The sequence below is a fragment of the Psychromonas sp. genome (genome assembly GCF_047632995.1).
Lineage (GTDB): Bacteria > Pseudomonadota > Gammaproteobacteria > Enterobacterales > Psychromonadaceae > Psychromonas.
Genome location: NZ_JBLIEK010000009.1, coordinates 1 through 57,671 on the forward strand (window position 1 = coordinate 1; position 57,671 = coordinate 57,671).

Below are 57,671 nucleotides of genomic sequence, written 5' to 3' on the forward strand. Positions count from 1 at the left end.
GTATTTGTGGTATTGCAGGTGTTATGGCGAATGGGATTGGTGTCGGTGGATTGCCGGGTATCTTATCCATTCAGCCGCAGTATTGGGGCGTCTATGCACTGGCGATGCTTGCTGCGATAGTTGTACCGATTGCTTTAACACTTATACTTTACAATCGCGCTGAGAAAAAAGGCACCCTTGATGACGTTGAGTTGATTGACGAGGAAGTAGAAGCGGTAGTTAGCTCGCAATAACCCATGTTAACCGTTGAGTAATAAACTTTGTTTAACGGTTTTTATCAAGAAAATAGATCCAAGAGTCGATATATATGAAGAAAATAGAGAAAGAATGGTGGCGAACGGCAACGATTTATCAGATTTATCCTAAAAGTTTTTGTGACAGTGGCAATAAAGGCACTGGGGATCTTAAAGGTATAATCTCTAAACTGGATTATCTTAAAGCCTTGGGTATTGATGCGATTTGGCTTACCCCAATCTATTCCTCTCCCATGATTGATAACGGTTATGATATCTCTGATTACTACACTATTAATCCTGATTTTGGCTGTATGGCTGATTTTGATCTGCTGCTGCAAAGCGCTCATCAGAGAGGTATCCGCATTATTCTTGATATTGTGGTTAACCATACTTCAACAGAGCATCACTGGTTCAAGTCAGCTTTGGGTAATAAGGAAAGTGAATATAGGGATTATTATATTTGGAAAGATCCTATTAATGGTCAAGCGCCGAACAATTGGCAGTCAAAATTTGGCGGCAATGCCTGGCAGTTAGATGAGAAGAGTAATCAATACTACCTGCACCTTTTTGCGACAGAGCAGGCTGATTTAAATTGGGAAAATCCTAAAGTTCGTGATGAAGTAAAAGATATAATCAGCTTCTGGGCTGAAAAAGGGGTTGATGGTTTTCGTCTTGATGTCATTAACCTAATATCTAAACAGCAAGATTATGCAAATGATTTTCAGGGCGATGGGCGACGTTTTTATACTGATGGACCTCGCGTGCATGAATACCTGCGCGATCTAAGTGATGCTGTGTTTAATAAATATGGCTCAGTCACGGTCGGCGAGATGTCTTCCACCACACTGCAGCAGTGCCAGCAATATTCAGCGCTTGACGGGAAAGAATTGTCCATGGTGTTTAATTTTCACCATCTGAAAGTCGATTATGTAAACGGTGAAAAATGGACACAGGCTCCTTTTGATTTTATCCAACTGAAAACTATTTTTAATCATTGGCAGCAGGGGATGTCCGGGAAAGGGTGGTCTGCACTATTCTGGTGTAATCATGATCAGCCGCGCATCGTTAGCCGTTTAGGTAATGATCAGGAATATCGTGTTCAATCCGCGAAAATGTTGGCGACCTCAATGCATATGATGCAGGGAACGCCTTATATTTATCAGGGTGAAGAGATTGCAATGACCAACCCCGGTTATACCTCAATTGCACAATACCGTGATCTTGAAAGCCTTAATATGTACGATATCATGCTTAATCAGCAGGGGAAAAGTGAACAGGAGGTGCTGGCTATTCTTGCGCAAAAGTCACGTGATAATTCGCGCTCACCTATCCAGTGGAGCAGTGCGCCACACGGCGGCTTTACAAAAGGTACCCCATGGCTAGAGGTGGCTCATAATTATAAACAGGTGAATGTGCAGCAGGCGCTTGATGATCAAGATTCAGCTTTTTATTATTACCAACGGCTAATAGAACTCCGTAAAGAAGTGGAGGTGATCACAACGGGGGATTATACGGATCTTATGCCCGAACATTCACAACTGTTTTGTTATCAACGGCGCAGCGATAAACAAACGCTTATCTGTATCAATAATTATTATGCTGAGCCAGTTGAATATCAATTACCAACACATTTAGAGATCGAGCAGGGGAAATATATTCTGGGAAATTACCCGGAATTATTAACTGATAAACCGCAACGAGTAATAACACTAAGACCTTATGAGTGTCGTGTTTTACTGATTGAAGATCATTAATATAACTCAGTTATGACTAAGCCTTTAATCCTTCTCCAGTGTTAAAGGCTTTTTTTTATTAAGATTTTCGATTCGCGGCCAGATATGCCAAGTCAATTAACGCCTGCTTGTATTTGTTATCAGGAATGATGGACAATGCATCAATCGCTTTGCCTGCTTCTTCAAGCGCACGCTGCTTGGTGTATTGCAATGCGTTTGTATCATGCAGGGCTTGCATTATCTGCTCAAAGTTATCCATTCCATTGGCTTTCTCAATCGCTTCTCGAATCAGTGCTCTTTGTTGTTCATTTCCATGTTGCATGGCGTGCAGTAGAGGTAGCGTTGGCTTGCCTTCCGCTAAGTCATCCCCTGTATTTTTGCCCATCTCCTGTGCATCTGAGCTGTAGTCCATCAGATCATCGGTTAACTGGAATGCTGTGCCTAAATATTTACCGTAATTAAGTAATGCCGTCTCCACCTCGAGCGGCTGCTCCCCTAATACTGCGACCAATTGTGTGGCAGCCTCAAATAGTTTGGCTGTTTTAAAATAGATAACATCCATATAGCTTTTTTCTGTGGTATCGGGATCGTTGCAATTCATTAACTGTAAAACTTCACCCTCAGCAATCACATTCGTTGCAGACGAGAGCACATTTAATACTTTTAAATTTTGCAATGCAGTCATCATTTGAAAAGAGCGTGTATGTAGAAAGTCGCCGACTAATACACTCGCTGCGTTACCAAAGAGTGAATTTGCCGTTTTTTTACCGCGGCGCAGCGCTGAGTCATCTACTACATCATCGTGCAGCAAGGTTGCTGTATGAATAAATTCAATAATAGTCGCAAGTTTAGTGATTTTAGGATCGTAAATATTGAGTGCTTTGGCGGCTAGAATGGTAATTAAGGGACGAATTCGTTTTCCACCACTATTAATAATATAAAAACCAAGCTGGTTAATTAAAGCGACATCTGAACTTAATTGCGTGGTGATCAGCTCATTAACTTGTTGCATTTCAGTTAGCGATAACTGCTGAATTGTTTTTATATCCATGGTATTGAAGTTCCGCATTTTAGCACTTAAATAAGAGGGGCTATTATTGCCGTTTATTGGCTTTATCTCAACACTGTTAGTGTCAAATTGTTCAACTAATTTAGTCTTTCTATTATCCATTACCTTTGTGCTGTTTATAGAGCTAACGATATGATATATATGACTATTTACATCATTCTGGTTTTTGTTTTTGGCACGGTAATTTAATCTTTCATATAATTATCGTGTTTTTACTAAATATGATTGCCAATTACTATCATTTACCGTAAACTCCGCCTCATTGAAATTAATAAGTGTGCTCTCGATGCTAATTTTTAATAAAAATAGCAAGAGATGCCTGAACGGAGTAAGAAACATGTACGCTGTTATCCAGAGTGGTGGCAAGCAACACCGTGTAGCTGTTGAACAAACTCTTCGTTTGGAAAAACTAGACGTTGAAGCTGGTGCAACTATAGAATTTGAAAAAGTTCTTTTAGTAGCAACAGATGAAGACGTTAAAGTTGGTGTTCCATACGTTGAAGGCAGTAAAGTTACTGCAGAAGTAGTTGCTCACGGTCGTGGCAAGAAAGTTAAAATCGTTAAGTTCCGTCGTCGTAAGCATTCGCGTACACAAGCGGGTCATCGTCAGTGGTTTACTGAAGTTAAAATTACTGCAATTAACGCTTAATTAGGAGTTATTAAAAATGGCACATAAAAAAGCGGGTGGTAGTACTAATAACGGTCGCGATTCCGAAAGTAAACGCTTAGGTGTTAAACGTTTTGGTGGCGAATCAGTTCTAGCTGGTAATATTCTTGTACGTCAACGTGGTACTAAATTCCACGCTGGTATTAATGTTGGTGTTGGTAAAGACCATACTCTTTTCGCTAAAGCTACGGGCGTAGTTAAGTTTGAAAAGAAAGGTCCAAAGATGCGTAGCTTCATTTGTATCGTAGCTGAATAATTTCAGTCTTGACTAAAGAATTTTAAAAGCCTCGCTGATGCGGGGCTTTTTTTTTACCTTAAATAATATGTTTATTTCTATTTACATATAAAAATGTGATCTATGTTCAATAGAAATGAGTATAATTGTGTATTAAGCCTTACCAATATGGTCGGTATATAGTTTTTCTTGGAGGTTGTAATGAAGTTTGTTGATGAAGCGAAAATAAAGGTTGATGCTGGAGATGGTGGCAACGGCGTTATCGGCTTCCGTACAGAAAAATATATCCCGCGTGGTGGTCCAAACGGTGGTGATGGTGGTGATGGTGGTGATGTTTATCTTGAAGCGGATGAAAACCTAAATACGCTTGTCGATTTTCGTTTTGTACGGTTTTATAATGCTGATCGTGGTGAAAATGGTCAAGTATCTGACTGTACGGGCGCTCGCGGTAAAGATAAAATAATTAAAGTACCTGTCGGTACCCGTTGTCGTGATGATGATACGGGCGAAATTCTTGGTGATTTGACTAAATCGGGTCAAAAACTAATGGTTGCTAAGGGCGGTTTCCATGGCCTGGGTAACGCACGTTTTAAAAGCAGCACTAACCGTGCTCCGCGCCAAAAGACAGATGGTACACCAGGAGAAGTTCGCAATCTGCTTCTCGAGTTATTATTGCTGGCCGATGTCGGTATGCTTGGTTTGCCTAATGCGGGAAAATCTACTTTTATCCGCAGTGTTTCTGCCGCTAAACCGAAAGTTGCTGATTACCCGTTTACGACCTTGATTCCAAATCTAGGTGTGGTGAGTATGGGTCATGGCCGTAGTTTTGTAATTGCTGATATTCCTGGTTTGATTGAAGGTGCATCAGAAGGTGCTGGTTTAGGTACTCGTTTCTTACGCCATTTAGAGCGTTGTCGAGTATTGTTACATATGATTGATCTGTTACCTGCAGATGGTAGCGATCCGGCTGAAAATGCATTGATTATCATTGATGAATTAGCCAAGCACAGCCCTAAATTAGCATCAAAACAGCGTTGGTTGATTTTCAATAAAATCGATCTTATGTTGCCTGAAGATGCTGATGTTGTGATGCAACGTGTTATTGATGCGCTTGACTGGAAGGGGCCTGTTTATAAAGTTGCAGCTATCTCTAAAACAGGTACGCAAGTGGTTTGTCAAAACGTAGCCGATCATTTAGAAGAGATGCCAAAAGAGTACTCGCCTGAAGAAGAGCGTCAACAAGTTGAGTTTCAGTGGGATGATTATCACGAGTCAGCGATGAATGATGTTGCAGAAGATTATGCCGACGAGGATGAAAACGATGATGATTGGAGTGAAGAAGACGAGACGATGGAAGTTATCTACGTCCGTGAATAATAACGTTTAATTATTCATTAAAACCTCTTAAAAATGCCGTTTAGAGTAATCTAAACGGCATTTTTTTGTCTTTTTTAGAACCCATTTGATATCATAAAAACAGAGCATTTTTGTATTTAGGAGGAAAATAAAGATGGAAAAGATCGAGCTGTATTTACAGGGATTATTAGTTTCATTAAATGTAGGTAACTGGGTGATGAATTTTGTTGTTGTATTAGCTATCACGCTGATACTACAGTTAATGTGGCGGAGTTTTACTCACAAAACACAATCCATTGTCGATCGTACTGCAAATTACTGGGATGATATTATTTGGTATGCACTCTGCCGGCCCGTGCATTGGTTAATCATGTTGATGGGGGGCTCGATGGCACTACGTGTCATTGCTGAAAGTGAACAACTATTAATCTCCAATTATCTTCCTATAGTGCAAAAAATATCGATTCTTTTATTAATTGGTTGGTCATTCTGGCGTTTTATTCATAAAGCGGAGCAGACTTTCATCGGTCATGATCAGAAAGACACTACCACAGTGATTGCTATTGCTAAATTAGCCAAGCTTTCAGTCGCTATAATTATCTCTTTATCGGTTATCCAAACATTGGGAGTCAGCATCTCTGGAGTGCTTGCTTTTGGCGGCATGGGCGGTTTAGTCGTGGGGATGGCGGCTAAGGATCTACTCTCTAATCTATTTGGCGCGTTGATGATTTATATGGATAAGCCCTTTAAGGTTGGCGACTGGATACGCAGTCCGGATAAAACAATTGAAGGGACAGTCGAGGCTATCGGCTGGCGTTTGACGCAAATTCGCACTTTTGATAAACGCCCTGTGTACGTGCCCAATAGTTTATTCACGCAGATTGTTGTCGAGAATCCTTCGCGTATGAGTAACCGCCGCATTAAAGAAACATTTGGATTACGTTATTCTGATGTGAGTCGTATTCAGGTGATTATTAAAGCGGTACGTGAGATGTTAGAAACACACCCTGAGATTGATACCAGACAGACGCTAATTGTTAATTTTGATTGTTTTAACAACTCGTCATTGGACTTTTTTATCTACACCTTTACCAAAACCACCGACTGGATCTTATTTCATGAAATTAAACAGGATGTCTTATTAAAAGTCGCTGATATAGTGCTGTCTCATCAGGCTGAATTTGCATTTCCAACGCGTCAACTGCATATAGATTCATCTGTGGGCTTGAATAAGTAGATAAAGATAGCGGCCTGCAAGCCGCTATCTTTAGCTCAAATAAACTTCTGCCTCCTGTTGCACATTATCTAATTCATCCAATAGTTCTAACAGCTCCGGCTCTAATAGTTCCGGGTTGATTCCAAGTTTTAACTCTTGTTCAATCACACCGGCAATTTTTTTCAGTTTAGGTACGCCACTGTAGCTGCAGCCGCCATGAAATTTATGAATTATTTGGGCAAAGTGAACATTATCTATCTCACCCATTATTGCTTTATTCGCTGTGGCTCTGATCGTTGCAAAATCATCGATCAACATCGCCAGCATCTCTTTGGCAAGATCTTCTTTGCCTGCTGATTGTTTTAAAGCAAGTCGCCAGTCAAAAGAGCTATTGTCTGTGCTCCAACCGTTTGTTAATGGTTGCTCATCAATCGCAAATTTTGTTGTTATGTTTTCCAGTACCGGTTTATCTTGTGTCCATTTATTAATAATACGTTGCAGTGCTATCTCATCAATGGGTTTTGCTAAGCAGTCATCCATCCCTTGTTGCAAAAACTGCTCTTTTTCACTGGGCAGTACATGTGCTGTGACAGCAATTATCGGTGTGTGGCCATTGGTTAAATCATCTTTTATCTGCAAGCACGCATTGATGCCGTCTAGGACGGGCATCTGGATATCCATGAATATCAGATCGAATGGCTGGCTCTTCGCTTGTTCAACGGCCTGCTGACCATCAATGCAGGTGGTGACGTGATGAACCCTGTCGGCAAGCATAGCTGAAATAAGTTTTAGGTTGGCAGGATTATCGTCAACGGCCATTACATTAATATCTTTTCTTACCTGAGGCGGAAAGTCTTTTGCAATGCCGAGATTGGTGATCACCGGGTTATCTGAAATAAGCGTGTTGGCTAAGTTTTTATGGTTTATCGGTTTACTTAAGCAATGGTTAATGCCCGTTGCCATTAGTGTTTCATAGATACTGGGGTCGCTTGAATTGATCAATACCACAATATTGTTTGTAAATTGGCGCGCTTCTTGTATATGGCGGAAAAGCGGCTGTAAGTTCTCACAATGGCTGTAGCCGAGAATAATATTGTCATACTGTTTATTTAACAGCGCTTCCCATTGCATCTCTGTTTCGGCTAATGACAGTTCAGTTTTCCATTGGTTAAGCAGTTGTGAGCAGGCGCGCGCCGCATATTCATTACTTTCATAAATAAGTACTGACTGATGCTGTAGACGTTCCATCGGCAAGCCGGTGAGTGGTCTGAGTGTGTTCTTTTCTATTTCAATGGTGAACCAGAAGGTTGAGCCCTGACCTGGGGTCGACACTAACTCGATGCAACCATGCATCTCTCTGACCAGTTTTTGGGTGATAACCAGACCTAATCCCGTCCCGCCATATTGGCGAGTGATGCTGGTATCTGCTTGACCAAATGCTTTAAAAAGATACGCTTGCTGTTTTTCTGAAATGCCGATACCCGTATCTGAAATCATTATTTTCAAGGTGACGTTATTATCGACATCGCGCATTTTTTCGATACGCTGGATTTGTACTTCGATATTACCCTCGCGTGTAAATTTAATCGCATTGCCAATTAGATTGGTCAGAATCTGTTGCAAGCGCATCGCATCACCCACCACATCACTGGGGACTTCACTGCCAATCATCATGCTTAGTTCAAGATTTTTTTCATGTGCGCTGGGGGCAAGCAGGTGCATCGTTTCATCAATGCAGTCACGCAGATCGAAGGGGATATGTTCAAGGGTTAATTTACCCGCTTCAAGTTTAGAAAAGTCGAGAATATCATTAATAATATTCAGCAGATTACCGGCTGAACGTTCTATGGTTTGCAGGTAATCGATTTGATTGTTGGTCAGTTGTGTTTTTAGTAACTGCCGTGCAAAACCTATCACACCATTTAAAGGGGTACGCAGTTCATGGCTCATATTGGCTAAGAATTCAGATTTAACCAGCGCTGCTTGTTGTGCTTCTTTTCTGGTGATATCGAGCTCAATATTCTGCATCTCCATCTGATCCAGTGTTTCTCGTAACTCACTGGTTGCCAGATCTATACTATCCTGCATCTCCTCATGGTGCTTAGACATCGCCAATGCCATCTCATTAATGCCGCGCTGCAAAAGGCCTATTTCGCCAGAATAATTGCCTTTAACACGGGAGTTAAGGCGTCCAAGACTGATTTTTTCAACCACTGAAGCCATATCAGAAATGGGGGCCGTGATCCGTTTGGCCTGCATAAATGCCAGATATAAACTGCCTAATATCCCCAATAAGACAATAGAAAATGAGAGCGCGGTATCGCGATACAGTAACAGTTCCACTTCATTAGTATTCACTTCCAGTGCAACATAACCAACAATTTTTCGTGGTTGATCAAAGGTCAATTGATACTCTAAAAAGTTGGTTTCATCTATGATCGGGCTTTGAATAATAATTGAGTCTTGGTAATGCTTAACTTGTGTTAGTTCGGGCACTTTTTGACCATCCTGAATGCGTAACATCTCGAAATTGCGATGATAATTACTGGTCACAAAGAGTTTGTTATTGGCATCAAAGATAGCGATGCTTTTAATCATGGGTGTGTTTTTACGATGCGTAGCGCTGATTAACCGTCTTAAAATGGTTCTTGTTTCATCTAATATGCCATATTCGCTGGCAATCGCTAATGGCTCACTGATATTAATAGCCCGATTAATTAGATAATCATTGGCTTGCTGGTAACGATGAAACGAAAAGTAGCTTGCTAATAATCCGCCAATAATAATGGTCGGTAAAATAGTATAAGCAATAACTTGAGCGCGAAGTCCATATTTTGTCATAGGTCATATTTCTAAAATTAGTAGAGGTAAAGAATGCTTTTCTGTCATATTGTGTGACAATAGTATTATTGGTATACCTAAGCTACCTGAAAGTGCAGGAATCTGCATCTTCAAGTAGTTTGGGTATAATTGTAGGCTATGATGGCATAGCTTCTCTCACCTGTGAATTACTTATGGCTCAGTTCTTTAAATCAGTGCGTACAAATAGCGCAAAAAACCACATATTAAAAAATGTGCAAGTTGAAAAATTGGATCACCAAGGCCGTGGCATCGCTTATTTTCAGAATAAACCGCTGTTTATTGATGGCGGCCTGAGTGGTGAATCGGTTGATGTTCAGATTATCGAAAGTAAAAAACGTTATAGTAAAGGGCTGATTAAAAAGGTTAATCAAGCGAGTGCGTTGCGCATCGATGCGAGTTGCCCGCATTATCATGAGTGTGGTGGTTGCCATTTACAGCATGTAAACCACCCGCAGCAGATAGATATTAAATCGACAGGTTTAATTTCGTTATTTAAGCGTTTTGCCAAGCAAGAAGCTTTGCAGCTTGAACCGCCGATTACTGATAAAGCCTGGGCTTATCGCCGTACTGCGCGTTTTGGATTGCACTATGATAAAAAGTCCAAGCAACTAAAAATGGGGTTTCGACGCGCATTAAGTAATGATCTTATTGATCAAAAGGTATGTCCTGTTTTAATTCCAGAATTAGAGCGTCTGATTTTACCGTTAAAACCTTTCTTAAATTCGCTCAAAAGTAAAATGGATCTCGGACATATTGAGCTTATCTATGCTGATCAAGGTGTGGTCGTTTTACTCCGTCACCTTAAGGCGCTGCCTGCAATTGATCTGCAGTTGATTGAGTTGTTTGCAAAGGAGCATCAGTTAAATTTTTTCACGCAGGACTCAAGCCATTCACTGCTTTGTATAAGCGGAAATGAGCAGCTCAGTTATTGCTTAACACAGTGGCTGTGCACGCTAACTTATAGCCCGAGTGATTTTGTACAGGTAAACATTAATGTCAACCAAAAGATGGTGGCGCAGGCGCTTAATTGGTTGGCCTTAAGTAAAGATGATGTTGTTTTAGATCTGTTTTGCGGTCTGGGTAATTTCACTTTGCCGATAGCAACAAAAGCGGCATCCGTGGTGGGTATTGAAGGAATCCAAAAAATGGTAGATCGTGCCACTGAGAATGCCTCCCTTAACAAGTTAGATAATGCGACTTTTTATCAGGCAGATTTAAGTGCGGATAATGTCGACAAGCAAGAATGGGCGACGCAAAAATTTAATAAAGTATTGCTTGATCCTGCTCGCGCGGGGGCATTTGACTGCATGCGTTTTATAGCATCGTTAAAACCATCCCATATTGTTTATGTCTCCTGTGATCCCGTCACGCTGGCGCGAGATAGCCAGTTGCTGCTTGAAAAGGGGTATAAGTTAGATAAGTTAGGTTTATTAGATATGTTCCCGCAGACTCGGCATATGGAGTCGATGGCGCTGTTTGTCCGATAATGGTTAACAGTTCGAAGCGCTTATTGCTGCTTATCAACCGGGTGTTTTTTGTTTAAAATAAAAGAAAATTCTTGTAGGGCTAGACCCTGGATTATCTGTTTTTTTTAATTGTATTTTTTGTTTTTTGGAGTTGCTTTTATGGTGTCAGTTCGAGGTTCTCATTTTTATCAAACCGCGCAGAAAGATCCTAAAAAATGGGTGACTACATTGGGACTCAGTGTCTCTGATCAACAAAACTTATTAAGTAATTATGAACAAATCATCGCCTTATGTGTGCAGCCGGCGCAATTACCCTTATTAGAACTGGGCACCGAGATGGTGGAAATCTTGGTCACCCTGAATATGGATATGGATACCTTAAATGCAGCGCTAATCTTTCCATTAGTCGATAATAAAATATTAACCCAAGAGCAGGTTGAGCAATTATGGGTAAGACGCATCTCTAAACTTGTTAAAGGTGCGACTGATATGGAAGGGATCCGCGCGCTGCAAAATCAGGGCGGGCTAAAAGCCAGCCCATCACAAGTGGATAACTTACGCCATATGTTACTGGCGATGGTTGAAGATGTGCGTGCTGTGGTTATCAAACTGGCTGAGCGAATCTGTTATCTGCGCCAAGTTAAAGGTGCGGAGGATCAGAAAAAAGTACTGGTGGCGCGTGAAATATCATCAATTTATGCACCGCTTGCAAATCGTTTGGGTATTGGTCAATTAAAATGGGAATTAGAAGATCTCTCTTTTCGTTATCTGCAGCCTGAGATCTATAAAAAAATAGCCAAGCAGCTCGATGAAAAGCGTATTGATCGTGAAAACTATATTCAAGACTTTGTTGAGCAGGTAAAAAAATCACTGCAGGAGATGCAGGTAAACGGGACTGCTTACGGGCGTCCAAAACATATCTACAGTATTTATCGGAAAATGCAGAAAAAAGATCTTAAATTTGAAGATCTATATGATGTGCGTGCGGTGCGTGTTGTGGTTGAAAAACTGCAGGATTGTTACGCCGCATTAGGGGCCATTCATACCCAGTGGCACCATATTCCCCGTGAGTTTGATGATTATATTGCCAACCCCAAACCGAACGGTTATCAATCAATCCATACGGTTGTTTTAGGCGCAGAAGGGAAAGCGATAGAAGTGCAAATCCGTACTCAGCAGATGCATGATGATGCCGAGTTGGGAGTGGCGGCACATTGGAAATATAAAGAGGGCAGCGCCGGGGGTAAAGCTTCTGGAGGTTATGAAGAGAAAATAGCATGGCTGCGTAAACTTCTGGTATGGCAGGCAGATATTTCTGATACCGAAAACTTAGTTGATGAGGTGCGTAGTCAAGTATTTGATGATCGCGTCTATGTATTTACCCCTAAAGGAGAGGTGATTGATATGCCGGCGGGGGCAACACCACTTGATTTTGCTTATTATATCCATAGTCAGGTTGGCCATCGCTGCATTGGCGCAAAAATAGCAAACCATATTGTGCCCTTTACCTATCAACTGAAAACGGGTGATCAAGTTGAAATATTAACCCAAAAAGAAGCAAATCCGAGCCGCGATTGGCTCAACCCGAATTTAGGTTATATCAATGCACCAAGGGCAAGACATAAGGTTGCGACCTGGTTTAGACAGCAGGCTCGTGATAAAAATGTGCAGGCAGGACGCGAGTTATTAGAAGTTGAACTGAATAAAATAAAACTTAAATTAAGTGATGTTTCAGTCGCTATAGAACGTTTTAATGTGAGCTCACTTGATGATATTTTTGCCGGCATAGGTAACGGTGATCTGCGTATTAATCAAGTAATACATTTTTTAGATAATCACTACCACCAGAAAACATTGGAGCAGCAAGATTTAGCTGCGCTGGAAGCCTTAGAAAAACGTAAAAACAGTTTTACCCCTAAAACGCTTAGCAGTAACATAATTATTGATGGTGTAGGTAATTTAATGCATACCATTGCCCGATGTTGCCAGCCTATTCCAGGCGAGCCGATTGAAGGCTATATAACCCAAGGGCGGGGTATTTCTGTGCATCGTAAGCAGTGTGAGCAACTTGCTGATCTGAAGGATGCGCATCCGGAACGGATTATCGAAGCGTCATGGGGGGAGTCACACTCGTCTGGTTATTCATTAACATTTCGTGTTGAGGCGCTGGATCGTAGCGGTTTATTAAAAGATATTACAACGTTATTATCCAATGAAAAAGTGAATGTGTTGGGTGTGAACAGTATCTCCAATGTAAAAAACCAGTCTGCAATTATTGATATAAACTTAGAGGTTCATAACAGTGAAGATATCACTAATTTACTCAATAAATTAAAACAGTTAAAAAATATTATCGATGTTAGGCGCTTATAAGCGAGGAAAAGTAATCTGGGAACGCAGTTTCCTGCATTTCCAGACGGCTTAAGTGTATCACTGAGTTGTTATTGCAGACTTTTCATTTGAAACAATAATCTCTTTTCCGCCGATAAGCCAAGACAAGCGGTAATAATATTTAGTATTAGCCGCTAGTTTATTATGAATATAAGAGGGTGTTTCCATCGCCGCGATGGTGGCGAACTGATCCTTTTTGCTTACCTTACCGGTCGTATTCCAGTGCAGACGATATTCACTGGCGGTGGAAATTGCAGGCCAGGTGACCGTTATATTTCTAGGTGCTGTTACGACAACACTGGGATCCATCAATGTAGCAAAGTGATGAGCCTCTGTGTCATTTAAAGCACCTTTCTTGCCACTGTAACCACCCGCCACATACAGTTCATCATTTAGCACATTGCTGCTGTGCAGATATCTGGCCACTGTTAAATTTGCATTAACGGTCCATTTATTTGTCACAGGATCATAAACTTCCACGCTGGTTAATGGCTGATTGTCGTGATTATAGCCCCCAATAACATATATTTTGCCATTGATAACGTTGCTGGTGTGCTTATAGCGAGCTGTTTTTAGTTTTTCACCTAGGCTCCAGCTTTGTGCTACGGGATCATAAATTTCGACACTATCTAAGTCGTTACTTTTAATACCACGCCCGCCAACCACATAAAGTTTACCATCAACAACGCTGCTGGTATGCGCATATCTTGCTATTTTTAATGCGGGAGCTGAAGACCAGTGCTGTGAGTTTGGATCATAAGCTTCCATATTATTTAAGGCACTTTTGTCTCCATATCCGCCAACCACATACAGTTTTCCGTCTATAACGTTACTTGTGTGTTCATAACGAGCAACTAATAATGCGATGGAGTCGCTCCATTTATCAATGGCTGGATTATAAATTTCGAGATCATTTAAGTAGTTTTTATCATTGTATCCGGCAATAATATAAAGTTTGTCGTTGATTACACTGGTGCTATGTCCATAGCGTTCACTTGATAATGAAGTACCCGCTGTCCAGATATCAGTGCTTGGCTCGAGGATTTCGACACTTTTTAACTGCCCAGTTTCACCCATACCGCCAATGACAGTCAGCTTGCCGTTGACCAGATTACAGGTGTGCGCGTAGCGAGCCGTAGACATTGCGGTGCCGCTTGTCCAGTTATTGGTGATCGGATCATAAATTTCAACGCTGTTTAAGTATCCTAGCGCACCATAACCACCAACGACATAAAGTTTACCGTTGACAATATTACCTGTGTGGTAGCGTCGGCCAGTTGCTAATGTGGCACCTTCACTCCAACGATTTTTAATGGGATCATAAATCTCTATGCTGTTTAACGATCCGCTCTCGTTATAACCGCCGGTAATGTACATTCTTCCGTCTATTACATTGCTGGTGTGCTGGTGTCTGGCTGTCGCTAATGTCCTGCGCGCTCGCCAGTGCCGAGTAGCTGGATTGTAAACTTCAACGCTATTCACGTAGCCGTGCTGATCACTGCCTCCCACGACATAAATTTTGCCATTGATTACGCTGCTCGTATGCAGGTAGCGGGCGTTGGTTAGTGATGGACCGGTTGCCCAACTATCTGTTTCGGGATTATAAATCTCCACACTTCGTAAATGTTTCCCTTCACTATCGCGTCCACCAAGGATATAAAGCTTACCCTTTATCACGCTGCTGGCATGAAGATCGCGGGCTGTTTTTAAGGGGGCTCCTGTTGTCCAACTATCATTAGCAGGATCATAAATTTCGACACTGTTTAAGGTGCCGTTTTTATTATGGCCGCCGACAACATAGAATTTTCCATTCAATTCATTGCTGCTATGTTGGTATCTATTGTTCACTAACTCAGCACCTTTGCTAAGGTGTGGTATATCGTTATATAGTAGCGCCGATTTTATCTCTGACACGCCTTGACTGCTTTTATTAGAAGCCTTTACCTTAGCGCTGTAGTATTTGCCTAACGTCAGTCCAGTTATATTGTAGTTAGTCGATGTAGTTGTGCCGGCTTTGGCGAAGATTCCGGTACCTTCCTCTGTTGCTTCCGCTATATAAACTGTATAAATATTGGCTTTTTTAACCGCTTTCCAAGCAATATTCAGACTACTTTCGGATGCTGTTTCTAAGAGAACAATTTCAGGTTGTGCTAGGGGTGGGGTAACTATCTGCACCTCTGCTTTTCTTGATGCTTTATTATCATTTTTATTGAGACTTAGGGGCGTTGTTTTTTCTTTTGTTGGCGAAATTGCCACTTCTGTTGTCGTGGTATCTTCCGTGAAATCAAAGATTTCCAGGGTATTTAGTGTACCACTATCATTTTGACCACCGAGTACATAAAGCTTGCCATCGATAACATTACTGGTGTGATCTCGTCGTGCGCTTTGTAAGGTTGTACTGAGACTCCAGCTATCTTTAGCGGGATCATTATTATCGACGCTATCTAAGTTGCCGCTCTCTCCATTGCCGCCCACCGTATAAAGTCTATCATTGATAAAGTTAGTGGTATGTCGGTATTGGGATCTTGCTGAAACGGCCTGTGTTACCCAACGACCTGTCGCCGGATCGTAAACTTCAACACTATTTAAGTAGCCGAGTGCACCGTAACCGGCAACGACATAAAGTTTATTATTAACAACGGTGGTGCTGTGACCTCGTCGAGCTGTGTTTAAAGGCGCGATAACTGTCCATGTTTTTTTGCGGGGATCATACACTTCCGTCGTATTTAGTGAATGCGTCGCAGTGTATCCGCCGACCACATAAAGCTTACCGTTTATAACATTACTGGTATGATCGCGTCGCGCTGTTGCTAAAGGGGTACTCACTGTCCAGCTGCCAGTGATCGGATCGTAAATTTCGAGACTGTCTATATAGCCGTTCGCGTTGGCGCCGCCCAAAAGATAAAGTTTACCTTTTATAATACTGCTGGTATGCATATAACGGCCAGTTTTCAGTGCTTCGCCTGACTGCCATTTATCGGTAGAGGGATCGTAAACTTCGAGGCTATTTAGTTCATTACCCTTAGCGTCACGTCCACCTGCTACATAGAGTTTTCCGGCTAGTACATTGGCAGTGTGCAGATTCCGAGCTGTTGTTAGTGGCGCACCAGCCTTCCACGTGTCTGTTTTGGGATCGTAGATTTCCAGACTTTTTAGGGTGCCACTTTCAGAGTTTCCTCCCACCACGTAAAGTTTACCGTCGATAATATTACTGCTGTGTTGGTAGCGTTTTGTTTTTAATGTTGCACCGGCTTTTAAGAATTTGTGCGGCGCCTGTTTTGCTAACGCATTTTCTTGTTGTGCACTGCCTAGTAAGGCTTTAGATCCATTAGCTGAAACTACAACGTTAACTTGTGCAGAAAAAGTATTTATTTTAATCATCAAATAGGTTTCACCCAGCCCTACCGCAGTAACCCTGCCCTGGTCAATGGTGACGATTGATTCATTGGCGCTTAGCCAAAGGCCAGAATCAAGCAGTAAAGGGGTAATATCCTCTTCTTCTTCCTGATCTAAATAGAGGCCTGTTACTGAAAGGTTAATACTTTCACCGATATCTAAAGCGATTGCGCTTGGCGAGACGCTGATGCTGCTAAGCTCTTTATCTGACGACTGGCAACCTAGCATAAGTAATAAGAGCACGGCGGTTATAGTGCTAAGAAATGTATTAAATGATCTTTTATCCATTTTCATTATTTTATCTTTTCCTTGATTGTTAAGTGCATATCCAAGCTTCCTTAAGGAAATTTCAACGTGTCTTGGCTACAGGCGCGATTGAGACTAAAGATCTCCAATGTAAAAATCAAGACAACAATTTTTATGTTTTCTTTTTTGAGACAAAGCAAATAGATTACGTCACATTTTTCTCTATTTTTAAACTATTTAGAGCTAACGCTTTGTTTAATTAGTGGAAAATAGCCGCGCAGATGAACGTTTTTTTAACTTTTCAGTGGAGGTATTAAGGCGGTGTTTTTTATTATAAAGAAAATGGGAGCTGGGAAGGAGAAGAAATAGCTGCCAAATTATAAATTCTGGCAGCTATTGTATAACGTTTATATTTTACCTTGCGCTGACTTTAAACTGCACACTCTTTTTTGCGGCGGCCAATAAAAGGTAAGGGGAAGCTGCCTTGTAAATACTTTTTGGCAAAAACAATACCTATCAGCATGCTCAGCGTAAATACAAACACCGTGATTGATCCGCCGCCAAGACTGGCCACTGCAGGGCCCGGACAAAAACCTGCTACTCCCCAGCCAGCACCAAAAATAGCCGCGCCAGAGATTAAGGTCCGATCAATTTTAGTATTGCTTGTCCAACTAAATTTTTCTCCGTTGATTGCATGGCTGCGTTTTTTAATCAGCAGATGATAAGTCGGCGTAAACACCGCCAGCGCTCCACCCATTACAAAAGCTAAACTGGGATCCCAGTTGCCGGTAATATTTAAAAAACCAATCACTTTGGCCGGATCAACCATATTTGAGATAATCATGCCTGCACCGAATAAGATGCCGGCAATTAAACCGATAATTACTTTTAACATTATAAAGCTCCGAACTGTTGACGAAGCAATACCACAAAGGCAGCGACGGCCATAAAAACGCAGGTTGCGACAATAGAACGCTTAGAAAAACGGCCCATCCCAATAATACCGTGGCCACTGGTGCAGCCGTTGCCGAGGCGAGTACCAATACCCACTAGCAGGCCTGCAATAATAATTTGCACGATAGGCTGCTTAATAAGTGTTGGCAGTTCAATTGAGAAAGGCATTAAAATAAATAAGCTGAGAACCATGCCGGCAGCAAAAGCAAGACGCCATTTAAACTCGCCTTTTTGCGGATTTAACAAACCGCCGATAATGCCACTGATGCCGGCTATTTTGCCTGTAAATAACATCAGAAAACTGGCAGAAAGACCCAATAAAGCGCCTCCAGCTAATGCTGACCATGGGGTGAAGTTTTCCATTATGGACTCCAAAAGTTAATAAAATGGGAGCTAGTTGATAAGGTTATCAACTAGTTTTGAATTAATGTTCTTATCTCCGGATCATTCTTCAGGGCAGAAAGCTTGTTGCAATGCGGCCAGTAATAAACTAACCCTTCCATCTGCCAGGGAATAGAATATCTGCTGAGATTCTTTTCTTATTTTTACCAATTCATTTTTTCTTAATACGCCCAGATGTTGGGAGAAAGCTGATTGGCTTAAGTTTGTATGTTCACGTAGTTCAGAAACGCCCATTTCACCGGTCGATAGCAGGCATAAAACAACCATACGATCTGCATGAGCCATCAGTTTTAATAGTTCGCTGACTTCGGCCGCTTTCTCATGTATTTTTGCTAATTTATGGTTCATTTTGTATCCTCAATTTCAACTTGAGCATGTTACATTCAGTTAAATAATTTATCAATCTAATTTAGCTGAATATTTATTAGACATCGCTAATTTAGTTGGTTATTATTAATTCACACAGCAATCATTATGTTGAAGGTAGTAAAAATGACAATTGAAAATGGCGTTAGAGCATTGGCAGGATCTATGGTCTTGCTTTCAGTGTTACTCACACAGCTTGTTCACCCCGCATTTATCTGGTTAACACTGTTTGTTGGCGCTAATTTACTGCAGAGTGCTTTTTCGGGAATCTGTCCAGCGGTATTTTTCTTGAAAAAATGTGGATGCAAATCTACGTCATCTGATTCAGAAAAATAACAGCTTAGCAGTGCACAGAACAAAACCCAGCAACAGTTTCTTATTGTTGCTGGGTTTTGCTATTTTCAATTTTTATTTTACTCTTATATGTTTGTAACAATCTTGGGGAAAACAATGTCTAAAAAAATCTTAATTGTTGGCGGCGTTGCCGGCGGCGCATCAGCAGCTGCTCGCGCACGTCGTTTAAGCGAAGACGCTGAAATAATTATGTTTGAACGTGGTTCTTTCATTTCGTTTGCTAATTGTGGCCTTCCTTATCACATCGGTGGTGATATTCCAGATCGTAGTAACCTTATTCTACAAACTCCTGAAAGTTTCTTGGCGCGTTTCAATGTTGATGTTCGTATTATGAACGAGGTGATAAGTATTAATCGACAGGAAAAGTCAGTCACTGTTAAAAATTTAGTGGACGGCAGTGAATACTCGGAAAGCTACGATTTCTTGCTACTTAGCCCAGGATCAGGTCCTATCGTTCCGCCAATTCCAGGAATCGATAATCCATTAACACACTCGCTTCGTAATATTCCAGATATGGATCGTATCCTTCAGACCATCAAAACCAATAATGTTGAACACGCAACAGTGGTTGGTGGCGGTTTTATCGGCCTGGAAATGATGGAAGCGTTTCATCAAATAGGCATTAAAACTACCTTGCTAGAGCTTGCCGATCAGGTGATGGCGCCAGTTGACAGAGAAATGGCTGGCTTTGCTCATGCTGAAATTCGCAGCCAGGGTGTTGACTTACGTCTTGGGCAGGCATTATCTGCCGTTGAGTATGTCCCAGAAACTCATATGGCAAGCTTTGAATCGGGTGAAAGTACTCATCACCAGCACATTAACGGTCATTTGAACCTATCGCTAAGCAATGGAGAATCATTAAAGAGTGATATCTTAATTATGGCGATTGGTGTCCGTCCTGAAACCAAACTTGCATCCGATGCAGGTCTTAAAATTGGGGATCTCGGTGGTATTTGGACGACCGTTAGTATGCAAACTAGCGACGCTTCTATATACGCGGTGGGTGATGCGGTTGAAGAATTTGATTTCATAACAGGAAAGCAAACAATAGTTCCGCTGGCAGGGCCTGCAAACCGTCAAGGACGCATGGCGGCTGATAATATGTTTGATCGCCAAGAAACCTATCAAGGCACACAGGGGACTGCAATCTGTAAGATTTTTGACTTGGCAGTGGCCGCAACTGGCAAGAATGAGAAACAACTTAAACGTGAAGGGATCGAGTTTGAGAAGGTGTATGTACATACTGCTAGCCACGCTAGTTATTATCCGGGCGCAGAGATTGTATCGTTTAAAATGCTTTTTGAGCCTAAAACAGGCAAAATATTAGGTGCTCAAGCCGCTGGAAAAGATGGTATCGATAAACGAATTGACATCATGGCTGTTGCTCAACGAGCAGGTATGACGGTTGACCAACTGCAACACCTTGAACTGACTTATGCACCGCCATATGGCAGTGCCCGAGATGTGATCAACCAAGCCGCATATGTGGCGTGTAACCTGATGAAAGGTGATGTACGGCCAATCCATTTTGATGCGGTGGATAACCTAACAGATAAGCAGCTTCTACTTGACGTGCGTAATCCTAATGAACTAGAACAAGTGGGGTATATTGCCGGTGCGATTAATATTCCTGTTGATGAACTTCGTCAACGCATGGATGAACTACCAAAAGATAAAGAGATAGTAGTTTACTGTCAGGTTGGTCTACGTGGCCATGTGGCTTATCGTCAACTTATCAATAATGGTTACAAAGCGTGTAACCTGATTGGAGGTTATCGAACATATAAGTTCGCAAAGGCATAGATAGTAGGGCTGTATAACTTAATATAAGGGAGCAACTTAACGGCTCCCTTTTTTGTTGTTTTTATAAAAATCAATTCTATCTACCAGCGCACTCCAAGGAGAGTGTTCCGTATAATTTATCCATAAATTCTGTTTCGATTTTTTGGCAAAAAAATTGATTTTCTCTATACTTTTTATTAATACTGATGACAGCCATGCAAGTATGCTTAGTTGAATTTCAACTGCGTCTATCATTATTAATATATAGCCAGAAAGTAAATTATCAGGAAAAGGAATTAATCATGGATAAACAATCATTAATCACAAAATTAAAAAACGAATTGGCAGCATGGCAAACCAAAGTAGATGAAGCTAAAGTACAAATGGACTTAGCTGAGAAGGAGATACAGACAGCATTGAGACCGCATTTAAAAACACTTGATAACGAACTATTAAATGCGCGCGTAAAATTGGAAAAACTTAAATCTTCAGCAGAAAATAGTGAGCATGAATTTGCAAAAGGGGTCAATTCTTCCATTGATAAAATGAAGGAATTATATGAAAAAGCAAAACAACATTTACCGAAAAAATAGCGGTTTAATTTTTAGGGCTAATGATTAATAGTTATTAGCCCTTTTAGCGTTGTTTTGTAATTTTTTATAGACGACTGGTGGCCTTTATTGGATTCAATGGGAACATCTAACATCTAACATCTAACAGCTGACCATTGAGGTCGAGGCATAGTTACAGAGTATTGTGAATGGATATATTGGCCAATTCCATTTATCAAAAAGTTTCTTTATTTCACCAGACTTAAGCAATTTTGCGAAACGTGCATCAAATATCTTCTGTAACTGCAACCCTCTCGCGTTATCGGAAAAAGCTGGAAAAATATTCAAGTTCATCAAAGTATTGTATTCAAATTTTGTCGAATCTAAAGAGCCTTTTTTTATCTCATCTTTCACTTCTATCTGAGCTTCTAAGAAAAAATCTAGTTGACCGTTTTCTAATAATTCTATGGCTTCTTCGCGCGTTTTAAATTCTTTATTATTGAACTGGGTATCGATGTATTTATGATAGTTGTAGCCTTTTATCCAGCCGATATTTTTTCCTGCAAGACTATTTTCCCCTAGCCATTGGAAGTCAGGTGATTTTTTATAAAGAGCGACCACAACATCGGCGTCAAAATGCCATTTGGGATAAATAACATTTTCTTCCTCATCAAGATAGGAACCGAGCCAAGCATCCATTTCCCCCTGCTTTACTAAAGCAATGCTACGAGCATAATCTGTGGTGTTATATTCAACTTTTATACCGATTGGTTCGTAGACTAAGCGCATTATATCCCAGTAAATTCCCGTGCCATCATCGCGCGCGCCGTTTACCCAAGGGGCACTGACTAGCTTTATCTCTTTGGGTAAAGAAGCTGCCTGAGACCTATTGCATTGAAAAATAATTATAAAAGTCATTGCTATTAATGTGGTTATTATTTTATTTGATTTATATACCGATACGCTCATAAAAGTCGATCCTTGTTAACTTTATATGCTAAAAAAACCATAAACTAACGCCCAGTTGAACACTCTGAACCTTGTTAGTAACACCACTGGTTATGTTTTTTCTCTCAAAACAACTTCAAGTTATTGGTTTTTATATTAAAATGTGAGATTTTATAATTTTATAACCTTTCAACTCTGCGTGTCAATAATTGGTTATATAAAAATCAAAGGCGATTCCTGTTACACCTCGCTATAAGTGGGGAAATATCAATCACGCTGCTGCTTGTGTAACAAGACAAAGATTAACTCTGCTCACAATGAGTTGATAAGAGGGCATTGAAAAAAAATGGAATCAATTGAGATGATATTTGTGGATAGCAATAATATTAAAATTATCTATGGGCTTAAAATTTTCACTGCTAATAGATAACCGTTTAAACGGTTAGTTCAAACGGATCTTCCCAATTCCTGAAAGCGAGTTGCTAAATAAATAGGTCTACAACTTCACTGCTATAAAAAATTGTGAAATATAATGATAAGTTCACAATAACCGCTTAGATGGCGACAAAAAGATATCTACTCTGTTATTTTATTATCTATTTATTATAGGGATTGGTGATGAAAGGGCGTTCATTAATTGCCGCAGTATTGATTGTTATTGCGGCGCTGTGCAGTTTTGTAATTTGGCAAGTCGGTAACAGTACGCGTTATAATGTCGATGATCTTGGTTTTTTTAAACAGCAGCAAGGGCAGCTTGTTATTCAATATGGGCAACAACTATTTTGGATTGCCCCCGATGAGCGCTTAGTTAAGCAGCTTGACCTGAATAGTTTACAGCTGAGTGCTGCTGGTGATTATGACTTTTTCTCAAATGGCGATCTGTTAATTTACCATCGCAATAAACCTCTTAGCTTACTGGAAAACCTCCAACAGTATCTGCGTTTAACTAAAAAAACGCAGATTAATCAGTTCCATAAAATGGGGGATGATGGCTTTTACCGCTGCCAGTTAAGCATGCAAACCTGTCAGCCATTCGGGATAAATCTACCTCTATTAAGTCGAAGCTTTAGAGTTACCATTGATAGCTCAGACGATAGTTTATATTTAGCGGATACGAGCGCACATAAGCTCTACAAAATCAGCTCAGTGGGTGAGATCCTATCGGTTAAAGGGGATGGGAAATATAAATTTCCCAATCAAATCTCATTATTAAACGGGCAGTTATGGATTGCAGATACCAACCATCACCGTCTTGTTGCCGTTCAAGCAACAACTGCTGATTTTGCTGATCAAACTGCCAGTTTTATCACAGAGCCTGGCATTGAAAATCGTTGGCCTCACCAATTTACCTATGCCGAAAATTCCCTTTGGGTGAATATTGCAGATCATACAATGTCGGCGGGGCTTATTCAGCAATACTCTTTAACGGGGAAGCCACTTACTCAGGCGATTTTACAATGTAGCCAAGATCCTACCGCTTTAATTGTTTGGCAAAACAAACTTTGGGTTGCAGACTTTATTTCGGCTCGCATTGAACAGTTAAACCTGCAGGGGGAAAGTTTAGGCCTGTTTCAATTGCCGCAGCTCGATAAATTACTGGCAGCCAGAGATCAGCAGATCGCTGAAGGTACAGTTCTTTCTCACTATGGACTACTGGGATTTGCTTTAACCTTTATATTGGGTCTTGTTGCTGCCTGGTTATTAGAAAAAGAAGAGAGTGTCGCTATTTTCACAAACAGCATAAAAGATCCAACAGATAAATTGATTGCAAGCGCGCAGCAAACAGGCAAAGAGAAATACAGAGGTAATGAGGTGTTTTGGTTAACCAATAATGTGGTGAAGCATAAAAGAAAGCTGTATCTGCTCGGTAGTCTTTTTTTAGTGCCGATCTTATTATTGCTGGTGCTTTTTCAAACCTCACCTATTTTTATTGAACTCATTCTTGGTAGCATGATTGTTTATATAATGGTCGCAGCAATGTACGTTTATCTCTTCACCTATTTTTTAACATTAAAATTAGGCGTGCAGGGAGATAGGTTATATCTGCAGGTGAGGGGGGAAAGGCAAGAGGCCGACTTTTCTGCCGTTCACTACAGCAGTGGTTATCTAATTAGCGAAAAACTAGCACTTCCTTTTGGCAATATAAGGCAGCGTTTATTTAATAAAAAGCAATTAAATGACTATCTGTTTTCGCAATTAAAAACAGAAAATAAACTTAAACCCTCTGCACTATTTATCCGTCTGTGGCAGTTAAAAGAAAGACTGTTTCTGGCCAATTCATATTTTTTATTAATAATTGTAATACTCGCTATTTTGGCAGAAAGTTTTTTTTAACTGATGCAAACAAGGGGATGAACATCTATTGAATCTTGTTTCCAGCAGAGGTGCTAATGCTGAACACTTAGACAATGGGTCGCAGTTATTTGTGCTACTGGCATTACTGCTATTTGATTAAAACAAACCCAACTATTGGCTGGGCTTGCTTTGATCTGGCTTGTTTAAACTATCGTGGTTGAACTCTTCTTCTGTTTATGCGTTTTGCAGGATGTTGACTGGCTTTAAGAGCTAAACTGCGATTTTTGTTAAGTATTGCGCCTGAACATGTCTCGTCTGCAATTTCAGCTGTGGGATCTAATAAATATTGCGTGGTGTTTTTATCGACACAGTTAATGCCTGTGTAACTAAACGCATGATCGGCTAAATTATCAACGGTTATCACACTTGCGAGTTCACCAAAACTTACAGCCATCTCAGTTCCCCAGAAATAGGGCGTATTGGTATCATATTTACCGGCAATAATTAATATTTGTTGTCCGGTTAAGACACTCTCCATCTCTTCCACAACGGCTATGGGATCCTGCTGATTAGGCCAGTCGGCACACATTTCTGACCAATATTTAGCCCAAGGTGTAAACAGCGTGGAAATGGCTTGAAACTCAGATTGCCTAGCAATTATTTCATTATTGCTAAGCGGGCTTGCTTCATCGGTACACAGGACAGCTTTCAATAACATACTAGAGCGTAAATCATCAGTTGTTGTTTCTGGGTAATCGATATTTGGAATCTGCTCCTTTAGCTGTTGGGCATTGTTATTCTCCAGTAATTCAAACACACCGGTTTTAATCATTGACCAATTAGCCGTTTTTTCTCGTCCAGAGGTTGCAGTAAGTGCTTGGTAAGCTTCTTCAGAAGATAAAGTGACGCCATCTCCCGCTGTATAGTACCCGGTATCAACGATCTTATTAAACACATATATATATTGCGATTTATAGGCTGTATCAAACCCTAAGCGGTAATCAACAACCAGATCAAAGCCTGTAATCTTGCCTTTTATGAATTCAAAGTTGTTAGCTTCATCAGGAGACATGGGTGAATCTAAGACAATGGCGCGTACATTTTCAGGGTACATGTTGGCGTATAATGCGCCTAAACGCGTACCGTAGGAGTAGCCGAAAAAGTTAAGTTTTTCTTCGCCTAATAGCACTCGTAATTGATCGAGATCTTTGACAACACTATTACTGCCCAGATATGGCGCGACATCGGCAAACACATTATCACAGTTACCATTGTTGTTAGACTGAGCGACAGCGCAATCTGTTAACTCTTCTGCAAAAGCACTTTGCCCAGTACCACGCGGATCCATGCCTATTACATCAAAACGTGCCAATATCTCTGGCGGTAAACTATTATTTATCATCCAATCGGTGCTGCCCACCGCTTCACCACCGGGTCCGCCATAGTTAAACACTAAAATACCAATACGATTTTCAATGTCGGTGGCTTTATGGATGCCGTAATAGATTTTCACTGTTTCGCTATTATCATTGTTATAGTCTTTAGGCGCAGTAAAAAAATCACACTGCATAGAATCAGGGCAAGTATCACTCGTTTGTCCCTGCCCTGAAAAACTTTTATCGCCACCTCCGCCGTCGCCTCCGCCACAACCGAAAAGTATACCCGTGAGTGTTATTGCTAAAATAGAACGAAACATATTAATCCCTTATTTTAAAATGAAAATTGCAGCCAATACGAATTTGCACCCAATTACTGTGATTTATTTTTATGTGTTTTTTGATTTTGTGACGGCATTGTGTCACTGCGTCATTAAATCATCAATAAGGTTTCGCGTTGATTTTCAACAATTTATGTTTATTGTGCAGTAAGTATGGATTAACAGATAAAAGCAGGAACCACTCTCGTTTCTATACTCTGCATGGAAACGTCATTCACCGCTCTGTTACTGCTGCTGACTCGATATCTGCATAGGGAAGTGGATTAGTAAAATGGCTAGGCGTTTATAATAATATTAACGCATAAATCAAGACTCTTACCTGTGATTGCATTATGCTACTAGCACTCGCTATTTATCTAATCAAATGCAATGAGGGGCAGTGCTCGTGGTTCAACGTTGTCATAAAAATAGCTTACAAAATAAACTTGATAGTTTTACAACGATTGAGCAAGCATTAATCTATTTTGAAATCGGCTTTGATAGTTCTTTTATTAAGCAGTACGGTAAGGAATTAAGTAAACGTTTTAAGGGCAATCTGATACTCGGGCGAGCTGATGATTGGTTTTCGGGACGACGTGCGTTAAAACAAGCCTATTGTAAAATTCAACGCGGGCGCTTAGATAAACAGAGCCGCTCTGCATGCCGCGGTTGCACAACTTGTGAGCGGCGCTAAATACGATTCACCGTATCGACTCCCTTTACTCCTGACCATAGTGTTTGAGCGTCCGGTTATCTGGCTGTTATTGATCTGTCTCTGAGGGCGCGAAAGGTCAATGCTTAGTATCCTCGTTGTAAGAAACGAATTGGGCAGTTTTTTTGAGGTAGGGACCTGGCGCTTTGCCAAAATATGGAACCTTCAAATTGGCGCGCGCAGCGAACAGCGTATGCAAGAACTTGAAGAGTGCTAGAGCAGATAACAGCAGGGTGCACTATTCATCTGCACTTATAGAGATCTCTATAAACAGATTTTTTTAATAATTTACACTAACATTTTCAGTCTGTTGCAACTTTAGTCTATCAAAGTTGTAGATAACCAGTCTGACTTTTTGGGCAATATAGTATATGCAGCGCTAGCGGATACAAGTCTTGAGTTTGCATCCATAAAGAACCAGTAAACAGCTGAAAAATAGTCTTAAAAAATCAATCGTTTCTAGTTATAACCGCGAATAAATTCATAAGTTACAATATCCGCTATTGGTGATTCACATGATCCATTCCTCTTTTTTTGCTGCGTTTTTTTCCCCGTACTAGAGCGTTCAACTTGAAGGGCTAAATGGTTAGTACAATCATTCAGTAATGGGGTTTTAAGTGTGGTGAAGCTTCTTTTTTTGTTCATGCTGTAATACTCCGCTGCGCATAAAATCTTTGTAGTCGATAAAAAATGGTTATCATTTTCTGTTCTCTAGCTACTGTAATTAATGTTAATTTATATATAGTAGCATTGATATACCGCATTATTGATGCCAAATCGTCAATAAAATAATCTTGGATGCTATTTTTGTTAGCACTGTGGCAATTTGCTTGCTTATCACCTTCTGGGCGTTTTTGTTGACCGCTTGCCACAGGAAAATAAGCCAGTGCACTCTCTTAACATTAATGGCTGTAAGCCGCCAGTTGCTTGCCTTTTAGCTAACAAAAAAGCGTAAGCGCTAGCCCATTTAAAGCCACTCCCTCTGCGCCTCGCAATTGCAAATTAATTACTGCAGACAATGCGTTAGTTGTACTTTTATGTTTATTAATAAATTAAATTTTGAAAATTCAACTTGGGTCATGTGCAAAGAGGAACAATTGTTGTGTTTATGGCGTAAACACGACAATTCCAAATGATCACAAAGAGATTAAAATAAGCGTTCATTTTCAATGTGCATTATGCACCGGACTGGCAAGACAGATATTTAGATAAGTAAATCGGCCCATTTTTTCGCTTAGACAAAATCAATAGGATCGACATCTATTGACCATCTCACCTTACGCCCTTCGGGAAGGCTATCGAATTTAACCAGTGCCTGCTGCAAAACGTTTGTTATCGATGCTCGCTGCTGACTTTGCAGTAACAGTTGAAAGCGATATTTACCGGCGCGCCGCTCCATTGATGCCGGAATCGGTCCTAAAAGCAATAACTGCTCAGCGCTGCTATGGTTTGCTTTAATCTGCTCTAGAATCTGTTTGCATAAGGAGAGAAAATTCTCCGCCTGTGTGGCGTTGTCCGACTCACAGCGTAGCAGCGCCTGAAATGAACTGGGCGGCAATTGCGCTAAAATACGCTCCTGCAGTGCACTTCTTGAAAATTCCAGATAACCGTTATTGATAAGATCCTGCAATAAACTGTGGTCAGGATGATGTGTTTGTAAAACAACTTGTCCTTTTTTCTCCGCCCGTCCGGCGCGTCCCGCTACTTGAGTAAATAGCTGGGCCAATCGTTCACTGGCACGGTAATCATTACAAAACAGTGCGCCATCGACATCGATCAGTGCCACTAAGGTGACATCGGGGAAGTGATGGCCTTTCGCGAGCATCTGTGTGCCGAGCAGGATCTTGTACTTGCCTTTATTAATATCGCTTAAATAGGTATTAAAACTCTCTTTTTTACGGGTATTATCACGGTCAATACGTACGGTCGGGTGATCCGGGAAAAGCGTATTGAGTGTCTCTTCTAACTGCTCGGTACCCACACCCGTTGCAATTAACTGCGTTGAACCGCAATCATTACATTGATGCGGCACTGGCAGGGTAGAGGTGCAGTGGTGACAATGCAGGTAATTAGCTGATTTGTGGTAAGTATAAAAAGCATCACAGCGCGGGCATTTCACCAGCCAGCCGCATTCATGACACATCAACACTGGCGCATAGCCGCGGCGATTTAAAAATAGAATCACCTGATTGTTTTTAGCGAGATGTTTGCCCATCAGCTCAATCAGTTGTGGGGATAACCCCGATTTTAGCGGCAAGCCTGCCAGGTTAATTAAGCTGCTGCTCGGTGGGGTTGCGTTACCGGGGCGCTCGGTCAGGTGCAGATGTTGATATTTACCCTGCAGTGCATTGTGCAGGCTTTCCAGAGAAGGGGTGGCGGAGCCTAAAACAATCGGAATGTTTTCTTGAAAGGCACGTTTAATGGCAAAGTCGCGCGCATGATAGCGAAAACCATCTTGCTGTTTAAACGAGCCATCGTGCTCTTCATCAATAATGATCAGCCCTAAATTTTTAAAATCACTGAATATGGCACTGCGCGTACCGATAATAATGGCGCCGCTGCCTTGCTTGGCATGTAACCAGGTATCTAACTGCTCGCGCGCATTTAATGCGGAGTGCTTGAGGTAAATAGGCACATTAAAACGCGCCTGAAAACGTTGTATGGTTTGTGGCGTTAAGCCTATTTCAGGCACTATAACAAGCACCTGCTTACCCGCCTGCAGAACCGGTTTTAATATATTGAGATAAACCTCGGTTTTACCGCTACCTGTTATCCCCTCTAGTAAAAAACAGTTGAAGGCATCTATCTGCTGGATCACGCAGCTGATCGCAATCGCCTGCTGCGCGGTTAAAGTCGGTTTTTGTGTACTTTCTGAAAAGGAGTCCTGCCAGGTTAAATCACAATCTGGCTGCAGTTCAATCGCTTCGATTAACCCATTTTCCTGTAAAGTTTTTAGTGTCGGGCGACTAATGTTGTGCGCTTTTAATTGCGCTGCGGATAATCTTTTTTCCTGCAATAAAGAGAGAGCCTGCTGCTGTTTTTTAGCTTTGTTAAAGTCGGTTAAGGTGAATACTTTACCGGAGAGCTGCCAATGCTCGCTGCCTTTAAAGTTTGTTTCTTTACCTTGGCGCAATAAAGAGGGGATCGCCTGCTGAAAAACATCGCCAAAAGGGTGCTGATAATAAAAGGCGGCCCAGCGTAGTAGTGACCAGAGGTTGTTATCGAGTAATCCTGTTTGATCAATTAACTGGGTGATCTTTTTTAATTTATCTATGGCGTAATCACAGTGTGGGTTAACTTCACAAATCACGCCGATCAGCTGCCTTTTACCGCCGAAAGGGACACGTACACGGCATCCAACCAGGTTATTTATATCTGTTTTAAGCAGATAATTTGGCAATAAGTAATCGAACTGTTTATGCAGCGGAATCGCTAATGCGACACGGCAGATGATAGCTTGGTTCATAGTTTTAATTGGCAGCGAATAAAAAATCTATTGTAACGTGTTTTAGAGTGGGCGACTTAAATAAATGAGGGGAAAAAGGTGCGCTATTATTTTTTAAATTTTATTTTATATTTGTCCCAGGGACAGGCCGTGGTGTTATTGAACTTGCCTTTTACCTGTTGAGGTAAAAGGCAAGTATTCTCTTTTTATCTGACTCTATTAATCAGCCCAAATTTCATTTACATATTCGGGGTGATCGACAAACGGGTTGCGGTTGCCCTGATACAGATAAGCCGCTTGATTACGAGCGATCTCTTTTTGACTGACCGGATCATTTTCATTCCAGCGCTTTAGCATAACAATTACCCAAGGTTCAAATGCTTGATCAGCACTGCCATTTAGTACTGCGTCCGAACTCTCAGAGTTCTTTTCCCAGCCGGCAATAATATCTTGGTAACGTGTAGCCATATAAAAATGGGCTCTTGCAAAATCACCTTTAAATTCATCTATAGGTTCAAAGACAGTGCCTGTATATCCCAAACCAGTCGATGCTTCGCCCAATTTGCTGCCATTTGTGGATGTAAAAGAAGCCGTGCCAACTTCACCATATGGGTAGTTGCCACGTTTACCGTTTATATAACCATCAGTTGCAAAAAGATGATGAATATCTGTATACATAGGTGCCACTTTACCACCAAACCAGCTTTTTGGAAAAGAGTGTTCGCGGTTATAACAGCTACCTTCTCCCGAGTAATTTCCACATTGATTTGTGACTGGGGTGTAGTTGTAGCTATCTGAAGAAGAAGGGTTTTCAGAGTACATATCTAAAATTGAATTATCCTTTTCATAATAACTATCTAATGAGTTACTGCTCATAAAATCCCATAAATCACCGTAACTTTTTGCAGTATGGCTCTTAACAATATTATATAGGGCGGTTTTTAATTCAAAAGCCGTTTTACCCGTTGCGCTGTCATAATATGTACCTGTGTACTCTGGAACTGGCTCTGTAGGCTCTGCAGGATCAACAGGATCAACAGGATCAACAGGATCAGTCGGGGTTTCTGAGCTCTCAGTGAATGTCAAATCATCAAGATAAACGATTTCAGAACCATCAAATCCCGGTAGATCATAAAAACGTACACCAAGCTCAATACTTAAATTATCATTCGCAGTATAAGTAGATGTAACTTCCTGCCATTCATTTACTAAGTTGGGATCTGAATATCCTTGATAGCCTCCAACAAAAAGCCGCGCTTTAGCAGCACCTTCTGTGTGACGAATCCAGGTTGAAAAGGTATAGGTTTTTCCAGCAACGACATCTACCGATTGACGGAAATCGGTATCACCTTGAGAGCCTGTATTGACAGAAACTTCTGCTGAACTTAAACCCGTTTTATATGTACCTGTGCTTTGTACTACAGCGATTCCTTTCTCGATTGTTGTCCAATCCGATGGTGTTGTCGCGGTCCAGTTTTCAAAATCACCGTTAAGGAGTAAATTGTTTTTGCTTTCATCTGGTGTTGGCTCGGGTGTTGGATCGGGTGTTGGGTCCGGTGTTGGATCGGGTGTTGGGTCCGGTGTTGGATCGGGTGTTGGGTCTGGTGTTGGATCGGGTGTTGGGTCCGGTGTTGGATCGGGTGTTGGGTCGGGTGTTGGATCCGGTGTTGGATCGGGTGTTGGATTATCTAGCGCTACAATGGTTACTGTAAAATTAAGTGGGTAAGAAGTGGCAGCGTGGCTATCTGACGCAAAAATCTGGTAATCGAAGGTACCTGCGATTGCTGACGTTAAGTCACCAGAGACAATGCCGGTGTTAGCATCAATGCTTAGCCCGTTTAGTGTACCTCGGAGTTGTTTTAACTTATAAGTTAGCGCGTCACGTTCAACATCTGAGAAATACTGTGATGCATTTAATTCATTCCATGCGTCATCACGATTTAGAGTGAGCGGCTTTAAAGCGCTACCGTTAAAATTATGTACTGGCCGAGTGTTTGGACTAACAGTCAGCGCTCCGGTTTCTGGGATTTTAATGGCAGGTGAAAAATCGTCCAGATTTTCATCTTGGTCATCAATAACATTTTTAGTTGCATCAGCCACGCCAGAAGCAAGTTCCAGTTGTTTCTCAACTGCAAGTCCTGCATGGTCAACCAAGGTTTCACCAATAACATTAAGAGCTTGTGCTTGTTGGGAGCTATCCGCTAAGTAGTCACCAAAGATAAGTTTATAAGAGACAGTTAAACCTGAATTGGTAACAGATTGAACTACGTTTTCTTCCGCTTCGACCTGCGTCATATCAGGGTTTGCAGCCAACTGCTCAACGACCATGTTAGTCATAGGGCTAGCGACTTTAGAGCCTGCTGGAGCTGCGAGAACAAAATCACTTTCTACTAAACCACGAGTGGTATCTATCGTTTGGCCAGAAATAGCTTTGACAAACACAGCATGTTTTTGGTAATCACTTGGTAAAGTAAATTTGCCAGAGGTATCGGTATTCGAGTCTAACTTAATGTCTGCACTATCAAGAGATAGATTATCATTCACGTCTACCCATAATTCAGCATTTGATAAATACCCATCTATCGCTGTGACAATTACACTAGAGGAGGGGGCTCCGTCACTAGTGGATCCGCCACAGGCCGTTAACGCCATCACCATCGATGCTGCTAGAAAACCAGTCTTATTCATAATCATTTATTCCTTTAATTAAATTTTATGGTTCATCAAGTAAATTTTTTTAATAGTTAATATGCTGTTCGTTAACTGAGCGCTGAAGCTTACTTTCTGAATAATCAAGGAGTGTGAGCTATCACTATTTAATAATAATTATTATCATCTTTTTTTTAACACTAACAGAATCTGTTGTTTTTCTTGTGGGAACTTTAACTGTGCAATAGCATTGTGATGAGCGAAGGAATTGATGCTTAAAGGAGAAATGGCACAAAGTTTTGGGAGGTTAGCGACTTAGAATTCTTACTCTTTTTCTCAATTAATACTCTCCATATTCGCTCGCTTTTCCCCATGGCGAGCGAAATAAAAGTGCTTTAGATTGTTCTTACGATGCATTTAGGAACGTGATTAAATTTACAATACCACTAGAGTTTGGAAGTTTCCGGAAGCGTTCACAGTGACTAAATGCGGAAAGACGGGGCAACAAATATTTTCTATTAAAAAGGTTTTGGGGTCCCGTCTTATGCCGTCATTTTATTTGATTCCAACGCTTTTATCAGGCGGACATTTTGTGCTTCTAATGAAGACAATGATACGTTTATAAAATCAGGCTTCTACCAAGAGCGTTGGGAAAAATATCGTTTTAAATCTTTAGATTTAAATATGAAACCATGCCGGGCAAAAATTTCATTACGCATCAATCTAAGTTCAGTTGGGTTATTTAGTAAAAGTTCATTTTTACTGAGCAATCGGACCGCTGAATCAGCAATTAAATAATTATCAAGCTTTCCCTTTGTACTCGTATTTTTGTCCTTTTACATTTTTACTATTTGTACTGCTGAGCATGTCCCATCGTCTTTATAATTTGCACATTCCCATTCTTCATTATTCCAAATAATCTTTTCTGGATTCCACATACGGTTTTTATTGAAAACACATGTGCAGGGATCTTCGTCAGCTTTTTCAGCTGTTTTAATACTCGTTTTTTTGTCCTTTGCTATTTTTATTACCTGTACTGCTGAGCATGTGCCATCATCTTCATAAATTGCACATTCCCATTCCTCATTAAGCCAAACAATCTTTTCTGGATTCCACATACGGTTTTTGTTGAAAACACATGTGCAGGGAATCTCGTCAGGTATTTCGCCTATTTTAGTACTCACTGTTTTATTTTTACCTGCTGAAGCAGTACTTACCAAAAAACAAAATGCAAAAATTGATAGTATTATTTTTTTCATCGTTATTTCCATATAAATCTGATTTAAATTTTAGCAAAAAAAACTGGATAGAAAATTCATCTATTGTCCAATATCGTAGAGATAAAAGTTTTTGAATGGCTACTATGGGGATTATATTGATTATTCGACGCCTTTTTATTGAACTAAATCATTTAAAAGGCAGCTGAATAAGATTAGCTAAAATGAGCTAGCTAATCTTAAGCGAGTTGAAAGGTGAAATTGTGGTAGCCGATATGACTGGGCAGGAAACGTTTAGGGTGAAAAACACAACTATTGTCTTAGAAAATTAAAGTGTAATGTTTTTTAAACTCAGTGGTTTCTCTTATTCAAAGTTTTCATAAATCTGATCTAAGGCAACTAGAGAGTGTCGAACAATAGACAAATCTATTTCAGATGTTAGTCCGTCTTCTTTAAGTAAACCCAGTTCAATAATAATTAACGTATTTTTCACATCTTCCAATAATGCGCTAGAGTCTGAATGCCAAGGCCATTGTGCTACATTCTGAAGGTGGGTAATCCGATTGTCTGATGCTTCAAAAAAGTCAGTGATTTTGACTAAACAATTGAGCACACCTGAACTATTTTCCTTTTGAAGTTCAACCGAAAAGTCCAACAACCAGCATTCACTTTTACTAGATAACAACTTTATACAATCAGGCCATTGTTGCTTTAGTTCGATAAAGTGAATAAGACGACTGATGCTATGAGGACTTGCTTGAAATGGAGTTTCAACCTGCAAATGACCAAAGCCATCTGCGTGATAGATAGGCTCTATAAATTGATAGTTAATTATTAGTTCCAGCACTTCGGCTGCGCTAATGTCATCAGACGGCAAAAAAGGGTCATAATTTATCATAGTGCTCACTTAGTAAAATTCAAATATTCATTAACGTACTAAATTGTCTAATCTTTCAACTTCGAGACTGTACTGTGCAAAAGGATGAGCTGAAAATGACACATCAACCCAAGCTTGTTGCCCAATAACCTTCACTGTGATTACTTTTAATTGCTTTACTTCATCCCAATGCTCGGTCAAAATATTGTAGCTATCATCTCGTGGAGCATAGCCCACATCCCTATCCGTCGAATGAATTTTAATGATGAAAGTATCTGCTTCAAAACCAAGCAAAAAATAGTGAGTTTCATGCTCTCCACCCACTTCAGTCTGATGTTTATAGTGAGAAGTATCTCGACTAAAATCAATATAAAAATAATCACGGCTCAGCGCTTCAATATGCTTAAGCAGGTGATTAGATGCGCTGTGAGTAGGAGTTGAAGTAAGTAGAAAGACTAATAATAAAGAAAGATATTTCATCGTTTATTCTCATCATCAATGCGACATAATACAAACAGAAGCGTATTCTAAAGTTTTTATTTTGCTCAAACGGATTCATTATATTTACACGAAAAACATCGAAATGAAAGTATGATATTACCCAAACCTAATTCCAAAAATATGGAATTAGCCAATTAAATTGTTACAAGTGATTTGAGACACTCTTCCCATGTAAGTACCATAATTCATGGACTGTAGTGGATTAGTTAAGTTAAGTTGGCCATATTCTTAGAGGATTAAGTGAAAATGTACTAAGGCGCTTCGTGCCCCAAAGATCCTTACAAACCATAAAACAGTGACCAGGTTTACTTGACCACTACAAACTGAAAGATTTGATATTGGTGCTAGACTTATTTTAAACGCATTAATAATGGTAGAGCCAATCGGGAGGAAGACAATGAGCTATAAGCATATATTAGTCGCTGTTGATTTATCTAAATCCAGTGAAGTAGTGATCAATAAAGCAATCTCGTTAGCTAGAGACGCTAATTCTAAACTTTCATTTATTTGTGTTGATGTTAATTCTGTTAGTAGCAGAGGGGGAGTCAGTACAAAAGTTGAGATGGACATGCCGCTCGATGAACAACAAGCCATATTGCAAAAAGAGTTGCAAGAATTAGCTGAACAGGCGGATTATCCTGTTGCAAATACTTTGGTTGTAATAGGAGATTTAAATGAAAAATTAAAAGCAACAGTTCAAGAAATGGAAGTTGATCTATTAGTTTGCGGGCATCATCATGATTTTTGGAGCCGGATATTATCTTCGGCGCGTAAATTAGTCAATACAGCTGTTACAGACTTATTAATTATTTATCTTGAGAAATGATATCTGAATAGTTAACTCTTGCGAATGGGTTAAATGATGAGTGCTTTATATATACCCATGTTACTTCAGGATGAAAAATTGTACTTAGATACGAGGCATAAAATTGAAGTATAGTTGTTCTACATTGAGATTTTATAACGGCGCAGATGAATGCAATTTGGTTTGCCGAGTAGAGTACGAATAAAGGTCCAGTCAAGGTTGATTTGAACAGGATATTTTATCTCATCATGCTCAGATGCGGCAAAACCTTATTTGAATTTGATATTCTCTTTCGTAAATATCCGTATGTTATTTCTGTTTATACCCGATTGGCAGGGGCGTTCCAGCGTAGATTCTGCCGAGCGTTTTATACAAAGAAATTTCGTTTATTAGTCATCAAACAAGCTGAGTTGTGGCAGAGCTTTATTTTCAGGTAAAACTCCGGTGCTACTACTGACTTTTTTCTTTCATGTGATAGAGGAGTATCTCGGTAACGACTGGATTTTTAATACTGTAAATTCCCGAAATTAAGCCCGATAAATTAAAGCACACGATATTAGAGTAAATAATCTATCTCGCTATGTGGCCCTTTCCGACTTAGGGAGTCATCAATGGCCATTATTAATCAGTCATGACGCCACTATAAATTTTCTCCTGAAAAAGGGAGGTACGCACTTTGCGTATATTAGTAAAACGACCCTCTAGACTAAAACACTATATGCACATTTATAAGAGCCAGAACACCAACTAGCCTCCGTCTTACAAACCGAAATCGCTAAATAATTTTGGTGGGGTATGTCATTGGTTATGTTTATGCAATCGACATAGCTCATGAGCTATGCGCACTGGAGTGAGTTACGAAAACAGGTAGATAAGTTAGCCTCGACAACTGCACTCAAAAACGCTATTTCATGTGCATACAATTATAGATCGGGTCCTTTCCTTAGCAATTCTTAAATCAATTAAGAATTGCTAAGAATGCTAGGAATGCTAGGAATGAATGTGGCTTTCTAGGGCGCAATGTGCCCCTTTGCGCCTCAGAATGATAACTCGCTAACGCCCCAAAAGCGATTTACAAACCATCAAACAGTGACCAAATTTGCGAAGCTTGCTTTCGGGAAAAACGCTCAACTGAGGTTTGATTAGATCTTACGTCTATTTAGTAAAATAAAGAAATTAGTCAATATCTGATTTTACTCTGCTAAACCTCTAACCTGTTTTTACTGTGAGCCAGCGCTCTACTCCCTATCAGATCCTGATCAATGTTGCCTATACTTATTGATATGAAAGCGACTATAAATACCTAATAAATTAGAATTGAATTCGGCACCGCGTCGCCTTTTATATCAATACGGAGGTGTTGAGTATGAACTTACAACTAGCATTTTTGCTGACATTTTTAGCTGGAGGGATATCTGTATGGATATTAATAAGAATGTCCAGACAGGCAGAACAAGATCGAATGGATGTCATTAATAAGCAAATCAGTACGATAGGCGGAAATACAATTAGTATTGATCTGGTAGCAAGAAAAAACTGTCCTTTTAGCTCTGAATACGGAGATCCCGATTTAGTCTATAAATTTTATAAAATTACTTACGATGTAGAACATGAATTAAAAGAATGCTGGGCAGTTCTAGAGATGAAGCAGCGCAGTTATGGGCCAAGTGGCGCAATTAAGGCAAACTGGATATGGCGTTATTGAATCGCTACCACGCTAGTAGAAACATCATAACCTTCTTTCCATTCTGTTTCTTCTTCATAGATATGCAAGTTCGGGACAAAGGGGAAGTTGTTGCGCAACGCTCGGTATTGGGAGAAAGCGAGCATAAATGGGTTGTCTGAACAGATAAATAGAGTAAAAGCTCTAAGGTGCTTTGTGTCCCAAAGCGCTCAGTAGTGAGTATAAAGGCTAAAAAGGTCACTGTTCGAGTGCCCTTAAAGCTACGTTAGCTTGAATCACTTCCCACAAACTGTCGTTTTTATTCAATTTTTCAAGCACCATATCTCCTACTATTTATCCCATCGGAAAGCTGCGCTGTACTTGATAAGAAAAATGCCTATTTGCAGACAAATTTTCATATCAATATATAGGTGGATAACCATGTTAGAAATAAAAAAATAAAGTCATTAGGCGATGTTAGTAAACTGAAAAAACAATACTTTTCACAATCAACCGCGCCACTCGATGGGATGTGATATTTCGGTTTTGTAACAATGTCAGAGCATTTCAGTTTTTACGAAAATAGTTGTTTGGTCGGATATTGCTGCATCAATGGTGAAGGTTATATACTGCAGTTTTATCTTTCACCTGTTGCTAAAACGAAGGCAGCAGAACTTTTTCCCGTAACAGAGCTCAACGGAACTTCACTCTTTAGGATACCTCAGTCATCCCATCTGTTTAAGGTACTGAGGCTTCCAGCGTCTCCGAGATAAAGAATTAATAACCAATATTACTGTGCTACTAGAGTTCGTCTATTTCATCGGTAACACACCCTAGAGATGCAGATTTTACTGTGGCGATATACTTTCTTAATACACCATTTGTCGCTCTGTAAGCCGGCTTTATCCAAGCTGCTTTACGCCTGGCGATTTCAGCCTCATCTACTTTTAGTTCCAAGGTATTGGTAACCGCATCAATTCGAATCATGTCACCATTTTTAACCAATGCAATCAATCCACCTTCTGATGCCTCAGGAGTAACATGTCCAACCACAAAACCGTGAGAGCCTCCAGAGAATCTACCATCTGTAATTAATGCCACATCTTTTCCAAGACCTGCTCCCATTACCGCTGAAGTTGGTTTTAGCATTTCTGGCATGCCAGGAGCACCTTTGGGGCCTGAATATCGGATAACGATAACCTCACCTTTTTGCACTTCCTTTCCGATGCCTTTTATTGCTGAAAATTCATCTTCGTAAACTCTTGCTGGACCTTCGAATACTTCGCCTTCTTTACCTGTGATTTTTGCAACTGAACCTTCAGAAGCCAAGTTTCCATAAAGAATTTGTAAGTGTCCAGTTGCTTTCAATGGGTTAGATAAAGGTCTGATAATGTCTTGATCTTCCGGAAGGCCAGGTAAATCTGCTAAGTTTTCGGCAATAGTTTTACCTGTTACGGTCAAACAATCCCCATATAATAAACCTTCAGCCAATAAGTATTTCATTACTGCAGGGATTCCTCCGATTGCGTGTAAGTCTTGCATTAAGTATTCACCAGAAGGCTTTAAGTTTGCCAATAATGGCGTTTTATCTGCCATCTTTTGGAAATCATCTAAACTCAAGTCAACACCACAGGCTCGAGCCATTGCAATCATATGCAAAGTTGCGTTTGTAGAGCCTCCTAAAATCATGATAATTCTCAAGGCATTTTCGAACGCTTTTTTGGTCATGATATCTTTTGGTTTGATATCTTTTTCCAGCAGGTTTTTGATTGCATCACCCACTGTCGTCAATTCTCTTTTTTTCTCATCACTCACCGCAGGGTTAGATGAAGAGTAAGGCAAACTCATGCCTAAAGCTTCAATCGCTGAAGACATAGTATTTGCGGTGTACATTCCACCACAAGCACCAGGACCCGGGATAGAATTTTGAATCACCCCCTTATAATCTTCATCGGAGATAACGCCCTGTAATTTTTTTCCATAAGCTTCGAAAGCAGAAACGATATTCAAGTCTTCGCCTTTCCATTTTCCTGCTTTGACCGACCCGCCATAAACCAATATTCCTGGACGATTTAAACGGGCCAAAGCCATCATTGCCCCGGGCATGTTTTTATCACATCCAACGATCGCAACAACAGCATCATAAAATTGAGCACTAACAACAGTTTCAATAGAATCAGCAATGACCTCTCGAGACACTAAAGAGTACTTCATTCCTGACGTCCCATTTGAAATGCCATCACTTACTCCGATGGTGTGAAAGATTAATCCCACCAAATCAGCTGCGAGCACACTTTTTTTCACGTGTTTAGCAAGTTCGTTTAAGTGCATGTTGCATGGATTTCCTTCCCATCCTGTGGAAACAATACCAACTTGCGCTTTTTTCATATCTTCTTCTTTCAAACCAACAGCATAAAGCATGGCTTGTGAAGCAGGTTGTGATTCGTCTAAAGTAACTGTTTTTGAATACTTATTTATTTCTGACATATTTATCTTCTCCGAAACCTTAATTGGATAAACACTCTTCGGACAGGCGTAACCGAGGCGTTTTGAAGCCAACTCAACGACGTTATTTTTATCGTGAAATTTTACAAGTCAGTTTGATAAGTGAACTTTAATTAGTTCTACGGTTTTTAATGCCGATTCGGCATATAAATCAGACCATTCTTGCACATTTATTTGCTCAATAACTTTCAGAAGGCTTTTTTTTGTTTATTTGCTAAATTAATAACACCTTCACAACTTTTTTTAAAAGCTTATTAGCCACATTTGATTTGATCATGTTCAATTACTTCCGTGAGATTATTTACCCTAGTGCTATTAACTCAAGAGTTGCTGGCTTTATTTCTGCTGCTTTAGTCATAATCTAATCCATCTTTTTAGGGATTTGGACGTGATTATTAGGTCAGGAAATTACATTTAATGGCTTTACGCATATGCTTATGATCAATTTCAGTGTAGTCCAATTGCGCTTTAGCGCGGCGATGTTGTAAAAGAGATACTGGCATGGAAATACACAACTATTTATTTTTCCATAATTGATAGAAGGTATTATGCTGTTCTGTATATTTGTTATTGGTTGTTTGTACCGTCAATAAAAGAGGGCTGAGTTGTTATGCGTCTATTGTTATTACGATCTAGCTCAATATGTGTGGCGGGATTATTACTTACAGCCTGTGGTGTCGCCAATGGAAACACCGTTATTTCAGCGGCAACGGTCGCTGCCAAACCTCTGCCTGCTCCCATATCGGTAAGCGATACAGCTTCTACTGCAGCGTTAAACTCAGCATTAATATTTAATCAGGAGATGTTGTTTGCGGTTAATGCGGCGCGCGCGCAAGCACGTAAATGTGGAGGTCGCAGTATGCCGGCCGTTGCCGAGCTGACCTGGAATAAACAATTACAACAGGCGGCCTTTGTCCATTCAACTAATATGGCTAGATATGATTTCTTCAGTCATACCGGATTAGATGGCAAAGAGGTGAGTCAACGGATCCGTGATCAGGGGTATAATTGGCGCTCTGCGGGAGAAAATATTAGCGCAGGGGCGGCAGATGTGGCAACTGTGATGGCTGGTTGGTTATCTAGTCCGGGTCACTGCTTAAATATTATGAGTGCGAATTTTACGGAAATGGCTGCCGCTGTAGTAACGAATAACTCGACATATTACGGTAGTTATTGGACACAAGTTTTCGCTGCACCGTTTTAACCATAATTGCAATGACTGCAAAAAGATCCTATTTAGTCATCTGTGGGTGCGAGGGCGTTTGCAGGTTAGCTTTCTAAAGCGGAAAGGGTACAAAGAGTGGTCAGTAGATACGCAGCTGTGTATCGGCATCAAAAAACAGCATTTTTGACATATCAAGCAGCAGCGGCATTAATTCATCCACCTTAGAGCTGATGGTTGGGTGAACACGGCAAACTGTTTTTACACCATTAATTCGCACTGTGATCAGAGTGTCGGGTCCTGTCGGTTCAATAATTTCTACGACACAACTGAGCGTCGCGCTGTCGGATTTTTCTTCACCTTGTTGAGTGATTTGTTCCGGGCGAATCCCCAGAATAACGGATTTTCCGATGTAGCTCTCAAGTTCTGCGATAGTTTGTTTAATGGGAACGTGCTGTTGCACACCCGCACATTCCAGAGTTATCTGCATACAACCATCCACTTTCTCCATACGACAAGGAATAAAGTTCATTGCAGGGCTGCCCATAAAACCGGCGATGAACTGATTGTGTGGATTGTCATAGATCTCTTGGGGTGAGCCAACTTGCTGTATTTCCCCCTCTTTCATCACAGCTATTACATCCGCCAGTGTCATCGCTTCAATCTGGTCATGGGTGACGTAAACAATGGTCGTCCCTAAACGCCGGTGCAATTCTTTGATTTCACCGCGCATCTCAACACGTAATTTGGCATCCAGATTTGATAGGGGTTCGTCAAACAAAAAGATTGAAGGATCGCGAGCGAGGGCTCTTCCCATTGCCACGCGCTGGCGTTGCCCGCCTGATAGCTGCTTTGGTTTACGATCCAGCAAGGGTTCGATTTGCAGTAACTTTGCGACTTTATCGACAATCGCTTTTTGCTCAGATTTTTCAACCTTGCGTATTGCTAAACCGAAAGAGATATTCTGGCGAACGGTCATATTAGGGTAGAGCGCATAGGTTTGAAATACCATCGCAATATCACGGTCTTTCGGATCCAAATGGGTGACCTCCCGCTCGCCAATGAAAATATTGCCATTACTCACGGGCTCTAAACCAGCTATCATATTTAGCAGGGTCGATTTACCACAGCCGGATGGTCCAACTAAAATTAAAAACTGGCCCGCTTCTATTTCTAAATCGATTCCCTTGAGTACCTTCACCTTGCCATAGGTTTTTTCAACATTCTCTATTTTTAAAGATTGCATATTAGTGCTCCTTACCCCTTTACAGCGCCCGCGGTGAGTCCCTTAACGAAATAGTTACCGGCGACTACATACACGAGCAAGGTAGGCAATCCGGCAATAATCGCAGCGGCCATATCGACATTATATTCTTTAACACCAGTACTGGTATTGACCAGATTATTCAATGCAACCGTGATCGGCTGCGCATCACCGGAGGAGTAAACGACGCCAAACAGGAAGTCATTCCAAATTTGTGTGAACTGCCATATCACCGACACGACGATGATGGGGACTGATACTGGCAGGATAATCCGCAAAAAAATCATCCAAAAACCTGCGCCATCAATACGTGCCGCATTCACTAATTCGGTGGGAATGGTGATGTAATAGTTGCGGAAAAACAGAGTGGTAAATGCCAGACCATAAATGGTATGCACCATGATAAGCCCGGAGGTGGTACCTGCCAGACCCAGAAAGCCGAGGGTGCGCGCCATTGGTAATAGGATCACCTGAAACGGAATCATAGTACCGATCAGCAACATGCCAAAAAACAGATTGCTGCCCCGGAACTTCCATTTAGTCAGCACATAACCATTTAGTGCACCAAACAGGGTTGAAATAACGACAGCAGGTACGACGATCTGCACAGAGTTCCAGAAGTAGCCTTTTAAGCCCGCGCAGCTCACGCCCGTACAGGCAGTTCCCCAAGCTTTACCCCATGCGTCAAAGTTCAGTGACTGTGGCAAGGACAATAGGGTGCCTGAACGGATCTCATCCAACTCCTTGAGTGAGGTGAGCAGCATAACGGCGAGCGGCATTAAGTATAAAAGTGCCGCAAAGGTCAGTAAGCTGTAAATCAATACCCTATTAACGCTCAATATTCTTCTCCCTTAGCTCCGAATACAGATAAGGCACAACAATGGCGGCGACGGCCATTAACATCATCATAGAAGCTGCAGAGCCAACCCCTATTTGTCCGCGAGTGAAGGCATAGGTATACATAAAGGTAGCGGGCACATCGGTTGCAAAACCAGGGCCGCCTCCCGTCAAGGCAACAATCAAGTCAAAACTTTTGATGGCAATATGAGTCAGTACAATCACTGCACTGAAAAATACCGGGCGGAGTCCCGGGATAATTATTTTCCGGTAGATAAGCGGCATTGAAGCACCATCAACCCGGGCGGCTTTGATAATATTCTCATCGACTCCCCGTAAACCCGCGAGACAGAGTGCCATCACAAAACCAGAAGACTGCCAGACACCGGCGATAACAACGGTATAAATCGCCATTTCGGTATTGACCAGCCAGTCAAAGGTGAATGATTCAAACCCCATTTCGCGCAGTAAACGCTGGATCCCCAGTTCAGGATTGAGGATCCATTTCCAGGCTGTACCGGTAACAATAAATGAGAGAGCCATCGGGTATAAATAGATGGTTCGAATAACGCCTTCGCCGCGAATTTTCTGATCCAGAAAAATAGCTAAAAATAATCCAAGCAGTAAACAGATAGCAATGAATAAGCCACCGAACAGCAGGAGGTTTTCAGCGGCTACCCACCAGCGGTCATTGGCGAACAGTTTTTCATACTGAATGGTTCCGGCCCAATCATATTTTGGCAACATACGCGATGAGCTAAAGGATAACCAAGCATTTAACAGCATAAAGCCGTATATAAAAACCAAGGCAGCGACAAAAGTCGGCGCTATTACTAGTTTTGGTAAGTAGTCCCCAATTGATTGACGGAGTGAGCTGGATCTCTTCATGGATTGATTAATCCTCCTGGAGCGCAAAAAGGAAGAACCGGATCTCAGATGGACATTTCTGAGATCCGAAAGGTCTAAAAGATTAGCGCTTATTTAGCTGCGGCGACTGCTTTTACCAGCTTTTTAGCGGCTGTTTCTGCCGTCATTGAATCTGAGTTGTAGAACTCAGTAATGGTGTCGTAGATAGCACCTTGAGTAGCAGGGAAGGTTGACATACCGTGCGCCATACTAGGTACTAAGGTGTTCGTTTCAGCTGTATTGACAAAATCTATTGCCGACAACTTTGCACAACCATCAAACTTATCCATCGGCATGTTCAAGCGAACAGGAATTGATCCTTTATTGAGGTTAAATATTTCCTGGAAAGCGGGACTCAGTATAATGCTAGCCAGGTCATTCTGACCCTTCTGGAGTTCTTTATCGTCAAGATCAAACATAACAAAACTGTCGATGTTAAAGGTGAAATCGCCTTCTGTATCCGGTGCTGCTATGCAGATGTAGTCTATACCCGGTACTTTACCAGCGGCAGTAAATTCACCTTTTGCCCAGTCCCCCATGAACTGCATGCCGGCTTCGCCATTGATAACCATGGCGGTAGCCAGATTCCAGTCACGCCCTGGTGAGCCAGCGTCAGTATAGCCTTTGATTTTATGGAAAGTCTTCAGGGCTTTAATCATGGTTGCACTGTTCAGTACTTTAGGATCTAATTCAACAAACGCTTTTTTATAAAAGTCAGCACCACCAACACCTAGTACAACTGACTCAAACATCGTTGCGTCTTGCCAAGGCTGTCCGCCATGGGCAACAGCCGTCATGCCCGCCGCTTTTATTTTATCAGCTGCAACAAAGAACTCATCCCAAGTTGTCGGAACGGTTGCACCTGCTTTTTTGAATACGGCGGGGTTTGCCCACAACCAGTTTACACGGTGTACGTTAACGGGAACGGCTACATATTTACCTTGGTATTTCATAACGTCTGCTACAACACCGGGTAGCAGTTTATCCCAACCTTCAGCGTTGGCGACACTGTCAAGGTCAGCCAACACGCCTTCGTCGCCCCATTCCTGAATGCTTGGGCCTTTGATTTGAGCCGCGGCTGGTGGGTTACCAGAAACGACGCGAGATTTAAGTACCGTCATAGCACTTTCACCACCACCGCCTGCAACAGCAAAGTCTTTCCACTCATGTCCTTTCGCTTCTAACATTTTCTTCAGTTCGGCAACTGATCGAGCTTCACCACCTGAAGTCCACCAGTGCAGTACTTCAACTTGTGCTGCTTGAGCTGCCATTGAAAGGCCCAATGCTAATGAAGCACCTAAAAGCAGTTTTGAAATTTTCATACAAATTCTCCTCGTCAAAAAAGTTCAGACAGCCGTGCTGCCAATTAGACTGGAACTTACCCAATAGCAATTTTTTGTAAGTAAATGATTTGATTTACTTTGCTAAATAACTGCTGTAGAAATCCATTCATCAAAAAAAAGTCCTTTATCAAATATAATATAGACGATCCAGAGAAATTTTGGAGTACCATAAAGACAGGAAAAAATAAAAGGGGCTATTCAACTTAACATCATCAAGATCGTTAACTGCTTGTATTTAAGCCCTCTGAGGTTGGATTTATAGAGGAGAGTTTTTTTTGTGAAAATCTGGAATCATGATTCTAAATAACGGCTAAGCTGTGATTGTATTCCTAGGTTAAGATTGTATTCCTAGGTTAATTACGCTCACTCCAGCAGTTCATTAGCACTTGGCGTCTTTGCAGGTGCAGTCTTCCGGTTATTGACGTAAAATAGCTGTAACTATCCGTATTATAAGTGAACTTTTTATGGCTCAGAAAAAAGTATTAGTGCTTTTTGCACATCCCTCTGTGCACAGTTCAGAAGTCAATGCATCGATTTTTAAGGCGGCACAAAAGATAAAAGGGGTAACAGCGGTCGACCTTTATTACGAATATCCGACTTTTCATATCGATATAGATAAAGAACAGCAACGTTTGCGGGATCATGATGTTATTATTTTCCAGTTTCCACTGTACTGGTATGCCACACCGGCCATTTTAAAAGAGTGGCAGGATCTGGTGCTTGAATACGGTTTTGCTTATGGCAATGAGGCCGATGCACTGCACGGTAAAACCTTTTTCTGCTCACTTAGCGCCGGAGCCAAAGCGGAGGCTTACCAATCGAGTGGCCGCAATCACTTCACCATCCGTGAGCTGTTAACTCCGCTTGAGCAGATGGCAGCGCAGTCTGGGATGACCTATCTGGCTCCACTGGCCTTGTTTGAAGCAAGAACGGCAACAGAAACGGGACGCTTGCAGCAACATATGCAGCAATGGCAAATTTTACTGGAAGCGTTAGTCGCTGACCGGGTCGATCTTGGCAAAGCGGCTCAGCTTGAAAAACTCAATCACCACTTTGAAGAAATTATTAAAAAGGATTAACGGATGACAGGATATTTTCTGCAGGCCTTTATCTATCTTGCAGCAGCTGTGATTGCAGTGCCAATTGCAAAACGTCTTGGCTTGGGATCGATATTGGGCTATCTGATTGCCGGGGTGGTGATCGGTCCGGTTATCGGTTTGGTCGGCGAAGAAACTGCAAGCATTCAGCATTTCGCCGAGTTCGGCGTGGTGATGATGCTCTTTTTAGTCGGCTTGGAGCTTGAGCCGAAAATGCTCTGGGCGATGCGTAACCGTTTGATGGGATTGGGCGGATTGCAGGTGGTTGGTACCACCGCGGCGGTGATGGGGATCGCTCTCTTTTTCGGGCAGCCTTGGACCATTGCCCTGACGATAGGGCTGATCTTTGCGCTTTCTTCGACGGCAATTGTGCTGCAAACCTTTAATGAGAAAGGTCTAAGCAAAACCGAAGGTGGTAAAAATGCCTTTTCGGTGCTGCTCTTTCAGGATATTGCAGTTATTCCGATGCTCGCATTTATTCCGCTTTTGGCGTTACCCGATTTAATCGAGAAGGCACAACAGGCCGTTGTGGCAACGGCTGAACATAATGATCAACTCAGTCTGGTTGCAGGTTTGCAGGGCTGGGTTTACGGTCTGGTGATCAGCGCGTCGATTGTGCTGGTTGTTGTCGGTGGGCATCTGCTCAGCCGGCCGCTGTTCCGTTTTGTAGCAAGCTCAGGTTTACGCGAAATTTTTACCGCAACCGCGCTGATGCTGGTGATCGGTATTGCGGCACTGATGAGTTTGGTCGGACTTTCGCCGGCATTAGGTACATTTCTTGCCGGTGTGGTGCTGGCCAACAGTGAATTCCGCCATGAGCTGGAATCCAATATTGATCCGTTCAAAGGGCTGTTACTGGGTCTGTTTTTTATCACGGTTGGTGCGGGAATTGACTTTGCTATTTTACTTGATGATTTCTTCCTTATTATCTCGTTAACGGTCGCTGTGATGCTGCTCAAAGCGATTGTGCTTTATCTTCTGGCGCGGATATTCTCGATTAAAAACAGCGATCGCTGGCTGTTCACTTTAAGTCTGGCACAGGCTGGGGAGTTTGGTTTTGTGCTGTTAAGCTTTAGCGTGCAAAACCATGTATTACCTGCTGAAATTGCACAGACGCTAGCGCTGGTGGTGGCACTGTCCATGTTCCTGACGCCGGGGTTATTTATTCTCTTCGATAAGGTGATCCTGCCGCGTTTTGAGAATGCATCCAATGATCGCGAAGCGGATAATATTGATGAAAAAGGCACTGTGATTATTGCCGGTATCGGACGTTTCGGGCAGATAATCAATCGTCTTCTGGTTTCTAACGGGGTGAAAACAGTGGTACTGGATCATCAGGCGGATCAGGTGGATTTGCTGCGTAAGATCAATACCAAAGCCTATTTTGGCGACGTCACCCGTCCGCAATTGCTGCATACGGCGGGAATTGAAGAGGCGGTAATGCTGGTGGTCGCGATTGATAATCAGGAAAACAGCATTAATCTGGTTAAGTATGTGAAACATACCTATCCGCATCTCAAGGTACTTGCTCGCGCCTTTGACCGGGGACACAGTTATCTTTTGCGCTCGGCAGGCGCTGACTATATTGAATCTGAAACCTACCATTCGGCATTAGAAACAGGTGCCCAGGCGCTGCGCAGTCTGGGATATCACCCTTTCCTTGTTGAACAGCAAAAAGCAGCTTATAAACGTGCCGAAGAGCAGCAGTCAGATAAGCTTTATCAGGCTTGGACTGATGAATCGGAAGGGGAGCGTTTTGATAACAATTACAGGAAATTGTTTATCGAGCTGGAGGCTAATATCAAACAGGAAATGGCCAAAGATCGCCTCAACAAGCATAGTGGTTCAGAGCGAGGCTGGAGTCCGCCCCCGAAAAATTACGCTGATGATGAGCCTAGATAAAAGAGGCTTGTGAAGTGCAAAAGAAATCGAGAAATATTTTTCCGTTTATAAAGAGAGATTCATGGGCAAAAAAGCGATAGTAATAGGCGCGACTGGTTTGGTTGGTCGGGCATTAGTAGATCAACTGGCAGATGCTGACCATATCAGCAAAATAATCACGCTTACCCGTCGTCCTGCCCGACATTCATCTTCAAAGGTTATCAATCAAGTAGTGAACTTTGAACAATTGGAGGAATACGCTTCATTATTTGCTGCAGACTTTTTGTTCTCCTGCCTTGGAACAACGCTTCAACAAGCGGGCTCTCTCGCCGCCCAACGTAAAGTAGACCTGGATTTCCAATTTAAAGCAGCTCAACTGGCTGCAGGCAGTGGCGTAGAGCATTATCTGTTGGTCTCCTCAAGCGCAGCTAATGCACAAAGCAGGAATCAGTATCTAAAGATGAAGGGTGAACTGGAACAGAAAATTAAATCTTTGCCTTTTGCGCGTATAAGCATATTCCAACCTTCTCTGTTGCTGGGACAGCGAGCAGATTTTCGCTTGGGGGAAAAACTGGGTAGCTACATGTTGCCGCTTTTGTGCGCCATTCCCTGGTTAAGACGCTTTCGCCCAATTACTGGAGAGCAAGTCGCGGCTAAAATGGTACTGGTAAGCGGGCAATCCGGCCCGGCGTTTGAAAGGTTTCAACTTGATGATATTTTCATCAAAGTAATTAATAGTTAAGTGAGGGGCTAACGTTCCGCTCACACCGAACAATCTGGTAAATCGGTCCGTTGAGCCTAAAAACATTGATCTCCTTCCTTTTTGCCGATAGAGGATTAACGCAGTTAATCATTCGAAAGGTCAGCATGTTATGCCTTGTTCTAGGATCCGGGTGAAGCTCTGAATCTGCATCTTGAAGTAGTTTGGGTCTAGTCGTAATGTCATTGCGCTAACAAATTCTTGAACTGCAGACTCGCGGTTTTAAACCTTGTGTAGTTTTTGCCTTTGAAATGTTTTTTATTGCAGAGTGCGTGGCCATTTTTTGATTTTATTCGTGTTAAACGGGCTTAGTTAATGTGCCTTAAGTTTTGTCTTTATGTTCACTTTCATAGTGAATAGTTTTATCCAGAATTAAAGTGTCCAGTTCAATTAGAGAAGAATAATCAGCTTGCTTATTTAGTGGGGTAAGATGTCAATATCTATACAAAACAATAATATAACATTGTTAAATAAGTTACGTAACAGGTACACTGCGTTCAAATTAAATGTCGTAGTGGCCAGCCTCTTTCAAAAAATATATGGGCTTGGTTAACGGTAAATTTAACAACAAGCTTAAGTTCAATTCATACGAAAAATGGAAATTAACATAATGAAGAAAATCATCATATTGGCTCTATCGTCCCTAACCCTTTTCTCATCTTTTACTTTTGCACGAGATGATGTTGGATCTTATTTAATTGCTGAGGCTTTGAATTCAGACGTGGCAAAATCAAAATTGGGGACTGATGTGGCGTTTTATTTTGGCGACCAAAAATACAGCAAACCCCAGCAAGAGTTTGGTGAATTTAATACCAATAAAAAAACCAATGCATTTAATAAAACAGACGAAGAAGCGTGTCACTGGGTTTTTCTTTCTGCAATGATCACACTCAAAGATAGGGCAATAAAGGAAGGTGGAAATGCCATTGTAGACATAAAATCGAACTACAAAAACGATCTAGTCTCAAGCAATGAAACATTCCAGTGTGGTGCTGGTGTTGTGGTGGCAGGTGTGGCTTTAACCGGCAAAGTAGTGACGTTAAAGTAAAACTTTGTGCGAGCGCTGACAGATGCGGCACAAAGGATCTATCATGGAAGCGTCTGTGGTTGCTTTGCTATTCCACTATCGCGACATGAGTTAGTGCCAATTCAATATAAGTAGGTGTTTCTAAATGGATAGTTCATCAATAATTATTTGGAGTGTTTTGTTTGGCAGCATCGGGATGGGCTTTTGTATGTATGGTAAAAAGCAAAGAGCAATTGTTCCCTTATGCTCGGGTTTAGCGCTTATTGTTTTTCCATATTTTATGACTAGCGTTGCAATGTTACTTGTCGTTGGTGTTATTTTAATAGCGATACCATATTTTGTAAGGTTGTAGTTTATAGGTTTCTCACAAATTTCGAATGGAGCAAATATGAGTTTATCGGAAATCACGTTCTTTGAGCGGTTTGAAATAGATATTTTATCGGGTCAAAAAAGCATCACCATTCGAGATGAATCAGAGAAAGATTATATTCCTAATTCAATAGTTCAGGTTTCTACATTTGAAAATGGTCGTTGGTTTTGTGATCTTAAAATTTTATCAGTAACACCAATTCAGTATGATGAATTATTGGAATTTCATGCGCAGCAAGAGAACATGTCACTTACAGAGCTCAAAAAGGTAATTCAAGATATTTACCCAAATACAGCGAGCTTGTATGTGATTTCTTATGAGCTGGTTCGAAAGTAAAATAGTTGACTAGCTACCCCTTTTTTATTTGTTTTAGGTTAACATTACCGCCCATTGATCTTGCCATCACACAACTGGCAGCGGCTGTTGGCGCTGCGGTCATTAAGAAAGTGGAATTAAACGCGACATAAACAGCTGCTAGCGGAATGCCTGCATCACCATAAATATTGGTAACATAAGCCAAGCCAATGATCCCGCATTGGCGCGATTGGTCTTTACAATACTGAGAAATAATAATGCCGGTAGGGCGACTTTAAATACTAAACCTGAAGCTGTTTTAATAAAATAGTCGTTAATAACGGATATTTTTTAAAAAGCCAGCCGAGGAACAACAGTAAACAAATTGGGCCGGTAATAGAAAGAGAAAAGAAAAGAAAAGTGACGATTCAAACATAGATTAATCCTTTTACTAAGCGATGCCTAACACAATATCGAGTAACTCAGCCAGACTACCAATGTGAATGATTTAGATGCGATTAAACATAGGCTAATAGATAATGGGAAGCTTTATATTTTTAATCACGCTGCATTGTAGTTAGCTTATGACTGTTGTTATGAGATAATATTGAATTTTTAATTTATTCAAGGCTTGGCGATGACATTTCAAGCGGATTCACACAAAGCACAAGAAACACTTAGGTTTCTGGATCAATTACAGCATTTTTTTGTTGAAAAACTGCAAAAAGTGGCAAACGTCTTGGGTGAAGATATTCAATTTACACCCGTGCACTGGCTTCGTGATCAAGGCATACATGGTGGTGGCGTCCGATTCGTTGCTGCAGTTGGCCTATTAAACAGCGCCTCGATTAACCTATCCCAGTTAAATTTTGCTAATATGCCAGACAAAGCGATCTTATCTGCTACGGCACTTTCTGCCATCATTCATCCCGCACATCCCTTGGCACCCTCAATGCATCTACACATCAGCTGGACTGAATATAAAAACGGGCATAGCTTTTGGCGCATTATGGCGGATCTTAACCCGTCCATTAGTAACGCTGAAGATAAAATACGCTTTGAAGATAATTTAAAAGCTATTTCGGGTAACTATTATGAGTCGGGCTGCCAACTTGGCGACGACTATTTTTACATCCCCGCTTTGCAACGCTTTCGCGGAGTGAGTCATTTTTACCTTGAAGATTTTAATGATGACAGTGAAAATATGGCGCAGTTTCCGCAGCGCTTTGGTCAATCTGTAATTGATTGTTACTGCGCTATTTTGCAGCAGCGATTGCTTAATGCGCCACAGCCTAATGAACAACAAAATGCATTACAGCTGAATTATAATACTTTGTATTTTTACCAAGTATTAACACTTGATAAAGGCACAACCGCGGGTTTATTAGCGCATAATCAAAATGATTTAGGTATCTTAGGCTCATTACCTGCGCATATAAATATCTCATTACTGACAAGCTGGCTTGATAAAACAGCACAGCCGCAATATAAATTAATCAAACGTTTATTGTCGATATTGCCTAACACGGAAACATGTCAAATAACGGCAGAATTAAAGGCCGAGATAGCGCAGCAAATTCGCTTGCATTATGCGCAATATCCATTGCATTAAAGCATCGTTGTCTGACGATTTAATGTGCTCTTGCCAGTAATTTTACAAGTCGATTGGCTCTCGTTTAATTGAACATCAGACTCGTGCTGTTGATAGCGCAATGAGAGATGTTGCAAAAGTGATACCTTGCGCTTTCAACAAAAATTGTTACTTGTATATAGTCGGGGGGCCAGAAGGCTGAGAGCGCATAGTGCGAAACCCGTTGAACCTAAGGATATGAATCTCCTGCCTTTTACTGTTTAAGATCGCGGAATTGGCTCTACTTGTGTGGCGGTTATGTCAGTCATGATAGCATTGCGCTGTTCATTGGCCATTTCTATTGCTTGGCAGGCAATACCAGTGGAATATCTTTTTGCCAGGTTGATAGCTCCGTGTGCGTCATTTAGATAAAGAGACTTTAAGGTTTTATTTAGCGCTTGCACTTCTAAAAGTGACTGGACTTCAAACTCGTACCATAGCTCCTCTAATGACTGCTTATACTTCGTTTCTTTCAATGAATCGGCCAGCACAAACAAACCTTTAAAGGCCCAGTAGGATGAATCAGGCTCATAGTTTATAGCTCCTTTAGTGTAGCTTGAGGGGATATCATCCATAATACTGTAGAATGGCATGTAAGGTGCGCCCAAGGGGGTGCTGATGCTTTGCCAGATAATTCCTTTTAGCGGTTCTGGCATGCTGGCATCTAATGTAATGATGTGGCTTTCCGCAGTATAATCAACACCAATTGCGCGTTGCGCCTTGCCTTCCAACTCAGTATCTTTATAGTTCGCGCGTAAAACATCCATTACATCTGCTAGCGTGATCTTTTTGTTTGCCTGTAGGAAAAGTGGATATTGTACTTTTCTGCTACTTTGCTTCTTTGAAGGTGTTAACATTTTTTGCGCTAACCAGATGCGGTCAGTGTTGTATGGATCGCCAGGTATGCCAAAGGCCATAGCAAAATTAAAGCGTTTGCTATCGGGTTCTGCCAATAGTTTGTTTTTTACAACAAATTCAAATAAACCTTCTGAACACAAGACGTTTTCTTTATCATTGAGATCAATATCATGGACGCGCATACCATTGGCGATAACGAGATATTTATCTTCTGGTACCCGTACTGCAATCCAGTGGTGTGCTGAGCCAATTTCGAAATACCAAGCGTCATTTTGATCGCCAAATAATACGCCATTCACCTCGCTTGCACCAAAGGTTTCAACGTAATATCCCAATAACTTTACGCCATGCAAAGCATTATCTACCTGGGGCAGTATTAGCGTGGGGATAATGGATTCGGCAACGCCTTTTTCAGTTAATAGCGGATCGGCTTCGTTGGCTTTATCGTTAATAGTTAGCGAGTTAGTGGCAGAGATGGCGACGTTTTTCTCATTGATACCGCGTTCTTCAAAGTAGTAGTGATCGCCTATAGGCATTCTTGCTTCGGCATAACCCTGCGCGTCTGGCGTGGCATTGTAGCGATAACGTGTTTTAGGAATAGGAACAAGTAAGCCATTGCCTAGAGTCCACAGACCATTCACTGCTAGACTATTGTTGGCATATTCAGGTTCCTTGCGGAACACCATATATTTGTTCCAGCAGTTATTACTCGGGAAGTCCTCATTTCGAGAGAGTAAAACAAGATCCCCGGCCGTAGCCCGTTTTCCCGCTATGATACTTGTACACATATTATTTCCTTAAAGGGGCGATTGCCCCTTTTAATCATTCTTGCCGTTGTGGGAATAGAATGGTTATTTTATGGTTGCCAGTTTTGAATTAACGCAAAGATTAAACGTATTTAATCCGGGTTTTTGGCCCATCAAATCAAACTCCAGTTCAACCTCTTTACGGAATAACATGCAGTGTGATGAGCCGCCAAAATGAAACGTTCCCATGGGCTGACCTTTGGACACTTTTTGTCCTTCATAAACGCGAATATCGCAGGAAGAAACTTCAGCCATGCCGATAAATACAATCGCCATCAGACCAATCGCAGGGTTATCCGCTTCGATAAAGATGACTGCCCTGGTCGCCACTTCAGCAATGTAACCTTGTGAATCATTAGGAGCTGCATCATCGTAACCAGCAACTGGCGTTTCGGAGTAATAGCTGCCATCTACCATCTGAGTTTTGATAATGGTGCCTGATATTGGACAGTTCCAGCGGTGGTAGCTTTTGGCGCTTAAAAAGGCCTGATAAACGGTTCCACCAACAAACTGTTCCGCGCGTTTATCATTGTTGAGCATATGGGATAATGAATAAGGCTGTCCTTTGATCCAGAATTGATTACGCAGTTTTACATCATTGCCTTTTGTCACGCGATAAGGTGCTGATTCACAAGCATTAACTATGACGTTATCATTGCCCTCTGCGGCAATGGGGCGTTTACCATCACGAAATTCCCGGGTGAAAAAATCATCCCAACAGGTGAATCCATAATGTTCATCTCGAGGGTCACACTGAAAGGTGTCGATAAATTCTAATCTGGCTTTAGCATGTTCCTCGGGCTTTATCGGCTCTTTATGTTGGCGCATCATATTCATCATGGCGACCATTGCTTTATCACTGAGCCAGCAATATTGCTTGGTGAGTTTATGCCCTGAACCCTGGATAGGATGGTTGTCGATTGATAGAACATAATTAGAGTCAACAGAGTTAAGAAAGGTGCCCCAGTGCTGTAAAACTTTCTTGAACTGAGCATTTAACTTATCGTTAAGAAAAGCTGCAAATCCACCTTCAGTGCCCATGGACCAATCCAAAATAGCGTTGATCGGGAACCCGACACATCCCGTATCGTTGTAAGTAGGTGATTTAGTCATAACTGCATTTAATAGTTGCAAGAAATGGTGATAATCACGTACCTGCTTACCGTATTGACTGTATTTGTATTTTTCCGGTACTTGCTCAAACGCTAGATTGATCAGTGCAAAAATTTCTGCATCAGTTTCAATTAGATGTTGTAGATCTGAAATTACAGGATGAAATGGCTTTTTATCATTCTCAACCTCATTACTTAAATCTTCCAACCAGTTGCACAGTATTGTTTGATCTGTTGGCAACCATTCGCCTACTCTATAAGGCTTTGATTCTATTATTACTTTTGTATCCATTATTAAAACTCCATGTTGAAACTGTTTAGCAATTGCTGTGATATTGAAAGATAAACAGCTAAGATTATTGAAATGGTTATTTTAAATTTTGACTTTTTAACCAATTGTTAACGACTTCTCGTGGAACGGCTCTGGTTCGGCAGTGCATTGCATCTGTGCCTAACCAAGGGGTTTCCGGTTTGCTTGGAATGCCGACAACGGTATGATCTGGTAATGCTTTCCGGTATGCGCTTAGGGCCAGATTGTCGAACTCTTCATAACCCTTTCCAGATAGAGGCACATAAACGTGATCATTAAGGATTAGGCTATTGGTATAAGCGGCCGTCGTAGCGGGTTGATCTGCAATGGATATATACATGTTTTGACACATCACCCGAGAAACTGTAAAACCCTGCTGTGTAAAATAGTCAGCAATACCGTCAAAGGCCTTATCCGTTTTTGGATCTTCAGAACGGGCGATCAATACAATATCGTCAGCTAAAAATTTCCCCCAGCAATCAATATGACCAATGTAGGTCCCCGTGGGATCGGTTAACACGTGGTAGGTACTGATCCCCATAAACTGATTAAATTGACTGAGAATGTATTCCATTCGCTGGTCTATCTGTTTCTGGCCGGGATTGGTGGAGTGCTCCTGCTGATGTACCGGTAACTCATTCTGTGTTGCCACCAAATAGGAAGAGGCAATAACCCCATTACCAGTCACCATGTAGTTCCCCCCTACATCAAGCAAGCCAAGGAAGTACCAGTTGTGCACATTGATAGGTTCATTTTTTAGCGGATGATCTTTATCTCGACCTGGCCATTGAGCAAGGTTCCATTTACGAATAGGACCATTAAGATAATCTGAGAGTTTAACGGCGCCATAATCGTCATTCGGACGAAAAATCCCCAACCCCTCCATCGGATCAACATGTTCGGCTCCCTCTAACATCCCCACCTGACCACCCCCCATCGTTGTATAGCAGTGTTTGGCTATCCCGAAATATCCGGTCTCGTTATTGATAATCCACCATGGGCCATAATCACGAGTCCAGTAAGTATCTGTATCCCAGCCGATAAGATGGAGATGTTCGGGATTGTAGAACAGCCCCTTTTCATCGGCGGTAGCCTGAAGATCATGGTCAATATTTTTTTTCTCGTTGCGGTCCTCACACATCACAAAGATATGCACAGGCTCAGCCGAATCGTTTTGTTGCATCCGCACAATCAACTCGTTTGGAATACCAAACATCCGGGGACCTGAGGGCGGAGCCTGGGGATCATCTCGCGTCGCGGGAACCGTTCCCGGATAGGAGATCAATACAGCTCCCATAGGTGCATATTCGGGAATAGCGCTCACAGGGCTGGAATGAGAATTAGTGTATTTTTTATGTTCCGAAGGCGGGGAACATTTCGTTTTAGCTTTGAATTGTTCAGCACGTAGATGTGCAGGTG

Annotated in this window: 47 protein-coding genes and 3 pseudogenes (1 of these 50 running past the window's edge); 24 read left to right on the forward strand and 26 right to left on the reverse strand. The window is 41.4% G+C overall.

Annotated elements, in window-relative coordinates:
- Positions 1–233: pseudogene (locus tag ACJAT7_RS03065) on the forward strand (PTS trehalose transporter subunit IIBC); the annotation flags it as partial.
- 74 nt (positions 234–307) lie between these two features.
- Positions 308–1,990, forward strand: coding sequence for an alpha,alpha-phosphotrehalase (treC, locus tag ACJAT7_RS03070; protein ID WP_415225329.1), 1,683 nt, complete (start codon positions 308–310; stop codon positions 1,988–1,990).
- Positions 1,991–2,048: 58 nt separating this feature from the next.
- Here treC and ispB read toward each other — a convergent pair whose 3' ends face one another.
- A complete protein-coding gene (gene ispB / locus ACJAT7_RS03075; RefSeq protein WP_415225376.1) occupies positions 2,049–3,020 on the reverse strand; it encodes an octaprenyl diphosphate synthase in 972 nt (323 codons plus the stop codon).
- A gap of 355 nt (positions 3,021–3,375) precedes the next feature.
- Between ispB and rplU the strand changes: the two genes are divergently transcribed.
- From rplU to ACJAT7_RS03095, 4 genes are all read left to right on the forward strand, one after another.
- Positions 3,376–3,687, forward strand: coding sequence for a 50S ribosomal protein L21 (gene rplU, locus ACJAT7_RS03080; RefSeq protein ID WP_415225330.1), 312 nt, complete (start codon positions 3,376–3,378; stop codon positions 3,685–3,687).
- Between the two features lie 16 nt (positions 3,688–3,703).
- Positions 3,704–3,961 (forward strand): 50S ribosomal protein L27, encoded by a 258-nt coding sequence (rpmA, locus tag ACJAT7_RS03085; RefSeq protein ID WP_415225331.1) that lies wholly within the window; start codon positions 3,704–3,706, stop codon positions 3,959–3,961.
- Between the two features lie 180 nt (positions 3,962–4,141).
- Positions 4,142–5,317, forward strand: coding sequence for an Obg family GTPase CgtA (gene cgtA, locus ACJAT7_RS03090; protein ID WP_415225332.1), 1,176 nt, complete (start codon positions 4,142–4,144; stop codon positions 5,315–5,317).
- Positions 5,318–5,450: 133 nt separating this feature from the next.
- Positions 5,451–6,533 carry a mechanosensitive ion channel family protein gene (locus tag ACJAT7_RS03095; RefSeq protein ID WP_415225333.1) on the forward strand — a complete coding sequence of 361 codons (1,083 nt, stop codon included), beginning with the start codon at positions 5,451–5,453 and terminating at the stop codon, positions 6,531–6,533.
- A gap of 30 nt (positions 6,534–6,563) precedes the next feature.
- Here the strand turns inward: ACJAT7_RS03095 and barA are convergent, their stop codons facing one another.
- Positions 6,564–9,353, reverse strand: a complete 2,790-nt coding sequence (gene barA / locus ACJAT7_RS03100; RefSeq protein WP_415225334.1) for a two-component sensor histidine kinase BarA — start codon at positions 9,351–9,353, stop codon at positions 6,564–6,566.
- A gap of 173 nt (positions 9,354–9,526) precedes the next feature.
- Here barA and rlmD point away from each other — a divergent pair, with 173 nt between their 5' ends.
- Together rlmD and relA are read left to right on the forward strand one after the other, a co-directional pair.
- Positions 9,527–10,861, forward strand: a complete 1,335-nt coding sequence (rlmD, locus tag ACJAT7_RS03105) for a 23S rRNA (uracil(1939)-C(5))-methyltransferase RlmD (protein ID WP_415225335.1) — start codon at positions 9,527–9,529, stop codon at positions 10,859–10,861.
- A gap of 138 nt (positions 10,862–10,999) precedes the next feature.
- Positions 11,000–13,213 carry a GTP diphosphokinase gene (relA, locus tag ACJAT7_RS03110; RefSeq protein WP_415225336.1) on the forward strand — a complete coding sequence of 738 codons (2,214 nt, stop codon included), beginning with the start codon at positions 11,000–11,002 and terminating at the stop codon, positions 13,211–13,213.
- Positions 13,214–13,270: 57 nt separating this feature from the next.
- Here relA and ACJAT7_RS03115 read toward each other — a convergent pair whose 3' ends face one another.
- From ACJAT7_RS03115 to ACJAT7_RS03130, 4 genes are all read right to left on the reverse strand, one after another.
- Positions 13,271–16,921 carry a kelch repeat-containing protein gene (locus ACJAT7_RS03115; protein ID WP_415225337.1) on the reverse strand — a complete coding sequence of 1,217 codons (3,651 nt, stop codon included), beginning with the start codon at positions 16,919–16,921 and terminating at the stop codon, positions 13,271–13,273.
- A 382-nt stretch (positions 16,922–17,303) separates the two neighbouring features.
- Positions 17,304–17,768, reverse strand: coding sequence for a DUF6691 family protein (locus ACJAT7_RS03120; RefSeq protein WP_415225338.1), 465 nt, complete (start codon positions 17,766–17,768; stop codon positions 17,304–17,306).
- The gene (locus ACJAT7_RS03125; RefSeq protein ID WP_415225339.1) at positions 17,768–18,190 is read right to left on the reverse strand and encodes a YeeE/YedE family protein; all 423 of its coding nucleotides are present in this window, start codon (positions 18,188–18,190) and stop codon (positions 17,768–17,770) included. Before ACJAT7_RS03125 ends, ACJAT7_RS03120 begins: the two co-directional genes overlap by 1 nt.
- An 81-nt stretch (positions 18,191–18,271) precedes the next feature.
- Positions 18,272–18,577, reverse strand: a complete 306-nt coding sequence (locus ACJAT7_RS03130) for an ArsR/SmtB family transcription factor (RefSeq protein WP_415225340.1) — start codon at positions 18,575–18,577, stop codon at positions 18,272–18,274.
- 144 nt (positions 18,578–18,721) lie between these two features.
- On the opposite strand from ACJAT7_RS03130, the gene ACJAT7_RS03135 reads away from it, so the two are divergent.
- The 3 genes from ACJAT7_RS03135 (at position 18,722) to ACJAT7_RS03145 (ending at position 21,324) form a co-directional block, all read left to right on the forward strand.
- A complete protein-coding gene (locus ACJAT7_RS03135) occupies positions 18,722–18,931 on the forward strand; it encodes a DUF2892 domain-containing protein (protein ID WP_415225341.1) in 210 nt (69 codons plus the stop codon).
- Between the two features lie 114 nt (positions 18,932–19,045).
- A complete protein-coding gene (locus ACJAT7_RS03140) occupies positions 19,046–20,752 on the forward strand; it encodes an FAD-dependent oxidoreductase (protein ID WP_415225342.1) in 1,707 nt (568 codons plus the stop codon).
- Between the two features lie 281 nt (positions 20,753–21,033).
- Positions 21,034–21,324, forward strand: coding sequence for a hypothetical protein (locus ACJAT7_RS03145; protein WP_415225343.1), 291 nt, complete (start codon positions 21,034–21,036; stop codon positions 21,322–21,324).
- Between the two features lie 120 nt (positions 21,325–21,444).
- On the opposite strand, the gene ACJAT7_RS03150 is transcribed toward ACJAT7_RS03145, so the two are convergent.
- Positions 21,445–22,200 (reverse strand): substrate-binding periplasmic protein, encoded by a 756-nt coding sequence (locus ACJAT7_RS03150; protein ID WP_415225344.1) that lies wholly within the window; start codon positions 22,198–22,200, stop codon positions 21,445–21,447.
- A gap of 648 nt (positions 22,201–22,848) precedes the next feature.
- Between ACJAT7_RS03150 and ACJAT7_RS03155 the strand changes: the two genes are divergently transcribed.
- Positions 22,849–24,564 carry a hypothetical protein gene (locus ACJAT7_RS03155; RefSeq protein ID WP_415225345.1) on the forward strand — a complete coding sequence of 572 codons (1,716 nt, stop codon included), beginning with the start codon at positions 22,849–22,851 and terminating at the stop codon, positions 24,562–24,564.
- Positions 24,565–24,733: 169 nt separating this feature from the next.
- Here the strand turns inward: ACJAT7_RS03155 and ACJAT7_RS03160 are convergent, their stop codons facing one another.
- Positions 24,734–26,221, reverse strand: coding sequence for an alpha/beta fold hydrolase (locus ACJAT7_RS03160; protein ID WP_415225346.1), 1,488 nt, complete (start codon positions 26,219–26,221; stop codon positions 24,734–24,736).
- Between the two features lie 400 nt (positions 26,222–26,621).
- Between ACJAT7_RS03160 and ACJAT7_RS03165 the strand changes: the two genes are divergently transcribed.
- The gene (locus ACJAT7_RS03165; RefSeq protein ID WP_415225347.1) at positions 26,622–26,915 is read left to right on the forward strand and encodes a nitrogen fixation protein NifW; all 294 of its coding nucleotides are present in this window, start codon (positions 26,622–26,624) and stop codon (positions 26,913–26,915) included.
- A gap of 97 nt (positions 26,916–27,012) precedes the next feature.
- Here the strand turns inward: ACJAT7_RS03165 and ACJAT7_RS03170 are convergent, their stop codons facing one another.
- The 9 genes and pseudogenes from ACJAT7_RS03170 to ACJAT7_RS03210 all read right to left on the reverse strand — a co-directional run bounded on the left by ACJAT7_RS03170 (position 27,013) and on the right by ACJAT7_RS03210 (position 35,601).
- The gene (locus ACJAT7_RS03170) at positions 27,013–27,165 is read right to left on the reverse strand and encodes a DUF4389 domain-containing protein (RefSeq protein WP_415225377.1); all 153 of its coding nucleotides are present in this window, start codon (positions 27,163–27,165) and stop codon (positions 27,013–27,015) included.
- A 227-nt stretch (positions 27,166–27,392) separates the two neighbouring features.
- Complete coding sequence (locus ACJAT7_RS03175; RefSeq protein WP_415225348.1) at positions 27,393–27,578, reverse strand: hypothetical protein; 186 nt, start codon at positions 27,576–27,578, stop codon at positions 27,393–27,395.
- 589 nt (positions 27,579–28,167) lie between these two features.
- The gene (gene priA, locus ACJAT7_RS03180) at positions 28,168–30,399 is read right to left on the reverse strand and encodes a primosomal protein N' (RefSeq protein WP_415225349.1); all 2,232 of its coding nucleotides are present in this window, start codon (positions 30,397–30,399) and stop codon (positions 28,168–28,170) included.
- Positions 30,400–30,597: 198 nt separating this feature from the next.
- Positions 30,598–31,881: pseudogene (locus tag ACJAT7_RS03185) on the reverse strand (endonuclease); the annotation flags it as partial.
- 207 nt (positions 31,882–32,088) lie between these two features.
- Positions 32,089–33,072: pseudogene (locus tag ACJAT7_RS03190) on the reverse strand (putative Ig domain-containing protein); the annotation flags it as partial.
- Between the two features lie 590 nt (positions 33,073–33,662).
- A complete protein-coding gene (locus tag ACJAT7_RS03195; RefSeq protein ID WP_415225378.1) occupies positions 33,663–33,818 on the reverse strand; it encodes a YARHG domain-containing protein in 156 nt (51 codons plus the stop codon).
- Positions 33,819–33,863: 45 nt separating this feature from the next.
- Entirely contained in the window at positions 33,864–34,286 is a 423-nt protein-coding gene (locus ACJAT7_RS03200) for a hypothetical protein (protein WP_415225350.1), read from the reverse strand.
- Positions 34,287–34,608: 322 nt separating this feature from the next.
- Positions 34,609–35,142 (reverse strand): hypothetical protein, encoded by a 534-nt coding sequence (locus ACJAT7_RS03205; RefSeq protein ID WP_415225351.1) that lies wholly within the window; start codon positions 35,140–35,142, stop codon positions 34,609–34,611.
- A 30-nt stretch (positions 35,143–35,172) separates the two neighbouring features.
- Positions 35,173–35,601, reverse strand: a complete 429-nt coding sequence (locus ACJAT7_RS03210) for a hypothetical protein (RefSeq protein WP_415225352.1) — start codon at positions 35,599–35,601, stop codon at positions 35,173–35,175.
- A 418-nt stretch (positions 35,602–36,019) separates the two neighbouring features.
- Here ACJAT7_RS03210 and ACJAT7_RS03215 point away from each other — a divergent pair, with 418 nt between their 5' ends.
- The 3 genes from ACJAT7_RS03215 (at position 36,020) to ACJAT7_RS03225 (ending at position 38,863) form a co-directional block, all read left to right on the forward strand.
- A complete protein-coding gene (locus tag ACJAT7_RS03215; RefSeq protein ID WP_415225353.1) occupies positions 36,020–36,448 on the forward strand; it encodes a universal stress protein in 429 nt (142 codons plus the stop codon).
- A gap of 1,345 nt (positions 36,449–37,793) precedes the next feature.
- Positions 37,794–38,132, forward strand: coding sequence for a hypothetical protein (locus tag ACJAT7_RS03220; RefSeq protein WP_415225354.1), 339 nt, complete (start codon positions 37,794–37,796; stop codon positions 38,130–38,132).
- Positions 38,133–38,644: 512 nt separating this feature from the next.
- Positions 38,645–38,863 (forward strand): hypothetical protein, encoded by a 219-nt coding sequence (locus tag ACJAT7_RS03225; RefSeq protein WP_415225355.1) that lies wholly within the window; start codon positions 38,645–38,647, stop codon positions 38,861–38,863.
- 28 nt (positions 38,864–38,891) lie between these two features.
- Here ACJAT7_RS03225 and ilvD read toward each other — a convergent pair whose 3' ends face one another.
- The gene (ilvD, locus tag ACJAT7_RS03230; RefSeq protein WP_415225356.1) at positions 38,892–40,577 is read right to left on the reverse strand and encodes a dihydroxy-acid dehydratase; all 1,686 of its coding nucleotides are present in this window, start codon (positions 40,575–40,577) and stop codon (positions 38,892–38,894) included.
- A 628-nt stretch (positions 40,578–41,205) separates the two neighbouring features.
- Between ilvD and ACJAT7_RS03235 the strand changes: the two genes are divergently transcribed.
- A complete protein-coding gene (locus ACJAT7_RS03235) occupies positions 41,206–41,799 on the forward strand; it encodes a CAP domain-containing protein (protein WP_415225357.1) in 594 nt (197 codons plus the stop codon).
- Between the two features lie 100 nt (positions 41,800–41,899).
- Here the strand turns inward: ACJAT7_RS03235 and ACJAT7_RS03240 are convergent, their stop codons facing one another.
- From ACJAT7_RS03240 to ACJAT7_RS03255, 4 genes are all read right to left on the reverse strand, one after another.
- Positions 41,900–43,003: an ABC transporter ATP-binding protein gene (locus tag ACJAT7_RS03240; RefSeq protein ID WP_415225358.1), complete on the reverse strand. Its 1,104-nt coding sequence runs from the start codon at positions 43,001–43,003 to the stop codon at positions 41,900–41,902.
- Between the two features lie 11 nt (positions 43,004–43,014).
- Entirely contained in the window at positions 43,015–43,800 is a 786-nt protein-coding gene (locus tag ACJAT7_RS03245) for a carbohydrate ABC transporter permease (RefSeq protein ID WP_415225379.1), read from the reverse strand.
- Between the two features lie 49 nt (positions 43,801–43,849).
- Positions 43,850–44,746, reverse strand: a complete 897-nt coding sequence (locus ACJAT7_RS03250; RefSeq protein ID WP_415225359.1) for a carbohydrate ABC transporter permease — start codon at positions 44,744–44,746, stop codon at positions 43,850–43,852.
- 89 nt (positions 44,747–44,835) lie between these two features.
- Positions 44,836–46,104: an ABC transporter substrate-binding protein gene (locus ACJAT7_RS03255; protein WP_415225360.1), complete on the reverse strand. Its 1,269-nt coding sequence runs from the start codon at positions 46,102–46,104 to the stop codon at positions 44,836–44,838.
- A gap of 467 nt (positions 46,105–46,571) precedes the next feature.
- On the opposite strand from ACJAT7_RS03255, the gene ACJAT7_RS03260 reads away from it, so the two are divergent.
- The 6 genes from ACJAT7_RS03260 (at position 46,572) to yqfB (ending at position 51,578) form a co-directional block, all read left to right on the forward strand.
- Positions 46,572–47,186, forward strand: a complete 615-nt coding sequence (locus ACJAT7_RS03260) for an NAD(P)H-dependent oxidoreductase (protein WP_415225361.1) — start codon at positions 46,572–46,574, stop codon at positions 47,184–47,186.
- A gap of 3 nt (positions 47,187–47,189) precedes the next feature.
- Positions 47,190–49,106, forward strand: a complete 1,917-nt coding sequence (locus ACJAT7_RS03265) for a monovalent cation:proton antiporter-2 (CPA2) family protein (protein ID WP_415225362.1) — start codon at positions 47,190–47,192, stop codon at positions 49,104–49,106.
- Positions 49,107–49,167: 61 nt separating this feature from the next.
- A complete protein-coding gene (locus ACJAT7_RS03270; protein ID WP_415225363.1) occupies positions 49,168–49,827 on the forward strand; it encodes an NAD-dependent epimerase/dehydratase family protein in 660 nt (219 codons plus the stop codon).
- A gap of 628 nt (positions 49,828–50,455) precedes the next feature.
- Positions 50,456–50,893 carry an excinuclease gene (locus ACJAT7_RS03275; RefSeq protein WP_415225364.1) on the forward strand — a complete coding sequence of 146 codons (438 nt, stop codon included), beginning with the start codon at positions 50,456–50,458 and terminating at the stop codon, positions 50,891–50,893.
- Positions 50,894–51,017: 124 nt separating this feature from the next.
- Positions 51,018–51,224: a hypothetical protein gene (locus ACJAT7_RS03280; RefSeq protein ID WP_415225365.1), complete on the forward strand. Its 207-nt coding sequence runs from the start codon at positions 51,018–51,020 to the stop codon at positions 51,222–51,224.
- A 36-nt stretch (positions 51,225–51,260) separates the two neighbouring features.
- Positions 51,261–51,578 (forward strand): N(4)-acetylcytidine aminohydrolase, encoded by a 318-nt coding sequence (gene yqfB, locus ACJAT7_RS03285; protein ID WP_415225366.1) that lies wholly within the window; start codon positions 51,261–51,263, stop codon positions 51,576–51,578.
- A gap of 13 nt (positions 51,579–51,591) precedes the next feature.
- Here the strand turns inward: yqfB and ACJAT7_RS03290 are convergent, their stop codons facing one another.
- Positions 51,592–51,762 carry a hypothetical protein gene (locus tag ACJAT7_RS03290; protein WP_415225367.1) on the reverse strand — a complete coding sequence of 57 codons (171 nt, stop codon included), beginning with the start codon at positions 51,760–51,762 and terminating at the stop codon, positions 51,592–51,594.
- Between the two features lie 411 nt (positions 51,763–52,173).
- On the opposite strand from ACJAT7_RS03290, the gene ACJAT7_RS03295 reads away from it, so the two are divergent.
- Entirely contained in the window at positions 52,174–53,148 is a 975-nt protein-coding gene (locus ACJAT7_RS03295; RefSeq protein ID WP_415225368.1) for a coproporphyrinogen III oxidase, read from the forward strand.
- A gap of 239 nt (positions 53,149–53,387) precedes the next feature.
- Here the strand turns inward: ACJAT7_RS03295 and ACJAT7_RS03300 are convergent, their stop codons facing one another.
- The 3 genes from ACJAT7_RS03300 to ACJAT7_RS03310 form a co-directional block, all read right to left on the reverse strand.
- Positions 53,388–54,812 (reverse strand): C69 family dipeptidase, encoded by a 1,425-nt coding sequence (locus ACJAT7_RS03300; protein WP_415225369.1) that lies wholly within the window; start codon positions 54,810–54,812, stop codon positions 53,388–53,390.
- A 63-nt stretch (positions 54,813–54,875) separates the two neighbouring features.
- Positions 54,876–56,234, reverse strand: a complete 1,359-nt coding sequence (locus ACJAT7_RS03305) for a phosphatidylserine decarboxylase family protein (RefSeq protein WP_415225370.1) — start codon at positions 56,232–56,234, stop codon at positions 54,876–54,878.
- A gap of 76 nt (positions 56,235–56,310) precedes the next feature.
- A protein-coding gene (locus ACJAT7_RS03310) for an agmatine deiminase family protein (protein WP_415225371.1) crosses the window boundary here: on the reverse strand, positions 56,311–57,671 show its 3' portion. The gene runs 28 nt beyond the window's last position; the window shows 1,361 of its 1,389 coding nt (coding positions 29–1,389); its start codon lies beyond the right edge, outside the window; it ends in the stop codon at positions 56,311–56,313.

What these genes read in the sequence shown, in the direction of transcription:
- treC (WP_415225329.1), top strand. Translation starts at nt 308, where the DNA reads ATGAAGAAAATAGAGAAAGAATGGTGGCGAACGGCAACGATTTATCAG.
- ispB (WP_415225376.1), bottom strand. Translation starts at nt 3,020, where the DNA reads ATGGATATAAAAACAATTCAGCAGTTATCGCTAACTGAAATGCAACAA.
- rplU (WP_415225330.1), top strand. Translation starts at nt 3,376, where the DNA reads ATGTACGCTGTTATCCAGAGTGGTGGCAAGCAACACCGTGTAGCTGTT.
- rpmA (WP_415225331.1), top strand. Translation starts at nt 3,704, where the DNA reads ATGGCACATAAAAAAGCGGGTGGTAGTACTAATAACGGTCGCGATTCC.
- cgtA (WP_415225332.1), top strand. Translation starts at nt 4,142, where the DNA reads ATGAAGTTTGTTGATGAAGCGAAAATAAAGGTTGATGCTGGAGATGGT.
- ACJAT7_RS03095 (WP_415225333.1), top strand. Translation starts at nt 5,451, where the DNA reads ATGGAAAAGATCGAGCTGTATTTACAGGGATTATTAGTTTCATTAAAT.
- barA (WP_415225334.1), bottom strand. Translation starts at nt 9,353, where the DNA reads ATGACAAAATATGGACTTCGCGCTCAAGTTATTGCTTATACTATTTTA.
- rlmD (WP_415225335.1), top strand. Translation starts at nt 9,527, where the DNA reads ATGGCTCAGTTCTTTAAATCAGTGCGTACAAATAGCGCAAAAAACCAC.
- relA (WP_415225336.1), top strand. Translation starts at nt 11,000, where the DNA reads ATGGTGTCAGTTCGAGGTTCTCATTTTTATCAAACCGCGCAGAAAGAT.
- ACJAT7_RS03115 (WP_415225337.1), bottom strand. Translation starts at nt 16,921, where the DNA reads ATGAAAATGGATAAAAGATCATTTAATACATTTCTTAGCACTATAACC.
- ACJAT7_RS03120 (WP_415225338.1), bottom strand. Translation starts at nt 17,768, where the DNA reads ATGTTAAAAGTAATTATCGGTTTAATTGCCGGCATCTTATTCGGTGCA.
- ACJAT7_RS03125 (WP_415225339.1), bottom strand. Translation starts at nt 18,190, where the DNA reads ATGGAAAACTTCACCCCATGGTCAGCATTAGCTGGAGGCGCTTTATTG.
- ACJAT7_RS03130 (WP_415225340.1), bottom strand. Translation starts at nt 18,577, where the DNA reads ATGAACCATAAATTAGCAAAAATACATGAGAAAGCGGCCGAAGTCAGC.
- ACJAT7_RS03135 (WP_415225341.1), top strand. Translation starts at nt 18,722, where the DNA reads ATGACAATTGAAAATGGCGTTAGAGCATTGGCAGGATCTATGGTCTTG.
- ACJAT7_RS03140 (WP_415225342.1), top strand. Translation starts at nt 19,046, where the DNA reads ATGTCTAAAAAAATCTTAATTGTTGGCGGCGTTGCCGGCGGCGCATCA.
- ACJAT7_RS03145 (WP_415225343.1), top strand. Translation starts at nt 21,034, where the DNA reads ATGGATAAACAATCATTAATCACAAAATTAAAAAACGAATTGGCAGCA.
- ACJAT7_RS03150 (WP_415225344.1), bottom strand. Translation starts at nt 22,200, where the DNA reads ATGACTTTTATAATTATTTTTCAATGCAATAGGTCTCAGGCAGCTTCT.
- ACJAT7_RS03155 (WP_415225345.1), top strand. Translation starts at nt 22,849, where the DNA reads ATGAAAGGGCGTTCATTAATTGCCGCAGTATTGATTGTTATTGCGGCG.
- ACJAT7_RS03160 (WP_415225346.1), bottom strand. Translation starts at nt 26,221, where the DNA reads ATGTTTCGTTCTATTTTAGCAATAACACTCACGGGTATACTTTTCGGT.
- ACJAT7_RS03175 (WP_415225348.1), bottom strand. Translation starts at nt 27,578, where the DNA reads ATGAACAAAAAAAGAAGCTTCACCACACTTAAAACCCCATTACTGAAT.
- priA (WP_415225349.1), bottom strand. Translation starts at nt 30,399, where the DNA reads ATGAACCAAGCTATCATCTGCCGTGTCGCATTAGCGATTCCGCTGCAT.
- ACJAT7_RS03200 (WP_415225350.1), bottom strand. Translation starts at nt 34,286, where the DNA reads ATGAAAAAAATAATACTATCAATTTTTGCATTTTGTTTTTTGGTAAGT.
- ACJAT7_RS03205 (WP_415225351.1), bottom strand. Translation starts at nt 35,142, where the DNA reads ATGATAAATTATGACCCTTTTTTGCCGTCTGATGACATTAGCGCAGCC.
- ACJAT7_RS03210 (WP_415225352.1), bottom strand. Translation starts at nt 35,601, where the DNA reads ATGAAATATCTTTCTTTATTATTAGTCTTTCTACTTACTTCAACTCCT.
- ACJAT7_RS03215 (WP_415225353.1), top strand. Translation starts at nt 36,020, where the DNA reads ATGAGCTATAAGCATATATTAGTCGCTGTTGATTTATCTAAATCCAGT.
- ACJAT7_RS03220 (WP_415225354.1), top strand. Translation starts at nt 37,794, where the DNA reads ATGAACTTACAACTAGCATTTTTGCTGACATTTTTAGCTGGAGGGATA.
- ACJAT7_RS03225 (WP_415225355.1), top strand. Translation starts at nt 38,645, where the DNA reads ATGTCAGAGCATTTCAGTTTTTACGAAAATAGTTGTTTGGTCGGATAT.
- ilvD (WP_415225356.1), bottom strand. Translation starts at nt 40,577, where the DNA reads ATGTCAGAAATAAATAAGTATTCAAAAACAGTTACTTTAGACGAATCA.
- ACJAT7_RS03235 (WP_415225357.1), top strand. Translation starts at nt 41,206, where the DNA reads ATGCGTCTATTGTTATTACGATCTAGCTCAATATGTGTGGCGGGATTA.
- ACJAT7_RS03240 (WP_415225358.1), bottom strand. Translation starts at nt 43,003, where the DNA reads ATGCAATCTTTAAAAATAGAGAATGTTGAAAAAACCTATGGCAAGGTG.
- ACJAT7_RS03245 (WP_415225379.1), bottom strand. Translation starts at nt 43,800, where the DNA reads ATGCCGCTCGCCGTTATGCTGCTCACCTCACTCAAGGAGTTGGATGAG.
- ACJAT7_RS03250 (WP_415225359.1), bottom strand. Translation starts at nt 44,746, where the DNA reads ATGAAGAGATCCAGCTCACTCCGTCAATCAATTGGGGACTACTTACCA.
- ACJAT7_RS03260 (WP_415225361.1), top strand. Translation starts at nt 46,572, where the DNA reads ATGGCTCAGAAAAAAGTATTAGTGCTTTTTGCACATCCCTCTGTGCAC.
- ACJAT7_RS03265 (WP_415225362.1), top strand. Translation starts at nt 47,190, where the DNA reads ATGACAGGATATTTTCTGCAGGCCTTTATCTATCTTGCAGCAGCTGTG.
- ACJAT7_RS03270 (WP_415225363.1), top strand. Translation starts at nt 49,168, where the DNA reads ATGGGCAAAAAAGCGATAGTAATAGGCGCGACTGGTTTGGTTGGTCGG.
- ACJAT7_RS03275 (WP_415225364.1), top strand. Translation starts at nt 50,456, where the DNA reads ATGAAGAAAATCATCATATTGGCTCTATCGTCCCTAACCCTTTTCTCA.
- ACJAT7_RS03280 (WP_415225365.1), top strand. Translation starts at nt 51,018, where the DNA reads ATGGATAGTTCATCAATAATTATTTGGAGTGTTTTGTTTGGCAGCATC.
- yqfB (WP_415225366.1), top strand. Translation starts at nt 51,261, where the DNA reads ATGAGTTTATCGGAAATCACGTTCTTTGAGCGGTTTGAAATAGATATT.
- ACJAT7_RS03295 (WP_415225368.1), top strand. Translation starts at nt 52,174, where the DNA reads ATGACATTTCAAGCGGATTCACACAAAGCACAAGAAACACTTAGGTTT.
- ACJAT7_RS03300 (WP_415225369.1), bottom strand. Translation starts at nt 54,812, where the DNA reads ATGTGTACAAGTATCATAGCGGGAAAACGGGCTACGGCCGGGGATCTT.
- ACJAT7_RS03305 (WP_415225370.1), bottom strand. Translation starts at nt 56,234, where the DNA reads ATGGATACAAAAGTAATAATAGAATCAAAGCCTTATAGAGTAGGCGAA.